General features: G+C 59.9%; 57 protein-coding genes and 1 riboswitch (2 of these 58 running past the window's edge). Of the genes, 32 read left to right on the forward strand and 25 right to left on the reverse strand.

Features of this window, described 5'->3' with window-relative positions; genetic code table 11:
• Nucleotides 1-23, reverse strand: the start of a protein-coding gene (locus tag ACR0M3_RS09610; protein ID WP_480481532.1) for an RNA polymerase sigma factor. 1,681 nt of this gene lie to the left of the window's left edge; 23 of the gene's 1,704 nt are visible here — the first part of the coding sequence; it begins with the start codon at nucleotides 21-23; the stop codon falls past the left edge of the window.
• A 219-nt stretch (nucleotides 24-242) separates the two neighbouring features.
• On the opposite strand from ACR0M3_RS09610, the gene ACR0M3_RS09615 reads away from it, so the two are divergent.
• Entirely contained in the window at nucleotides 243-854 is a 612-nt protein-coding gene (locus ACR0M3_RS09615) for a thiamine diphosphokinase (RefSeq protein ID WP_480910450.1), read from the forward strand.
• On the opposite strand, the gene ACR0M3_RS09620 is transcribed toward ACR0M3_RS09615, so the two are convergent.
• From ACR0M3_RS09620 to ACR0M3_RS09635, 4 genes are read right to left on the reverse strand one after another with little or no spacing between them, the layout of a single operon-like run.
• Nucleotides 799-1,713 (reverse strand): DMT family transporter, encoded by a 915-nt coding sequence (locus tag ACR0M3_RS09620; protein WP_480910452.1) that lies wholly within the window; start codon nucleotides 1,711-1,713, stop codon nucleotides 799-801. The two genes, ACR0M3_RS09615 and ACR0M3_RS09620, sit on opposite strands and share 56 nt — an antisense overlap.
• A gap of 45 nt (nucleotides 1,714-1,758) precedes the next feature.
• Nucleotides 1,759-2,175 carry a GFA family protein gene (locus tag ACR0M3_RS09625; RefSeq protein ID WP_480481526.1) on the reverse strand — a complete coding sequence of 139 codons (417 nt, stop codon included), beginning with the start codon at nucleotides 2,173-2,175 and terminating at the stop codon, nucleotides 1,759-1,761.
• A gap of 20 nt (nucleotides 2,176-2,195) precedes the next feature.
• Nucleotides 2,196-3,569, reverse strand: a complete 1,374-nt coding sequence (locus ACR0M3_RS09630; RefSeq protein ID WP_480481524.1) for an L-serine ammonia-lyase — start codon at nucleotides 3,567-3,569, stop codon at nucleotides 2,196-2,198.
• Nucleotide 3,570: 1 nt separating this feature from the next.
• Nucleotides 3,571-4,272, reverse strand: a complete 702-nt coding sequence (locus ACR0M3_RS09635; protein WP_480604141.1) for a glutathione S-transferase family protein — start codon at nucleotides 4,270-4,272, stop codon at nucleotides 3,571-3,573.
• A 167-nt stretch (nucleotides 4,273-4,439) separates the two neighbouring features.
• Here ACR0M3_RS09635 and rpiA point away from each other — a divergent pair, with 167 nt between their 5' ends.
• The 6 genes from rpiA (at nucleotide 4,440) to ACR0M3_RS09665 (ending at nucleotide 10,637) form a co-directional block, all read left to right on the forward strand.
• The gene (gene rpiA / locus ACR0M3_RS09640) at nucleotides 4,440-5,228 is read left to right on the forward strand and encodes a ribose-5-phosphate isomerase RpiA (RefSeq protein ID WP_209504279.1); all 789 of its coding nucleotides are present in this window, start codon (nucleotides 4,440-4,442) and stop codon (nucleotides 5,226-5,228) included.
• A 124-nt stretch (nucleotides 5,229-5,352) separates the two neighbouring features.
• On the forward strand, nucleotides 5,353-6,711 hold the full coding sequence (gor, locus tag ACR0M3_RS09645) for a glutathione-disulfide reductase (protein WP_480910455.1): 1,359 nt from the start codon (nucleotides 5,353-5,355) through the stop codon (nucleotides 6,709-6,711).
• 72 nt (nucleotides 6,712-6,783) lie between these two features.
• A complete protein-coding gene (hflK, locus tag ACR0M3_RS09650) occupies nucleotides 6,784-7,926 on the forward strand; it encodes an FtsH protease activity modulator HflK (protein ID WP_480481516.1) in 1,143 nt (380 codons plus the stop codon).
• Complete coding sequence (gene hflC / locus ACR0M3_RS09655; protein ID WP_480476482.1) at nucleotides 7,926-8,822, forward strand: protease modulator HflC; 897 nt, start codon at nucleotides 7,926-7,928, stop codon at nucleotides 8,820-8,822. Before hflK ends, hflC begins: the two co-directional genes overlap by 1 nt.
• On the forward strand, nucleotides 8,822-9,016 hold the full coding sequence (locus tag ACR0M3_RS09660; protein ID WP_267363999.1) for a DUF2065 domain-containing protein: 195 nt from the start codon (nucleotides 8,822-8,824) through the stop codon (nucleotides 9,014-9,016). The genes hflC and ACR0M3_RS09660 overlap by 1 nt, the downstream gene beginning before the upstream one ends.
• A 127-nt stretch (nucleotides 9,017-9,143) precedes the next feature.
• The gene (locus tag ACR0M3_RS09665) at nucleotides 9,144-10,637 is read left to right on the forward strand and encodes a DegQ family serine endoprotease (RefSeq protein ID WP_480486035.1); all 1,494 of its coding nucleotides are present in this window, start codon (nucleotides 9,144-9,146) and stop codon (nucleotides 10,635-10,637) included.
• 218 nt (nucleotides 10,638-10,855) lie between these two features.
• Here the strand turns inward: ACR0M3_RS09665 and ACR0M3_RS09670 are convergent, their stop codons facing one another.
• From ACR0M3_RS09670 to ACR0M3_RS09690, 5 genes are all read right to left on the reverse strand, one after another.
• Nucleotides 10,856-11,524 (reverse strand): Crp/Fnr family transcriptional regulator, encoded by a 669-nt coding sequence (locus tag ACR0M3_RS09670; RefSeq protein WP_480481510.1) that lies wholly within the window; start codon nucleotides 11,522-11,524, stop codon nucleotides 10,856-10,858.
• Between the two features lie 114 nt (nucleotides 11,525-11,638).
• Nucleotides 11,639-12,244, reverse strand: coding sequence for an inner membrane-spanning protein YciB (locus tag ACR0M3_RS09675; protein ID WP_267363984.1), 606 nt, complete (start codon nucleotides 12,242-12,244; stop codon nucleotides 11,639-11,641).
• Nucleotides 12,245-12,260: 16 nt separating this feature from the next.
• Nucleotides 12,261-13,163 (reverse strand): EamA family transporter, encoded by a 903-nt coding sequence (locus tag ACR0M3_RS09680; RefSeq protein WP_267363986.1) that lies wholly within the window; start codon nucleotides 13,161-13,163, stop codon nucleotides 12,261-12,263.
• Between the two features lie 88 nt (nucleotides 13,164-13,251).
• Nucleotides 13,252-14,394 (reverse strand): signal recognition particle-docking protein FtsY, encoded by a 1,143-nt coding sequence (gene ftsY / locus ACR0M3_RS09685; RefSeq protein ID WP_480537548.1) that lies wholly within the window; start codon nucleotides 14,392-14,394, stop codon nucleotides 13,252-13,254.
• Nucleotides 14,395-14,452: 58 nt separating this feature from the next.
• Nucleotides 14,453-15,091 (reverse strand): lysoplasmalogenase family protein, encoded by a 639-nt coding sequence (locus ACR0M3_RS09690; RefSeq protein ID WP_480481502.1) that lies wholly within the window; start codon nucleotides 15,089-15,091, stop codon nucleotides 14,453-14,455.
• Nucleotides 15,092-15,246: 155 nt separating this feature from the next.
• Here ACR0M3_RS09690 and ACR0M3_RS09695 point away from each other — a divergent pair, with 155 nt between their 5' ends.
• The gene (locus tag ACR0M3_RS09695) at nucleotides 15,247-15,627 is read left to right on the forward strand and encodes a hypothetical protein (RefSeq protein ID WP_267363991.1); all 381 of its coding nucleotides are present in this window, start codon (nucleotides 15,247-15,249) and stop codon (nucleotides 15,625-15,627) included.
• Here the strand turns inward: ACR0M3_RS09695 and ACR0M3_RS09700 are convergent, their stop codons facing one another.
• Both ACR0M3_RS09700 and xseA read right to left on the reverse strand, forming a co-directional pair.
• Entirely contained in the window at nucleotides 15,628-16,269 is a 642-nt protein-coding gene (locus ACR0M3_RS09700; RefSeq protein ID WP_480910458.1) for a glutathione S-transferase family protein, read from the reverse strand.
• Nucleotides 16,270-16,272: 3 nt separating this feature from the next.
• Nucleotides 16,273-17,757: an exodeoxyribonuclease VII large subunit gene (xseA, locus tag ACR0M3_RS09705; protein ID WP_480481498.1), complete on the reverse strand. Its 1,485-nt coding sequence runs from the start codon at nucleotides 17,755-17,757 to the stop codon at nucleotides 16,273-16,275.
• 76 nt (nucleotides 17,758-17,833) lie between these two features.
• Between xseA and purD the strand changes: the two genes are divergently transcribed.
• Nucleotides 17,834-19,102 carry a phosphoribosylamine--glycine ligase gene (gene purD / locus ACR0M3_RS09710; RefSeq protein WP_480910460.1) on the forward strand — a complete coding sequence of 423 codons (1,269 nt, stop codon included), beginning with the start codon at nucleotides 17,834-17,836 and terminating at the stop codon, nucleotides 19,100-19,102.
• 79 nt (nucleotides 19,103-19,181) lie between these two features.
• On the opposite strand, the gene ACR0M3_RS09715 is transcribed toward purD, so the two are convergent.
• Together ACR0M3_RS09715 and ACR0M3_RS09720 are read right to left on the reverse strand one after the other, a co-directional pair.
• Complete coding sequence (locus tag ACR0M3_RS09715; protein WP_480910463.1) at nucleotides 19,182-19,925, reverse strand: FG-GAP repeat domain-containing protein; 744 nt, start codon at nucleotides 19,923-19,925, stop codon at nucleotides 19,182-19,184.
• Nucleotides 19,925-20,248 carry a 2Fe-2S iron-sulfur cluster-binding protein gene (locus tag ACR0M3_RS09720; RefSeq protein ID WP_209504265.1) on the reverse strand — a complete coding sequence of 108 codons (324 nt, stop codon included), beginning with the start codon at nucleotides 20,246-20,248 and terminating at the stop codon, nucleotides 19,925-19,927. The genes ACR0M3_RS09715 and ACR0M3_RS09720 overlap by 1 nt, the downstream gene beginning before the upstream one ends.
• 127 nt (nucleotides 20,249-20,375) lie before the next feature.
• Here ACR0M3_RS09720 and ACR0M3_RS09725 point away from each other — a divergent pair, with 127 nt between their 5' ends.
• Entirely contained in the window at nucleotides 20,376-20,747 is a 372-nt protein-coding gene (locus ACR0M3_RS09725) for an OB-fold nucleic acid binding domain-containing protein (RefSeq protein WP_480910464.1), read from the forward strand.
• A gap of 240 nt (nucleotides 20,748-20,987) precedes the next feature.
• Nucleotides 20,988-21,485: a hypothetical protein gene (locus tag ACR0M3_RS09730; RefSeq protein ID WP_480910467.1), complete on the forward strand. Its 498-nt coding sequence runs from the start codon at nucleotides 20,988-20,990 to the stop codon at nucleotides 21,483-21,485.
• Nucleotides 21,486-21,634: 149 nt separating this feature from the next.
• On the opposite strand, the gene ACR0M3_RS09735 is transcribed toward ACR0M3_RS09730, so the two are convergent.
• Entirely contained in the window at nucleotides 21,635-22,591 is a 957-nt protein-coding gene (locus ACR0M3_RS09735; protein WP_480910517.1) for a calcium/sodium antiporter, read from the reverse strand.
• 133 nt (nucleotides 22,592-22,724) lie between these two features.
• On the reverse strand, nucleotides 22,725-23,423 hold the full coding sequence (locus tag ACR0M3_RS09740; protein ID WP_480910470.1) for a glutathione S-transferase N-terminal domain-containing protein: 699 nt from the start codon (nucleotides 23,421-23,423) through the stop codon (nucleotides 22,725-22,727).
• 123 nt (nucleotides 23,424-23,546) lie between these two features.
• Nucleotides 23,547-23,624, forward strand: a riboswitch (SAM riboswitch).
• A 60-nt stretch (nucleotides 23,625-23,684) separates the two neighbouring features.
• Here ACR0M3_RS09740 and metZ point away from each other — a divergent pair.
• The 5 genes from metZ (at nucleotide 23,685) to ACR0M3_RS09765 (ending at nucleotide 30,230) form a co-directional block, all read left to right on the forward strand.
• The gene (metZ, locus tag ACR0M3_RS09745; protein WP_480910473.1) at nucleotides 23,685-24,875 is read left to right on the forward strand and encodes an O-succinylhomoserine sulfhydrylase; all 1,191 of its coding nucleotides are present in this window, start codon (nucleotides 23,685-23,687) and stop codon (nucleotides 24,873-24,875) included.
• 247 nt (nucleotides 24,876-25,122) lie between these two features.
• Nucleotides 25,123-26,226, forward strand: coding sequence for a GTP cyclohydrolase FolE2 (folE2, locus tag ACR0M3_RS09750; RefSeq protein ID WP_480910475.1), 1,104 nt, complete (start codon nucleotides 25,123-25,125; stop codon nucleotides 26,224-26,226).
• A 283-nt stretch (nucleotides 26,227-26,509) separates the two neighbouring features.
• Nucleotides 26,510-27,148: a hypothetical protein gene (locus ACR0M3_RS09755; RefSeq protein ID WP_480557301.1), complete on the forward strand. Its 639-nt coding sequence runs from the start codon at nucleotides 26,510-26,512 to the stop codon at nucleotides 27,146-27,148.
• 59 nt (nucleotides 27,149-27,207) lie between these two features.
• Entirely contained in the window at nucleotides 27,208-28,656 is a 1,449-nt protein-coding gene (locus ACR0M3_RS09760) for a TrkH family potassium uptake protein (RefSeq protein WP_480486008.1), read from the forward strand.
• On the forward strand, nucleotides 28,656-30,230 hold the full coding sequence (locus ACR0M3_RS09765; protein ID WP_480910478.1) for a thiamine pyrophosphate-binding protein: 1,575 nt from the start codon (nucleotides 28,656-28,658) through the stop codon (nucleotides 30,228-30,230). The genes ACR0M3_RS09760 and ACR0M3_RS09765 overlap by 1 nt, the downstream gene beginning before the upstream one ends.
• A gap of 67 nt (nucleotides 30,231-30,297) precedes the next feature.
• Here the strand turns inward: ACR0M3_RS09765 and ACR0M3_RS09770 are convergent, their stop codons facing one another.
• Complete coding sequence (locus ACR0M3_RS09770) at nucleotides 30,298-32,037, reverse strand: serine protease (protein WP_480910480.1); 1,740 nt, start codon at nucleotides 32,035-32,037, stop codon at nucleotides 30,298-30,300.
• Nucleotides 32,038-32,244: 207 nt separating this feature from the next.
• On the opposite strand from ACR0M3_RS09770, the gene ACR0M3_RS09775 reads away from it, so the two are divergent.
• Nucleotides 32,245-33,177: a glycine--tRNA ligase subunit alpha gene (locus ACR0M3_RS09775; protein ID WP_267363360.1), complete on the forward strand. Its 933-nt coding sequence runs from the start codon at nucleotides 32,245-32,247 to the stop codon at nucleotides 33,175-33,177.
• 5 nt (nucleotides 33,178-33,182) lie between these two features.
• Here the strand turns inward: ACR0M3_RS09775 and ACR0M3_RS09780 are convergent, their stop codons facing one another.
• Nucleotides 33,183-33,815, reverse strand: coding sequence for a MarC family protein (locus ACR0M3_RS09780; RefSeq protein WP_480910482.1), 633 nt, complete (start codon nucleotides 33,813-33,815; stop codon nucleotides 33,183-33,185).
• A 78-nt stretch (nucleotides 33,816-33,893) separates the two neighbouring features.
• On the opposite strand from ACR0M3_RS09780, the gene ACR0M3_RS09785 reads away from it, so the two are divergent.
• From ACR0M3_RS09785 to glmM, 9 genes are all read left to right on the forward strand, one after another.
• Nucleotides 33,894-34,415, forward strand: coding sequence for a DUF6446 family protein (locus ACR0M3_RS09785; RefSeq protein WP_480910485.1), 522 nt, complete (start codon nucleotides 33,894-33,896; stop codon nucleotides 34,413-34,415).
• Nucleotides 34,391-35,638, forward strand: coding sequence for a sodium/glutamate symporter (gltS, locus tag ACR0M3_RS09790; RefSeq protein ID WP_480910488.1), 1,248 nt, complete (start codon nucleotides 34,391-34,393; stop codon nucleotides 35,636-35,638). The genes ACR0M3_RS09785 and gltS overlap by 25 nt, the downstream gene beginning before the upstream one ends.
• Nucleotides 35,639-35,647: 9 nt before the next feature.
• On the forward strand, nucleotides 35,648-37,867 hold the full coding sequence (gene glyS / locus ACR0M3_RS09795; RefSeq protein ID WP_480910491.1) for a glycine--tRNA ligase subunit beta: 2,220 nt from the start codon (nucleotides 35,648-35,650) through the stop codon (nucleotides 37,865-37,867).
• A gap of 89 nt (nucleotides 37,868-37,956) precedes the next feature.
• A complete protein-coding gene (locus ACR0M3_RS09800) occupies nucleotides 37,957-40,497 on the forward strand; it encodes a putative PEP-binding protein (protein ID WP_480910494.1) in 2,541 nt (846 codons plus the stop codon).
• Nucleotides 40,498-40,684: 187 nt separating this feature from the next.
• Nucleotides 40,685-41,326: a cell wall hydrolase gene (locus tag ACR0M3_RS09805; protein WP_480910496.1), complete on the forward strand. Its 642-nt coding sequence runs from the start codon at nucleotides 40,685-40,687 to the stop codon at nucleotides 41,324-41,326.
• 73 nt (nucleotides 41,327-41,399) lie between these two features.
• The gene (locus ACR0M3_RS09810; protein WP_480870278.1) at nucleotides 41,400-42,773 is read left to right on the forward strand and encodes a multicopper oxidase family protein; all 1,374 of its coding nucleotides are present in this window, start codon (nucleotides 41,400-41,402) and stop codon (nucleotides 42,771-42,773) included.
• Nucleotides 42,774-42,873: 100 nt separating this feature from the next.
• Nucleotides 42,874-43,794: a dihydroneopterin aldolase gene (locus tag ACR0M3_RS09815; protein WP_480870275.1), complete on the forward strand. Its 921-nt coding sequence runs from the start codon at nucleotides 42,874-42,876 to the stop codon at nucleotides 43,792-43,794.
• On the forward strand, nucleotides 43,791-44,789 hold the full coding sequence (gene folP / locus ACR0M3_RS09820) for a dihydropteroate synthase (RefSeq protein WP_480910499.1): 999 nt from the start codon (nucleotides 43,791-43,793) through the stop codon (nucleotides 44,787-44,789). The genes ACR0M3_RS09815 and folP overlap by 4 nt, the downstream gene beginning before the upstream one ends.
• A 33-nt stretch (nucleotides 44,790-44,822) precedes the next feature.
• A complete protein-coding gene (gene glmM, locus ACR0M3_RS09825; protein WP_480481419.1) occupies nucleotides 44,823-46,166 on the forward strand; it encodes a phosphoglucosamine mutase in 1,344 nt (447 codons plus the stop codon).
• Here the strand turns inward: glmM and ACR0M3_RS09830 are convergent.
• Nucleotides 46,163-47,065: a DMT family transporter gene (locus ACR0M3_RS09830; protein ID WP_480485987.1), complete on the reverse strand. Its 903-nt coding sequence runs from the start codon at nucleotides 47,063-47,065 to the stop codon at nucleotides 46,163-46,165. The genes glmM and ACR0M3_RS09830 overlap by 4 nt on opposite strands.
• 78 nt (nucleotides 47,066-47,143) lie before the next feature.
• On the opposite strand from ACR0M3_RS09830, the gene ACR0M3_RS09835 reads away from it, so the two are divergent.
• Complete coding sequence (locus ACR0M3_RS09835) at nucleotides 47,144-47,455, forward strand: ArsR/SmtB family transcription factor (protein ID WP_480910502.1); 312 nt, start codon at nucleotides 47,144-47,146, stop codon at nucleotides 47,453-47,455.
• The gene (locus ACR0M3_RS09840; RefSeq protein WP_480537592.1) at nucleotides 47,452-47,907 is read left to right on the forward strand and encodes an SRPBCC domain-containing protein; all 456 of its coding nucleotides are present in this window, start codon (nucleotides 47,452-47,454) and stop codon (nucleotides 47,905-47,907) included. Before ACR0M3_RS09835 ends, ACR0M3_RS09840 begins: the two co-directional genes overlap by 4 nt.
• Before the next feature lie 46 nt (nucleotides 47,908-47,953).
• Here ACR0M3_RS09840 and ilvC read toward each other — a convergent pair whose 3' ends face one another.
• Nucleotides 47,954-48,976 carry a ketol-acid reductoisomerase gene (ilvC, locus tag ACR0M3_RS09845; RefSeq protein WP_267363386.1) on the reverse strand — a complete coding sequence of 341 codons (1,023 nt, stop codon included), beginning with the start codon at nucleotides 48,974-48,976 and terminating at the stop codon, nucleotides 47,954-47,956.
• Between the two features lie 131 nt (nucleotides 48,977-49,107).
• On the opposite strand from ilvC, the gene ACR0M3_RS09850 reads away from it, so the two are divergent.
• Nucleotides 49,108-49,563, forward strand: coding sequence for an Lrp/AsnC family transcriptional regulator (locus ACR0M3_RS09850; protein WP_480476554.1), 456 nt, complete (start codon nucleotides 49,108-49,110; stop codon nucleotides 49,561-49,563).
• Nucleotides 49,560-50,018 carry an Lrp/AsnC family transcriptional regulator gene (locus ACR0M3_RS09855; RefSeq protein WP_209504239.1) on the forward strand — a complete coding sequence of 153 codons (459 nt, stop codon included), beginning with the start codon at nucleotides 49,560-49,562 and terminating at the stop codon, nucleotides 50,016-50,018. Before ACR0M3_RS09850 ends, ACR0M3_RS09855 begins: the two co-directional genes overlap by 4 nt.
• A gap of 6 nt (nucleotides 50,019-50,024) precedes the next feature.
• Here the strand turns inward: ACR0M3_RS09855 and ACR0M3_RS09860 are convergent, their stop codons facing one another.
• Nucleotides 50,025-50,726, reverse strand: coding sequence for a GntR family transcriptional regulator (locus ACR0M3_RS09860; RefSeq protein WP_480910505.1), 702 nt, complete (start codon nucleotides 50,724-50,726; stop codon nucleotides 50,025-50,027).
• Between the two features lie 230 nt (nucleotides 50,727-50,956).
• Between ACR0M3_RS09860 and ACR0M3_RS09865 the strand changes: the two genes are divergently transcribed.
• A complete protein-coding gene (locus tag ACR0M3_RS09865) occupies nucleotides 50,957-52,084 on the forward strand; it encodes an aminotransferase class V-fold PLP-dependent enzyme (RefSeq protein ID WP_480910520.1) in 1,128 nt (375 codons plus the stop codon).
• A gap of 12 nt (nucleotides 52,085-52,096) precedes the next feature.
• On the opposite strand, the gene ACR0M3_RS09870 is transcribed toward ACR0M3_RS09865, so the two are convergent.
• The 3 genes from ACR0M3_RS09870 to ACR0M3_RS09880 all read right to left on the reverse strand — a co-directional run bounded on the left by ACR0M3_RS09870 (nucleotide 52,097) and on the right by ACR0M3_RS09880 (nucleotide 54,347).
• Nucleotides 52,097-53,293, reverse strand: a complete 1,197-nt coding sequence (locus tag ACR0M3_RS09870) for a UbiH/UbiF family hydroxylase (RefSeq protein WP_480910507.1) — start codon at nucleotides 53,291-53,293, stop codon at nucleotides 52,097-52,099.
• Nucleotides 53,294-53,367: 74 nt separating this feature from the next.
• Nucleotides 53,368-53,616: a hypothetical protein gene (locus ACR0M3_RS09875; RefSeq protein WP_209504235.1), complete on the reverse strand. Its 249-nt coding sequence runs from the start codon at nucleotides 53,614-53,616 to the stop codon at nucleotides 53,368-53,370.
• 86 nt (nucleotides 53,617-53,702) lie between these two features.
• Entirely contained in the window at nucleotides 53,703-54,347 is a 645-nt protein-coding gene (locus tag ACR0M3_RS09880) for a pyrimidine 5'-nucleotidase (protein WP_480476564.1), read from the reverse strand.
• Nucleotides 54,348-54,447: 100 nt separating this feature from the next.
• Between ACR0M3_RS09880 and ACR0M3_RS09885 the strand changes: the two genes are divergently transcribed.
• Complete coding sequence (locus tag ACR0M3_RS09885; protein WP_267363400.1) at nucleotides 54,448-55,095, forward strand: GntR family transcriptional regulator; 648 nt, start codon at nucleotides 54,448-54,450, stop codon at nucleotides 55,093-55,095.
• A gap of 3 nt (nucleotides 55,096-55,098) precedes the next feature.
• Here the strand turns inward: ACR0M3_RS09885 and ACR0M3_RS09890 are convergent, their stop codons facing one another.
• A protein-coding gene (locus tag ACR0M3_RS09890; protein ID WP_480910509.1) for a glycosyltransferase crosses the window boundary here: on the reverse strand, nucleotides 55,099-55,540 show its 3' portion. 1,436 nt of this gene lie beyond the right edge of the window; only the last 442 of its 1,878 coding nucleotides appear in the window; its start codon lies off the right edge, out of view; it ends in the stop codon at nucleotides 55,099-55,101.

Consider the following 55,540-nt stretch of genomic DNA (forward strand, 5'->3'; position numbering starts at 1 on the left):
AATACCTTGTTATTCTGTACCATCAGACGCACGTCCTTTACAAACTACGAGAGCCCACTTACCCGGAATCGGGAGCACACGAAGGCTCTGAACTTTATGCATGAACCTATCATTTTGTGGTCTTAATGTGTCCAAATCCGGGAAAAATGGCCAATCTTAGGAAAATCAAGCCAATTGTACGCTCTGCCGATCCAATTGGGTTGTTCGGAGGGGGATTTATCGGATCTGGAGACCTGAATCTGGTGCTGAATCGCGTCAATTCGGTCGTTGCCGCCGATGGCGGAGCGGACGTTTTGACAGAATCAGGCCGGATTCCCGATGCGGTGATTGGTGACTTCGATTCGCTGAGCCAAGCGACGCAAGCAAAAATTCCCGCGGATCGCCTGTTTGCCATCCGTGAACAGGACAGCACCGATTTCGACAAAGCTCTTCGCAATCTGCACGCTCCGCTGGTTCTTGGGGCCGGGTTTCTTGGCGGGCGACTTGATCATCAACTGGCCGTTCTGAACGTTCTGGTCCGGCGGCAGGATCAGGCCTGCATATTGCTGGGCGAACGTGAACTGGTTTTTCACGCGCCGCCAGAGATCAAGCTGCCGGTTGCACCCGGCGATGTGGTCTCGCTGTTTCCGATGCAGCCCGTGACGGGGCGCAGTACCGGGCTGGAATGGCCGATTGATGATCTGGCCTTTCGGCCGGACGGGCAGGTGGGAACATCCAACCGCGCATTGGCGCCTGTCGAGCTGAAGATGGATGGGCCGGGCCTGTTGGTGATGATCCCGCGCGCAGCGCTTGATCCGCTTATGCAGGTGTTTCTGTCGGAGCAGACCGGGCGCTGGCCCGCTCGCGCAGAATGACGTACAGGCCTGCGGCAATGGTGATGACGATGCCAGCCGCAGCCAATCCATCGGGCAGGTCGTTGAAAATCACCCATCCGATCAGGGTTGCAACCGGGATTTCCAGATATTGCATCGGGGCCAGAGTGGCAGACGGCGCATAGCGCAGCGACCACGTCATCAGCAGATGCGCGACCGTACCCAACACCCCGATCGCAATCAGCAGCCAGTTCAGATCGCTGGATGGCAGGGTCATCGAGAGCTCCTGAATGTTCATTTGCGTGCCAATCAGAAGGAGCGGTGCCAGAAGGATCGTCGCAAATACGCCGGACACAGCCTGCAACGACACCGGATCGGTCTCTTTCGCGACTTGCCGGGTGGCCAGCATGAACAAGGCAAAAACCACGGCAACGATCAGTGGCAGCAACGCAGGTGCACCCACCTCGGCAAAGCTGGGTTGAATGACCAGCAATGTGCCGATGAACCCAACGACGCAGGCGGCAAGACGGCGGGAACCGACCTCTTCCTCCAGAACATATTTGCCCAGCAGCAGCATGATGAATGGCATGACAAAGGCAATTGCAACGGCATCCGCCAAGGGCAGGAATTGCAGCGCGCTGAACATGGCCGAAATGCCGATGATATGCAGCAGCGTCCGTAGCAGGGTCAGCCGCAGGATGCGGCCGCGCATCCGCCAGGGTCGCCCCGTCACCGCAACCAGGGGGATCAGGATCACCGCTTGCACCGCGAAACGCACCATGACCAGCAGACCCAGCGGTGTGGTTTCACCCAACAGCTTCGCCATCGCATCCCCCAAGGGTGCGAGCACGCAAAAACCAAGCATCAAAAAGATGCCAAAGACGGGTCTGTCCTGGGTCATGAGCGCGACGCTATCTGTTTCGCGACGCAGAGGGAAGCGCTGTTGTCAGCGGTCGGGCAGGGGATGAACCTTGGTGTAATCCGGCCCGATGCAGGTGGGCAAACCATCCTCCAATTTCAGCCATTTCAGCTTTTCTTCATGCGCGACATGCAACGTAGGTTCCAGTGTGTCAGGAGAGTCCAGTGTCGCGACATAAAGGTGCATCACATCCGACATGGCGGTTGAACGGAAGGACATTGGCGTGCCGCAGTGCGGGCAGAAGCTGCGCTCGACACCGGGAGAGGAGTTGAAATGCTTGGGCTCTTCACCGGTCCACCGCCAATGGCCATCCCGAACTCCGAAATACGTTGTCATCGGCGCTGCGCATTGGCGACGGCAACTGTCGCAATGGCAGGTGACGCATGACAGTACCGGAGGGTCGACCTCGAACCGGATCTTGCCGCACAGACAATGTCCACGCATGTCGCCCCTCGCTTTCTGTTTCAGCAATTCGGTACGTTCACAGCCAGACCTCCCAGCGACGTTTCCTTGTATTTCTCATGCATGTCATGGCCGGTCTGGCGCATCGTCTCGATCACTGCGTCCAGCGGCACGAAATGCTGACCATCCCCGCGCAAGGCCAGCGAGGCGGCTGAGACCGCTTTGATGGCCCCCAGCCCGTTACGTTCGATACAAGGAACCTGAACCAAACCGGCAACAGGGTCGCAGGTCATGCCCAGATGATGCTCCAGCGCGATCTCAGCGGCATTTTCCACTTGCTCGGGGGTTCCCCCCATCACGGCGCAAAGCCCGGCTGCCGCCATGGCAGCCGCGCTGCCAACTTCGGCCTGACATCCCGCTTCGGCACCCGAGATCGAGGCGTTGTATTTCACCAACCCGCCAATGGCCGCTGCGGTCAGCAGGAAATCTTCGATATGGCTTTCGGACGCGCCCGGTACGTGATCCAGGTAATAGCGCAGAACAGCGGGCAGAACACCTGCGGCCCCGTTGGTGGGCGCGGTGACAACCTGCCCGCCCGCCGCGTTTTCCTCGTTGACCGCCATGGCATAGACGCTCATCCAGTCGTTGATCGTGTGCGGCGCGGTCAGGTTCATGCCGCGTTCGGCCATCAGCGCATCATAGATGCCTTTCGCGCGGCGGCGCACTTTCAAACCACCCGGAAGGATGCCGTCAGTGGTCAAGCCACGTTCGATACAGGCATTCATGACGTCCCACAAACGGGCCGATCCTTTCGCGAAACTGTCGGCGCAGCCCCGCGCGATCTCGTTTGCGCGCTTCATCCCGGCTATGGTCTTGCCACTGGATTTGGCCATCTCAAGCATTTCTGCGGCGGATTTGAACGGGAACGGGACCGGGTCGCCTTCATCGGTGTCTTTCCCTTCGGCCAGTTCTTCCTCGGTCAGGACAAAGCCGCCGCCGATCGAATAAAACACCTGCCGCAGGATGACATCGCCCTGTGCGTCGGTAGCCATCAGGATCATCCCGTTGGCGTGCCCGGGCAAATTGTTGTCGTAGTCAAAAATCAGATCCGCCTTGGGATCGAAATGAAGCGTCGGCAGGCCTTCGGGCGTTACGGTGTGCGTGCGTGCGATATCGGCCAGCGCGGCCTCGGCCTTTTCGTTGTCATAGGTGTCGGGAACAAAGCCCGCCAGACCCAGAATGGTCGCCCGATCGGTCGCGTGGCCGACGCCGGTGAAGGCCAGCGAGCCGTGCAGCGAACCTTTCAGGCCCGTAAATTCAAAGGGGGACGCGCGCATCATGTCCAGAAAGCGCGCCGCGGCCACCATCGGGCCCATTGTGTGTGATGAAGACGGGCCAATGCCCACTTTGAACATATCGAAGACAGATAGGAACATATCAGATAGCCGAGCCTTCCGGGGGATTAGCGTAAGTAGGGGATGTGAAGGGTGTAACGCCCAAACCTTCCGCAGCGATTGCCGAACGGGTGGCGGGGCATGTCTCAAGGTGCAGAAGAACTTTCTGCAGATGCGGCGTGTCGGCCAGTTGATACCAGCTACGGTTAGCACTTACGGGGTACAGGGCCATCCAGCGCATCATGCAGGCGACATAATAGGTCAGAACCGATGGGACACCTGCGCGAAACCACTCAGGCCCGCGTTGCGCCAGCGCATCCAGCAGCCGCAGGTGCTGCAGCAACCGGGGTCGGATGCCCGCGCGCAGCGTGTCGGCCTGTGAGGCGTCTATGTATTTTTCAGCGTAGAACAGGATGCGCAGATCCGCATGCAACGTGTTGGACGCAAAAAACAGCCATTTCAGAAATCCGGCGCGTTCAGGATCATCCGCCGTCGGGGCAAGTTGACCATGGCGCTCCGTCAGCCAAAGCAGGATCGCCGCGGTTTCAAAGATCGGGCCCTGCGGCGTTTCCAGAACCGGGATCAGCCCGTTGGGATTAAGCGACCGATACGCGTCGCTGTCCTGCTCGTTCTGGCGGCGGTCCACCAGCACCGTTTCATAAGCCACGCCCATCTCGTCCAGCGCCAGCCGGATCACCAGCGAGGCGTTGTCAGGGGCATAGTGCAGGCGGTACGGGGTCAACATGCGCGCAACTTACAGCGCAAAGATGTGGGTGTAAGACATGATTGCGACTTTTCCGACAGGAAACGCGTAGTCCTGAGACATCTTAACGCCTGTCGGATCGCAAAATGGGGTCGCAGTCGCCTGACGCATTCCCTATAACTCCGTCAGAATAAACTGGGAAAGCTGCTATGACCAGAGATCTGTCGCCAATCGACACCGCGAAATATGTTGCCGCGTACCGTGCCGCCGACATGGTCGAAGACGGGATGCGCGTGGGCCTTGGCACAGGATCGACAGCCGCCTGGCTGGTGCGCCGTCTGGGTGAACGGGTGCGCGAAGACGGCCTGCGGATTAAGGGTGTTCCAACCTCGACCCGCACGGCGCAGCTTGCCCGCGAGGTTGGTATTGACGTCATTTCACTGGATCAGGCCGGTTGGCTGGACATGACCATCGACGGCGCGGATGAGTTCGATCAGGACCTGAACCTGATCAAGGGGGGCGGCGGTGCGCATTTGCAGGAAAAGATTGTGGCCACGGCCAGCGATCAGATGATCGTCATCGCCGATGCAGGCAAAGAAGTTGAAACTCTGGGGGCCTTTCCACTGCCTGTCGAGGTCATTCCCTTTGGCTGGCAGACAACGCGCACATTGATCGAGGAAGCCCTGGATACAATGGATGTACTTGGAACGTCCTCGGCGCTGCGCATGAATGGTGAGGCCCCGTTTGTAACCGATGAGGGCAACCACATCCTTGACCTGCACCTCAAGCGCATCGGCAACCCGCGCCAGATGGCGCTGATCCTGAACCAGGTGCCCGGTGTTGTGGAAAATGGCCTGTTCATCGACATCTGCGACAAGGTCGTGATCGGCCATGGCGATGGCCGGGTCGAGCTGCGGGATATCAACGCGGGCACGGTCGAACTGGATCAACTGCTCAGCGGGTCGCGCGACAATCTGTTCTCCGATTTTTCGGACTGAGTTTCGTGCAGTTCCGTTCGGCAAGTGGCTATGAAAGTTCGAATTTTCCGCGCCGGGGGTTGGCACAGGCTTTTTTACGCCCAGATATCCAGAGAATTTTGAAAGTTGAACGAAGGAACCCGGCATGAGCTTTGACTATGATCTTTTTGTCATCGGCGGAGGTTCGGGCGGGGTCCGCGCGGCGCGTGTTGCGGCGGGCGAAACCGGCGCCAAGGTCGCGCTGGCCGAAGAAGACCGGTATGGCGGCACCTGTGTGATCCGGGGCTGCGTGCCAAAGAAGCTGATGGTCTTTGCCAGCGAATACTCGGGCATGGTCGGGGATGCGCAGGCCTATGGCTGGGACATTCAGCCAGGCGCGTTCAACTGGAACACTTTCCACGGCAAGCTGTTGGCCGAGCTTGATCGGTTGGAAGGGATATATCGCAATATCCTGAAGAACAACGGCGTCGAAAGCTTTGACCAGCGTGCGCGCCTTGTGGATGCCCACACGGTCGAGCTGACCGATGGAACCCGCAAAACCGCCAAACACATTCTGATCGCCACTGGCGGTCGCCCGGTTGTTCCGGATTTTCCGGGCTCGGAACTGGCGATTACGTCGAACGAGATATTCCATCTGGGTAAGCTGCCAGAAAGCATCCTGATCGTAGGAGGCGGTTATATCGCCTGTGAATTTGCCGGGATCATGAACGGGCTGGGGGTCAGGACGACTCAATTTTATCGCGGCGCACAGATCCTTCGGGGTTTTGATGACGAGGCGCGTGGACTGATCAGCGAAGAAATGTGCCAGAACGGCATCGACCTGCATCTGGGCACCAATGTGCTTGAGATGAAAAAGCAAGGCGACAAGATCTGGGTCAAGGCCACCAACGGCTCCGAGCAGAGTTTTGATGTGGTGATGTATGCCACGGGCCGTGCGCCGAATGCCGATAACCTTGGGTTGGAGGCTTTGGGCGTTGAACGCGGTCGTAAGGGCGAGATCATCGTGGATGAATACAGCCAGACCGCCGTTCCCTCGATCTTTGCCATTGGCGATGTGACCGATCGGGTGAACCTGACCCCGGTCGCGATCCGCGAGGGGATGGCTTTTGTGGAAACCGTATTCAAAGGCAATCCGACACCGGTGGATCACGACTTGATCCCGACTGCGATCTTCACTCAGCCTGAGATGGGTACCGTAGGCCTCAGCGAAGAAGAGGCGGCAGCGCAGGAACCAATCGAGGTCTATGCCACATCTTTCAAGCCGATGCAGAAATCTTTTGCTGGCGGCACGCAGCGGGTGCTGATGAAACTCATCGTCTCTCAGGCGACGCGCAAGGTGTTGGGTTGCCATATTGTCGCCCCCGGTGCCGGCGAGATGATCCAGCTGGCGGGAATCGCCGTAAAGATGGGCGCGACCAAGGAAGATTTTGACCGTACGGTTGCAGTTCACCCGGTCATGGCCGAAGAACTGGTGACAATGCGGCAACCTGTGCGCACGGCTTGATTTGCAAGCGCGCGCACACACGTTACAAGGGAACCCGTGATCACACGGTCCAAAACGAAGGAAAAGATACTTATGGCGGGCAACAGCGGCGGCCCCTGGGGGGGCGGAGGCTCATCCGGTGGCGGAGGAAATCGGGGTAACAACGGGGACGGGCGCAAGCCCCCCGAAAGCGATGGCCCGCATATCCCCGAGATCGACGAACTGATGAAAAAAGGCCAGGAACAGCTGCGCGTCCTCATGGGCGGCCGTGGCGGCGGTGGCCGTGGCGGTAGCGGTGATCAGGGCGGTGGCGGTCCGGCCTTTACCAAGGGCACAGTTGCGATTGGCCTTGTTGCAGCTGCAGTAGTCTGGGGGCTTGCGAGCTTTTATACTGTCAAACCCGAAGAACAGTCTGTCGAACTGTTTCTGGGCGAATTCTCGGCCGTCGGCAATCCGGGCCTGAACTTTGCGCCATGGCCGTTTGTAACCGCCGAGGTCATACCGGTGACCCGCGAACAGAACGAAGACATGGGTGGCGCGCGTGGTAGCGACGATGGCCTGATGCTGACCGGCGACGAGAATGTGGTCGACATAGATTATCAGGTTGTCTGGAACATCAACGACCCGGCCAAGTACCTGTTTAATCTGCGTGATCCGCGCCAGACGATCCGAGCCGTGTCCGAATCCGCGATGCGTGAGATCATTGCGCAAAGCGAGCTTGCACCGATCCTTAACCGTGATCGCGGCGTAATCGCCGACCGTTTGCAGGTGCTGATTCAGGATACAATGGACAGCTACGATTCGGGTGTGAACATCATTCGCGTCAACTTTGACAAAGCCGACCCGCCACAGGACGTGATCGCCTCCTTCCGCGATGTCCAGGCTGCCGCGCAAGAACGTGACCGGTTGCAGAACGTGGCAGACGCTTATGCCAACCGTGTGCTGGCCGAGGCACGCGGTGAAGCCGCACAGATTCTGGAAGAGGCTGAAGGGTACCGCGCCCAACAAATCAATAGTGCTCAGGGTGAGGCCAGCCGCTTTAGCGCGGTTCTGGAAGAATACTCCAAGGCACCGGACGTGACTCGCAAGCGTCTGTACTTGGAGCGGATGGAACAGATTTTGGGTGACGTCGACAAGATCATTCTAGACCCGAGTTCGAGTGGACAAGGGCAGGGCGTCGTGCCCTACCTGCCGCTGAATGAGCTGCGCCGTAGTCCTTCTGGGGAGAGCAACTGATGCGTAAGACGACATTTATTTTGCCGATCGTTTTCATCGCGGTAGTCGGTGTTCTTTCCTCGATTTTCATCGTGGACGAGCGCGAACGTGCTCTGGTTCTACAATTTGGCCGCGTTGTCGCGGTGAAGGAGGAGCCAGGTCTGGCGTTCAAGATACCGGTGATTCAAGAAGTAGTGCGCTATGACAACCGCATCCTGTCCATCGATGTCCACCCGCTGGAAGTTACTCCGCTGGATGATCGTCGTCTGGTGGTTGATGCGTTTGCGCGTTATCGAATTTCTGATCTGGAACAGTTCCGTCAGGCCGTTGGCGTCGGTGGTATCCCGGTGGCCGAGGATCGTCTGGACCGCATTCTGCGTGCTGAAACCCGCGAAGTACTGGGTTCGGTTTCCTCGCGTGACATCCTCAGCTCGGACCGTGCAGCCTTGATGCTGCGCATTCGAAATAGCGCGATTGCCGAAGCGCAGGCGTTAGGCGTCACCGTAATCGACGTGCGCCTGAAAGCGACCGACTTGCCGCAGGCCAACCTTGAGGCCACATTTGACAGGATGAAGGCCGAGCGGGAACGTGAAGCGACAGATGAACGCGCACGTGGTAACGAGGCGGCGCAACGTGTGCGCGCGCAGGCTGACCGGACTGTGGTTGAACTGGTGTCGGATGCGCGCCGTGAGGCTGAGATCACCCGCGGTGAAGCCGACGCCGAACGCAACGCGATCTTTGCCGAAGCTTATAGCGCCGATCCGGAGTTCTTTGAATTTTACCGCTCGTTGACGGCCTATCAGAATGCGCTGCAAGGCGGTAACAGCTCGCTGGTGTTGAGCCCGGATTCCGAATTTTTCAATTACCTGGGTTCACCCACAGGGCGGAGTGTTCCGGCGGCTCCGGTCTCTGAATAATGGGCATGATCCTTCTGGCCTTCGGGCTGGTACTGATTGTCGAGGGGCTGGCCTATGCGCTGGCCCCTTCGCTTATCGAGCGGATGCTGGAGGCGTTGCGCGCCATGCCCGAACAGGCCCGGCGTCTGGCCGGGTTGCTTTGTGTTGTCAGTGGTTTGATCCTGCTCTGGGGGGCATATCAACTGGGCTTTTGACGGGGCGGTTTCACGTGCGGGTGATTTCCCTGCGATCCCGAGTTGCTCACCGGGTTAAACTGACTACATTGGAAACTAAGAAAGGCCGAAACAGGCCTTGGCAAGATTGTCGACAAGGAGAGCTCAAGTGCAGGCGAAAGCGCGCAGTTTATCCGTCCGGTGGGACGACGTGAGTGTTTGGATGCGGCTGTTGTGGCTGGCCTTTGCCGGTACGCTGCTTGTGCTGGCGCAGTCGGTTTCCGCTCAGGCCAGAGGCGAAAGCCTGGCGCCCTTGGCCGAAAAGATCAGCCCGGCCGTGGTGAACATCACCACAAGCACCCTGATCGAAGGTCAGACAGGTCCGCAGGGCATCGTGCCCGAGGGGTCTCCGTTCGAGGATTTCTTTCGCGAGTTTCAGGATCGCAACGGCGGCAATGACAACGGCCCGCCCCGACGCAGCAACGCCCTTGGGTCGGGTTTTGTGATCTCTGAAGATGGTTACATTGTCACCAACAATCACGTCATTGCGGAAGCTGATGAAATCCTTGTGGAATTCTTCCCCGGCGACGGGCAGCCCAAAAAAGAACTGGTGGCCAAGGTCATCGGAACCGATGAGAAAACCGATATCGCGCTGCTCAAGGTCGAAGCGTCCGGCCCCTTGAAATACGTGCAATTCGGCGACAGCGACGTGGCGCGTGTGGGTGATTGGGTTATTGCCATGGGCAACCCGCTTGGTCAGGGCTTTTCTGTATCCGCTGGTATCGTATCCGCCCGCAACCGGGCGCTCAGCGGATCTTATGACGACTACATCCAGACGGATGCGGCGATCAACCGGGGCAACTCGGGCGGTCCGTTGTTCAACATGGACGGCGAAGTGATCGGCGTGAACACCGCCATCCTGTCGCCCAACGGTGGCTCGATCGGCATCGGCTTTTCGATGGCGTCGAACGTGGTAGTGAAGGTTGTCGATCAGCTGCGCGAGTTTGGTGAAACCCGGCGCGGCTGGCTGGGTGTCCGCATTCAGGACGTGACCGAGGACATGGCCGAGGCGATGGGGCTGGAAAAACCCGGCGGCGCGCTGATCAGCGATGTCCCGGAAGGCCCCGCCCAAGAGGCCGGTCTGAAAGCGGGCGACGTGATCATCAGCTTTGACGGCGTCGAAGTCGAAGACACCCGAGGTCTGGTCCGTCAGGTCGGCGAAACAGAAGTCGGCAAAGCCGTTCGGGTCATTGTGCACCGCGATGGCGGCACACAGACAATTCTGGTCACGCTGGGACGCCGCGAAGACGCAGAAAGCAAAGAAGATGACGAAGAAGAAACGCAGGATGCTCCGGTCGAAGAAAACGCCGATATTCTCGGGCTGACCATCTCCCCGCTCACAGATACGCTGCGCGCGGATATGGGATTGGATGCAGATGCCCAAGGTCTGGTGATTTCGAATGTCGATGAAGCGTCTGAGGCTTACGCGAAAGGGTTGCGCGCGGGTGACCTGATCACGGAAGCGGGTCAGCAGAAAGTGGAAACCATCGCGGACCTGGAAGCCAGAATGGACCAATCGCGAGAGGCTGGGCGGAAATCCCTGCTGCTTTTGGTCCGCAGGGGGGGCGAGCCGCGATTTGTGGCGCTAAGCCTGGAAGAGTGATTTGAAAAGGCCGGGACAAGCGCCCGGCCTTTTTCATTGCCTGAACACCTGAAGAGGCATGCAGAAAGAAAATGAGCCATACGCAGTAATTGCGTATGGCTCAGATACAGGGAGAGATCAGTGGACAGATATCGGGGATGATTCTCTGACCTCCTACGGTAACAACTTCACCTTAGGTCAACACAAACCCTCTCGTATGTGAACCAGATCACACTGGTTCAGATAAGTTCGGAATCGGCCAGTTCCCGCAAAGCATCGAAATCCTGAATCAGCAACCCGCCGCGCGAGGATTCGACAATATTGTCGCGTTTCCAGATCGAGATTGTCTTGGAAACGGCCTCGCGCGTGGCCCCGACAAATTCGGCAAGTTCGCTCTGCGACAGGGTGATGCGCTGCGTCGGGTCGTCCTGCAATTCCGAAAGATGCAACAGCTTTCGGGCCAGTCGAATGGGCATGGGCAAAAAGACCTGCTCGTTCAGCTGCAACCCCATCCATCGCATCCGCAGCCCGGCCAACCGGATCAGATCCACGGCAAGGTCAGGCTGTTTTCTGATCTGGTTCATGACGTCATTGCGACGCACACGCAGGACGCGCGATGGCTCGGCCGCGGCAATAGTCGCCGTACGCGGGCCGTTGTCAAATAGAGCAATCTCGCCAAAAACTTCACCTGGGCGCATCAGCGTCAATGTCAGTTTCCGGCCGCTCATCGCCAGAAAGGACACTTCAAGCGTGCCTTCCAGAATGGCATAGAGCGAATCCCCTTCATCGCCTTGTTCGAAAAGGGTTTCTCCTTGAGCCAGCGAGATGTCGGTCGCCTGCGCCGAAAGCATCTCTCTAAGCCCGTCGGAGGCTTCGGAAAGGAAGCCGCTGGTGGGAAAGGCCGTCATGTATACACCGATCTTGGGCAAGGTGTGAGTGTGGGTGGTGATACAACTTCCCATAGCTCGGCGGCTAAGCCAAGAATTTTGTTTGTTTTTGCAGGTATGGCGACGTCAGGGCAGTTATTTCTGTTCCGGGTCGTCCATGTAGCGTTGCAAGATGCTGAATTGCAGCATCAGGAAGGCCATCAGCGCGATGGGAAATCCGAAGGTTTCGATCTTGACCCAAAGGTCAGTCGACATGGTGCGCCAGACAAACTCGTTTGCGGCGGCCAGAACAGCGAAACAGGCGCATAGGCGGCGCGTCAGAATCATCCAGCCCTCGTGCTTCATCGGCAGCATTTCATCCAATACATAGGCCAGATAAGATTTCTTTTGCAGCAACCCGATGCCAAGGATTAGGGCGAACAGGCCATAGACAAGCGTGGTTTTCATCTTGAAAAACCGCTCGTCATTGAACCATGCGGTCAGGCCGCCAAAGAAAATGACCATGAAGGCCGTGAAAATCTGCATCCGGCTGAGTTGGCCGGTGAGGTACCACAGGATACCCATTGCCCCCAGCATCAGGGGGACGAAGATAATCGTGGCGATGATAAAGCCGGAATATTCGGTACCACCGATCAGAAAGCTGTCATCACGCAAGCGCAGGTAGATGAAGAAGAAGGCCAGCGGCGGGCCAAGCTCCAGCACCTGTTTCAGAAATGGGTTGATGTCTTTTTTGCCTGTCATCGGTATGTCCTGCTGCTTACCCGCCCATTTCAACTATTACTGCGCCGAGTGCAATCAATGCCATCAATGCAATGCGTCTTGGGCCAACGGTCTCCTTCAGGACAAGCCAGCCGATCAGCGCCGCAAAGACGGTTGAGGTTTCGCGCAGCACGGCGGCTTCGCCGACTTTGTCCAGCCGCGTGGCCAGCATGATCGACCCAAAGGACAAAGGCGCGATGATGCCGCCGGCCAGACCCCGCAGCATCAGTGGGCCGGGCGCAGGGCGATGTGTCATCGCGCGCCATCTGAGGAAGGCGTAGACCGGCATCGCCGCGCCGTCGATCATGAAGAACCAGGCCAGAAATGTGAACGGGTCGGCGGTGGCGCGTATGCCATAGGCGTCATAGGTGGTGTAAAGGGCGACAAACAGCCCCGTGATGATCGCCAGGACCAGCGCAATCCCCAGCGTGTCCCGGTTGGTTTCAAGAAACCGGAAATTATAGGCGGCCAGGCCGAATATCCCGGCCAGCAGGGTTGCGACGCCCAGCCACTGCACGGTCGAGAATGTTTCACCGAACAGAAGATAGGCACCAATGACCGTAAACAGCGGGCCTGTCCCGCGCACGACGGGATAGACGACCGTGTAGGACCCTTTGGTGTACGCCGCGGCCTGCAGCGTCTTGTAGGCAATGTGGATCAGCCAGGCGAGGGCGAAGATCGGCCACATATGAGGTTCAGGCCAGGGCACCACGAAAAAGGCAAACGGGGCGGCCATCAGGCCATAGCTGGCGTCAATGGCACCGCGGGACAGCCATGGATCATGACGGCCTTTCTGCAGCGCCCCGAACGCGGCGTGCAGGAAAGCGGCCATCAACGCCAGTGCCAGCGCCAGTTGGTGACCGGCTTCGGTGCCTTCAAGTGAGATCAGCCAGTCGCTCAAATACGCAGACCTTTTGTAGGGCGGAGAGGGGTGGGGGCTGTCTGCCCCCACACCCCCGAGGATATTTGGGGCCAGATGAAGTGGCGGATCAGCCCTTGTCGAGCCCGGTCAGGGCGGCGGCGAATTCTTCGGGATCGAAGGGGGCAAGGTCATCGATCTGTTCTCCCACCCCGATAGCGTGGATCGGCAGGCCGAACTTGTCGGCCAGCGCGACAAGAACACCGCCCTTGGCGGTTCCGTCCAGCTTGGTCATGATCAGGCCCGAGACATCGGCCAGCTTGCGAAAGGTTTCCACCTGGCTCAGCGCGTTCTGACCTGTGGTGGCGTCAAGGACCAGCAAGGTGTTGTGCGGTGCGGTCTCGTCGACCTTGCGGATGACGCGGACGATCTTGGCCAGTTCCTCCATCAGGTCGGTGCGGTTTTGCAGGCGCCCGGCGGTATCGATCATCAGCAGATCCGCGCCTTCGGCCTGAGCCCGGGTCAGCGCGTCAAAGGCGAGGCTGGCGGGGTCCGAGCCCTCGGGCGCGGTCAGAACCGGAACCCCGGCGCGATCGCCCCAGACTTGCAATTGTTCGACGGCCGCAGCGCGAAAGGTGTCACCGGCGGCGATGACGACTTTTTTGCCAGCCTGCTTGAACTGGCTGGCCAGTTTGCCGATGGTCGTGGTCTTGCCCGAGCCGTTGACACCGACGACCAGCACCACTTGCGGGCGTTTGGGATAGATCGGCAGGGGCCTGGCCACGGGCTCCATCACGCGGGCCACTTCCTGCGCCAGCAACTGTTTGATTTCCCGGGTCGAGAGTTTGCGCCCAAAGCGCCCCTCGGCCATGTTCGAGGTGACACGCAGGGCGGTGTCGACGCCCATGTCAGAAGCGATCAGCAGCTCTTCGAGTTGCTCGAGCATGTCGTCATCCAGCGTGCGGCGCATTTCAGTGGCGGCGCCGCCGCGGCTGAACAGACGGTTCAGGATGCCTTTGGATTCGGGAATTTCCGGCGGTGGGGCAATGGGCTTGGGGTCCGCCGGGGCGGGGGCAGGTTGTTCAGCCGGTTCCTGCGCCGGTTCAGGGGCCGGAATTTCCGGGACCGGTTGCGGCTCGGGCTCAGGTTCGGGGAGGACAGGGTCGGGTGCGGCGGTTTCCTCGCCACCATCCTCGACGATGGCGTCCAGCCCCTGTTCGAGGCGGGATGAGGATTTGAACAGCTTGTCCTTTAGCTTTGAGAAAAACGCCATATTTGGTCTCCGCAGGTGTTCCTTTCACCTAATGCGGATTTGCGGCAGTTGCAAAGGGTCACGCAAAAGCGAAGACGAAACCAAATTGCGCGCCCCAGTAGAGCGGCCAGATCAGATAGGGCGTCAGCTTGTGGGCGGGGTGGTTCGCAGGCAGCAGGAACTTTTCCGTAGCAAGGATCAGATCAGACGCGATGAAGGCGATTGCAGCCGGGAACGCCCATCGCAAGGCACCTGTCTGGGGCAGCGCCAGCACGGTGATCCCCATGCCAAGGATGATCGGGATATAGGCCAGAACAGGGCCTTTCAGGTCTCCGGCGCGGGGGGCAAGCAGTGTGGCCATGACAATGCCCAGAATGACCAGAGACCACACGATCGCGGGGGCATCCCAGATCAGGCTGGCGGAGCTGGCAGGATGCGACAGGAACAGGGCGATATAGGCCAGATGCCCGGCGGCAAATGCGGCAATGCCGGCCATGAACGTGGCATCCGTTTCACGCGACAACAGCGCGTCCCCGGTTGCGCACAGGGCAAGTGCAACGGCGAGCATCCATGGGCTGCCCTGCAGAACCGCAATGACTGCCAGCGCGGCGACCGAGGTGGTTTTCAGCACAGTGCGCAAGGAACTGGCTGGTCGGGCCGTCAGGGGCAGGTATCCCAATGCGCAGCCAAGGGCGATCCAGAAGAGAAGGGTTGTCATGTCACCTCACCGCGGTTTTCGAATACCTTCATCCCGAGCGCGGCATATAATCAAGCGCTTACGTTGAGTTAAGCATGTTTCCCCAACCCCTGGCCAAAGGGTGAATGGCATAGCGGGATCGCATCTGACACAATGGGCATATGTTCCGAGCGCTGATGATTCTCGCCTGTTTTGCCGCACCGCCCGCTGCGGCCCAGACCCCTTTGTCCGGCCCCGAATTCGACACCTATACGCAGGGCAAGACCCTGTTTTACGGGTTCGAAGGGCAGGTTTACGGGGTCGAACGCTATTTACCCAACCGCCGCGTGATCTGGTCTTTTCTGGATGGCGATTGCAAGGAAGGTGTATGGTATCAGCAGGAAGAACAGATTTGTTTCATCTATGAAGACCGGTTTGATCCGCAATGCTGGGTCTTTACGCGATCCGGTGGTGGCCTTGTCGCGCAGTTTGAAGGCGACCCGCAGGCGACCGAGCTGTACGAGGCGGAAGATATCGGGGAAGAAATGGTGTGTTATGGCCCCGACGTCGGTGTCTGACTAGGTTACCCGAAGCTCATCATAGCTGAGCATGGCATGCTCCTGATGTGCAGGTCTTTCTGTCAGCCTATCGTAATAGCGCCGCAGGTTGGGCAGGACCGCGCGGGATGTCGCGATGTCGTAATAGCGATAAAGGATATGTCCCAGCTGAATATCGGCCAGCGTCAGATCGGGCCCGCACAGGTAGGTGTTTTCTGACAGTCGGGTATCGGCAAGTGCCAGTTTTCTATCCAGCGCGGCAACAGCCTGTTCAATCGCGTGTTGGTCCTGCTGCGCCGGGGCCGTCCGCACAACCTGCCAGAACACGGGCACCGTGAAACCCATCGCAACGTTGATCTTGGCCCATTCCGCCCATTTGTCGACTTCGGCCTGCTGGACCGGGTCGCGTGGCCAGAACGCATTCCCGCCATAGGCATTCGCCAGATAGCGCAGGATTGCGCCGGTCTCCCACAGCGGTGGGTGATTGCCATCCTGTAGTACTGGGATGGTGCCGTTCGGGTTCAGCTTGCGAAAGGCATCGGTGTCCAGCCCGCCGAACCTGTGCCCTGCATCGTGGCGATGAAAGCGCAGATCCAGCTCTCCGACGCACCACATCAGGGCCTGAACATTCGATGACGTTTTGCGGCCCCAGATTGTCAGCATGGTTTAGAACAACGATCCTTGATCTGGTGTATCCGGTTTGGATTTCCGGTTGGTCTGCTTTGCGGCTGTCCCGGTGCCAAGAATGCCATCGGCGAATTCGATGTCCAGCACCGTGTGTTTTGCGGCCTCGGCCTTGGTCGTGATGACATTCCCATCTGCGCGAACCACGGCATATCCGCGTTCCAGCGTCGCCTTGTAGCTGAGCGTTTCGCGCAGGCGGTCTGTGGCCTCAAGCTGATGTTTCAGACGATCCAGCCGCGTGGTCTGCGCCGCGTTCATCCGGTCACCAAGCCGGGCAAGGTTTTGCGCGTGCTGGCCGATCTCGCGTTGAATTGGGCGCAGGGACAGGCGCGACGACAGGTTGCGCAGTGATTCCTGCCGGGCCGAGACCAGACCGCGCAGAGTTGACGGGCGCAGATGGGCTGACAGTTCCACAACTTGCAGGCGGCGGTTTTGCACTCCTCGCGTCAAAGCCGGGGTCAGGCGATCCGCAATCAAATCAAGGCGTTGCCGGGGGGAGTTCAACAGGCTGTCCGGGCGCGGCAGGGCGCGGGACAAATCGCGCAGCCTTTGCGAACGGCGCTGCACCGCGTCCGTTGCCGCGCGCGACAGGCGGGCGCCTTGCTCGCCGGTCCAGGCCAGCAGTTCGATGCGGACCGGCACGGCCAGCTCTGCCGCAGCTGTGGGTGTAGGCGCGCGGCGGTCCGAGACGAAATCGATCAGGGTCGTGTCGGTTTCATGCCCAACGGCCGAAATCAGCGGTATGTCCGATGCGGCGGCGGCTCGCGCGACACTCTCTTCGTTGAAGCCCCAAAGATCTTCGATCGACCCACCGCCACGGGCCACGATGATCAGGTCAGGACGGGGCAGTGCGCCGCCGGGTGTCAACTGGTTGAACCCTTCGATGGCGCGGGCAACCTCGGGGGCGCAGTTTGCGCCCTGCACGGCCACGGGCCAGATCAGCACCTTTCGCGGGAACCTGTCCCGAAGCCGGTGCAGAATGTCACGGATCACCGCGCCCGAAGGCGATGTCACGACGCCGATGATCTGCGGCAGATACGGCAGGGGCTTCTTGCGCTCGGGCGCAAACAAACCTTCGGCCTCAAGCTGTTTCTTGCGCTTTTCCAGCAAGGCCATAAGTGCGCCCTGACCGGCAACGGCAACTTCATCGACATTCAGGTTGTATTTGGATTGCGCGCCAAAAGCGGTCAGGCGACCAGTGACGACAACCTCCAGCCCTTCCTCTGGCACGACCGAGAGGCTGGAAACTTGACCTTTCCATGTCGTGCAGGCCAAAACGTTACGGTCGTCCTTGATGTCGTAGTACAGGTGCCCGGACCGGGCCTTGAACACGCGGCCAACTTCGCCGCGCACGCGGATTCGCCCGAACGCGCCTTCCAGCGTGCGCTTCACCTCGCCTGAGACCTCGGAAACCGTGTATTCAGGGGTGTTTTGGCCCGGAATCGGGTCATCAAGCAGGTCGGACATTTCAGCGCCTTGTTTCAATTGCTCACCCAGCTTAGAACGCCGCGCAGGCGAGGCCAAGCAGATCGGAGACGACCCCATGAACATCCTTATTCTCGGCAGCGGCGGGCGCGAACACAGCCTGGCCTGGGCAGTGATGCAAAACCCAAAATGCGACCGTCTGATCGTGGCGCCGGGCAATGCCGGGATCGCTCAGATCGCGGAGTGTGCCGCTCTGGATATCGAAAACGGTGGGGCCGTTGTCAGCTTTGCCGAGGAAAACGCGATTGATTTCGTGATTGTCGGCCCCGAGGCCCCCTTGGCCGCCGGAGTGGCGGATCGCCTGCGCGAAGCCGGGGTGCTGGTTTTCGGACCGTCTGCCGAAGCGGCCCGGCTGGAAGCCTCAAAAAGCTTTACCAAGGAAATCTGTGACGCGGCACATGCGCCCACCGCTGCCTATGCGCGGTTCACCGCGCCCGAACCCGCCAAGGCCTATATCCGCGAACAGGGCGCGCCCATCGTGGTCAAGGCCGATGGTCTGGCCGCCGGCAAGGGCGTGATTGTGGCCATGGACGAAGACACGGCGCTTGACGCCATTGACGACATGTTCGGCGGTGCCTTTGGCGGGGCCGGGGCCGAGGTCGTGATCGAAGAGTTTATGGACGGCGAAGAAGCGTCTTTGTTTGTTCTGTGCGACGGCCAAAACATCCTGTCCATCGGCACGGCCCAAGACCACAAGCGAGTGGGCGAAGGGGATACCGGCCTGAACACCGGGGGGATGGGTGCCTATTCTCCGGCGCCGGTTCTGAGCGCGGAAGTTGAAGCGCGCGCGATGGAAGAGATCGTGCGCCCCACCATTGCCGAGATGAAGCGCCGGGGCACACCGTTTCAGGGAATTCTCTATGCGGGGCTGATGATCAAGGGCGGCCAGCCGCGCCTTGTGGAATACAACGTCCGTTTTGGGGACCCGGAATGTCAGGTCCTGATGATGCGTCTGGGCGCGCAGGCGATGGACCTGTTGCATGCCACCGCCGAAGGGCGGCTGGGCGAGATGCGGGTCAACTGGGCTGACGATCACGCGATGACGGTCGTGATGGCGGCCAAAGGTTATCCGGGAACCTACGAGAAGGGCACGGTCATCAAAGGATTGGACGGCATGCCCGAGGACAGCAGCAATATGGTGTTTCATGCTGGCACTAGCGAGGCTGCGGGGCAGGTGCAGGCCGTCGGCGGGCGCGTTCTGAACGTGACCGCGCGCGGAAAAACGCTGCAAGAGGCGCGCGACCGGGCGTACCAGATGGTTGATGCCGTGGATTGGCCCGAAGGGTTCTATCGCAGCGATATCGGCTGGCGTGCTTTGGAGGGATGATCGGGCAGGGGGCTTTGCCTCCCTCGGCCTTTCAACCGCTCATCCCCTCAGGATATTTATGGCCAGATGAAGAAGCGGATCAGCAATTCAAGGCTAATGTGAGATTGTCGCGCTGTTTGAGCGGACCGAGGTCCGTCAGATGCCAGCCATCCTGATAGGAAACACGGATGATCCGCGACCAGTCTGCGCTGGCGAGGATCATTTCGGGATGGTCGCCACAGCTCCTCAGGCCGCCGGAAATGAAATCCTCACCGATCTTGTGGTTGGTCAGGCCGGGCAGAGCAGCGATTTCGGTCAGTCCACCATCTTTGAAGCGCCAGATGCGCAGGGTTTTGGCCAGGTGGGGGCGATCGATATAGGCGATCTCGATATTGCCGTCACCATCCAGATCAGCAGCACCGACCGGGGCGAGCCAGCGGAATCGTGCGCCGATATGAGGTGTGGCTGCGATTTTTTCTCCAGCGGCGTTGTAGATCGCAAGCTGAGCGCCGGTTGTGTCCTGCGTTTCAACGACAATTGTTTCAACCGCGCCGTCCCTGTCGATGTCTGCCAGACGCGGCGCGAGGTCTTCGAATACACGGTCCTGTGGCAGGCGAACCGTTACGACTGTGTCATTGACCACAAGTTCCAGCGCGCCGTATTCGATATTGTCACCCAAAACGCCATGCGCGTATCGCGTGGTTGGTTCCGCGAAGCGGGCGTCGGTGATGGTGTCTGCCGCGACAGCGATTGGCAGCGCGCACCACAGGCCAAAAGGGAGCAAAGCGCTGCGCACCCGACATTGCCACAGGCGGGCGGGCTGACGCGGCGCTTTGGACAGCATCAGATCTGCTTTTCAGGCATCTGGACAATCAGGCCGTCCAGCGCGTCGGTCACCTTGATCTGGCAGGTCAGGCGCGAGCGGGCCGGGTCGGGCTCATAGGCGAAATCCAGCATGTCCTCTTCCATGTCGTCCTTGGCCGGGATTTTCTCGACCCAGTCGGGGTGGACATAGACATGGCAAGTCGAGCAGGCGCAGGCACCGCCGCAATCGGCCTCGATGCCGGGAATATTGTTGTCACGGGCCCCTTCCATGACGGTCAGTCCGTTGGCGACCTCGACAGTGTGCTCGGTACCGCCATGCTCGACATAGGTGATCTTTGCCATTGCGTGCGTCTTCCTTTTGCGATGTTCGAAACCTTCCTTAGTGAAGGGAGTTAGGTGTTTCCAGCCTCATTTGCGACTCCTTGCGCCGTGTCTGGACTTTCCTGTATTTTGTTCTATTTTTGTTCTTATGTTTACTGCCCCTTTTCACCACGCGGTTTCAAACCGGGACTGGCCGCGACCGCCGTCCTGTCTGCCCTCCGCCCAGCTGGAGGCCCCGCCCGAAGGGGCGCGTGTGGCCGTGGCCGGGCTGGTGATCTTGCGACAGCGGCCGGGGACGGCCAAAGGCGTGATCTTTCTGACGCTTGAGGATGAGACCGGGATCGTCAACGTGGTGGTCTGGCGCAAAATCTACGAACGCTTCCGCCGTGCGGTGATCTCGGGGCGGTTGCTGAAGGTGACGGGCCGGATGCAGCGGGCGCATTCGGTGACCCACGTGATCGCGGAAGAGATCGAGGATATCTCGGGCATGCTGGACCTACTGGTGCAGGGGCAGGGTTAGGTCTGTCGTGCGGATCAATCCTAAACTGCCCGTCGCAGTGCCGCAAACCCGCGCCTGAAGAACGGGCGATATGTTTTCTTTGCCTCAAATGCGCGTTTAAGGCGCTTTTCCGCCACTTGAACGCGGGGTGGTCGACTCTCCGGCGCCGGGCGCGTAGTGACACGCATCTTTGCGCATCGGCTTGCGTCAAAGCTCGGGCCGGATTGCGCATCACTCAACGTCTTTTCAGAGTCAGTTCGGATGCCCAACGCAACACACCAAGGATCGCTCGAAAATACCGTCTCTCGGGACGAAAGCCGGATTTCCGACCGTCTGGCAGAGCTCTCGGAACTCACGCGTTCAGCGGGATATGTTCATACCGCCCGAATGATCGATGAGGCGCTAAGCGCTTATTCCTTCGAACGCAGACAGGCTGAGACTGCAAAAAGGCTTCGGTCAGAGTTGCAGCAACTCAAGCGCATTGAAGCGTCGCGCTCGTCTGACGAAACGGATCGAAAGCCGCATTTGGTTCCGAACTTTCGGTCCCGGCGGTCGGCAAAACCCGATGGGATGCTGTTCGACGGGGCCGAGCGTTCTGACGGCGCAGCCCAGAAAGCCGGGGCGCGCAACGGGCAGGCCGCATTTGTCCTGACGACCCGGATGCGTGTTGACGGGCGGAACGTTGCAAGGCTGCGCAATGGGCACTGGACAGGCATATCCATGTCTTTCCCCGCGGAACCTGAATTCCAGTTTCGCTGACAAGTCGCGCCGCCGCCACGGATCCGCCACAGGGGGTGCTGGTCGTGTTAGTGCGGGGCGGAGTAACCCGGTACGGAGACAAAGCGGGCCATAACTGCACCGCTGTAACGGTCGGTTCCACTAAACAGCCAGGCTATCCGAGTGAACGTTTACCGAACCAGAAGCACACCAAGATAGACAATGTAAGCAAGCACAAAGAGCCCGCCCTCGCGCCGACTGATTGACCAGCCGCTTCGGGCAAACCCGATAAGGACAAGCGTTGAGGCACACAGAACCCAGATATCGAGACGAATAATCTCGCCAGGGATGACCATCGGTTGCACCAGCACAGTCACGCCAAGGATACCCAAGATGTTGAAGATGTTACTGCCCAAGACGTTCCCGAGTGCGACATCTCCCTCACCTTTCCGAACTGCGATGATTGAAGTGACGAGCTCCGGCATTGAGGTTCCGATTGCAACAATCGTCAGCCCAATTACCGTCTCCGAAAGCCCCGCTGCCTCAGCAAGAGACACGGCACCTGTCACCAAGAGCTTTGCCCCAAATATCGTGATCACCAGCCCTGCAACGGTGATCAGCAACGACACGGCAAGCGATGTTTCTGGGCCGACTATGGCTTCTGCTTCGTTCTCGTAGACAGCTGCGGCTGGTGTTCCTTCGGACCTATACTCAGACCACAGCGTGAAGCCCAAATAGGCCGCCAAGGTGACGACAAGCCCTGCGCCGATCAGCCGGCTGATTTCGCCGTATAGAACTACGCTTAAACAAACGAGAGTTACTATCACGACCGCCGTACCATCCCGGCGGAGTGCTCTCGGATTCACAGCGATAGGCGCGATGAGTGCTGCGATGCCGAGTATCAGAAGAACGTTTCCAATGTTGCTGCCGACAACATTCCCAATCGAAATGCCTGAAGAACCGGAAAGCGCGGCTTGCAAGCTTGTAACCAGTTCCGGTGTTGACGTTCCGAAGCCGACCAGTGTCAGTCCGATGACCATCGGTGATATACCGAACGACTTGGCAGCAGAAACCGATCCGCGCACCACCAATTCGCCACCAATCACTAAGCCAATAAGGCCAAATACGACAAATAACGCCGCGTACATTTTGGAGTGGGTCTTTCTGAAGGATTTCCGTCGCTCATGTAATGATTTGCCAAACCTATACAATAGCAAAGGCGGATATTCGCGCATCACGCAGCACACGTAAGATTGGCCGCAAACCGGCCATGGAACAAACCTACTGCTTGAACAAAACGCTCTGTGCCTGTTTGTCCCGATGATCCCCTCGCAACTCGGCATACAGCGCGCGTCCGGCCTGAACGGCTGGGCGGGCGCTGACGGTCTCCAGCCAGCGGGCAAAGTGCGGTTTGTCCTCCAGCACCTGCTGCTGGCCTTCCCACAGGCTGGCCCAGCCCCAGATCGACATGTCGGCGATGGAATAGAAATCGCCCGCGACATACTCGTTTTCGGCCAGCCGCCTGTCCAGTACGCCGTACAGGCGCGCGACCTCGGCGCGGTAGCGGTCCTTGGCATAGGGCAGGTCCTGCGGCGGGTCCAGTTGCGGGGCGTATTTCAGGAAGTGATGCGCCTGACCGGCCATCGGGCCAACGCCGCCCATCTGCCACATCAGCCATTCCTCGACCGCGATCCGGTCGCGTTCGGTCGTGCCATAGAACCGCCCGGTCTTGCGGGCCAGATACATCAGGATCGCGCCGCTTTCGAAAACCGAAACAGGTGCGCCGTCCGGCCCGTCGGGATCGACGATGGCGGGCATCCGGTTGTTGGGCGCGATTTTCAGGAACGCGGGGTCGAACTGGTCACCCTTGCCGATATTGATCAGATGGGTGGTGTAGGGCAGCTCCATCTCCTCCAGGGCGATGGAAACTTTCCAGCCGTTCGGTGTGGGCCAGAAATACAGATCAATCGGGTCAGCCATGTGTTCTCCTGGTGTTGACGGGGATCATGCGGGTTTCTGCCGGTTCGGCAAGTACCGCTTACGAAAGCGTGACCGAACCGCAGGCCGGGCTTGACCGCGAACCGCCCGAGGCGTATTGCGATCCTGAAGCTACGTGGCGATTTGTTACCGGATTGCGGGCCACGCTAAACAACACCGCTAAAAGGTCAGGATGAAAGACCCCTTTCGCTTGGCCGCGTCTGGGGTTTTTTGTTTGCCTCCCCCGAGGCTGAAAGGAATGAGATGAGCGAGAACTGGAACAAACGCACCCAAGCCGTCCATGGCGGCATCCGTCGCAGCCAGTATAACGAGGTGAGCGAGGCGATTTTCCTGACGCAGGGTTTCGTCTACGAAAGCGCGGAACAGGCCGAGGCCCGGTTTCTGGAATGTGGCCCCGACGAGTTCATCTATGCCCGTTACGGCAACCCAACCGTGTCCATGTTCGAACAACGCATCGCGGCGCTGGAAGGTGGCGAAGATGCCTTTGCGACGGCCTCGGGCATGGCCGCCGTCAACGGCGCTCTGACCTCGATGCTGAAAGCCGGGGACCATGTCGTTTCGGCCAAGGCGCTGTTCGGCTCGTGCCTCTATATCCTTGAAAACATCCTGAGCCGCTATGGCGTGGAAGTGACCTTTGTGGACGGCACCGATCTGGAGCAGTGGAAGGCTGCAATCCGCCCGGACACCAAGGCCGTTTTCTTTGAATCCATGTCGAACCCCACGCTTGAGGTGATCGATATTGCTGCTGTGGCCGATCTGGCCCATGCGGTCGGTGCTGTTGTGGTGGTGGACAACGTGTTTTCGACCCCGGTGTTCTCACGCGCGATCCAGCAGGGCGCGGATGTGGTCGTCTATTCAGCGACCAAGCATATCGACGGGCAGGGCCGTGCGCTGGGCGGTGTGATCATCGGAACCAAGGACTTCATCCGCGGAACCGTTGAACCCTATCTCAAGCATACCGGTGGCGCGCTGAGCCCGTTCAATGCGTGGATCATGCTCAAGGGCCTTGAGACGATGGCGCTGCGGGTCAATGCGCAGGCCGAAAGCGCGCAAAAGATTGCCGAGGCGCTGGAAGGGCACCCGGCATTGGAACGGACGCTTTACCCCGGTTTGAAAACCCATGCCCAGAACGCATTGGTTCAGACCCAACTGGGCGGCAAGGGCGGAACCGTGTTGTCGCTGGACATCAAGGGCGGCAAGGATGCGGCTTTCGCCTTCCTGAATGCGATGACCATCCCGGTGATTTCGAACAATCTGGGCGATGCCAAATCCATCGCGACACACCCGGCGACAACAACGCACCAGCGTCTCAGCGATGTTCAGAAGGACCAGCTGGGCATTACACCGGGCCTGATCCGCTTTTCCGTCGGGCTTGAGGATGCCGGTGACTTGCTGGCCGACATTCAGCAAGCGTTGGAAGCCTCGCAGAAATAAACCAAAGCCCCACGCGCCCTTTTCGTGCGTGGGGGGGCAGGCTGCCTGCCCACGCGGCCACTTTGTTTTGGGCGGCTGACAGGCGTGCCACCCGCTGTTCCCACCTTCAAAAGGCGCTAACTGTTGCGAGATGACGGTTTTGCGCCGGATTTTTCAATCCGGGCTGCTATTGCCGACGTATCGGGTTAGACTGGTAATAGACCATCAGTCATATATAGTCCGACGACCAACCAAGGAACTGCCGCTGATGAACGTTCACCCGCGCGACATTGATGAAAAACCGGATCGGGACAAGGCCGCCGAGGCTTTGAACGTTTTGCGGCAATGGGCCAAATCTGCTTCGGAAGCCGAGATAAACCAGCTTGACCCGGCTGTGGCCCGGCTGCTGCCCGGTTTGGCAGCGGGCAACTATCCGCCTTTTTCGCGCTCCTACCCCGATGACTTTACCGTCGATGCGGCGTACCGCGCATCCTTGCCGGATTTGCAGAACGGCCCGTCCAGCCTGATCCGTGGGGCCAAACAGCAGATTCAACATGTGGGTATTTCGAACTTCCGCCTACCGATCCGGTTCCACCGGAAAGAGGGCGAAGACCTGACGCTGGAAACCTCGATCACCGGTACCGTCAGCCTTGAAGCCGAGAAAAAGGGCATCAACATGTCCCGGATCATGCGGTCTTTCTACAAACATGCGGAACGGACGTTCAGCTTTGAGGTTATGGAATCCGCTCTGGACGATTACATGTCCGATCTGGACAGCTTCGACGCCCGTATCCAGATGCGCTTTTCCTACCCGGACAGGATCAAAAGCCTGCGCTCGGGCCTTGAAGGCTACCAGTATTACGACATCGCGCTGGAACTGGTCGAACAGAACGGTGTGCGTCAGAAGATCATGCACCTTGACTATGTCTATTCCTCGACCTGCCCCTGTTCGCTGGAACTCAGCGAACATGCCCGGTCGATGCGTGGTCAGCTGGCGACGCCGCATTCGCAGCGCTCCGTCGCGCGGATTTCGGTTGTCGTGGATTGCGATGCGGATTGCCTGTGGTTTGAAGACCTGATTGCGCTGTGCCGCCGTGCGGTTCCGACGGAAACGCAGGTGATGGTGAAGCGCGAAGATGAACAGGCTTTCGCCGAATTGAACGCAGCCAATCCGATCTTCGTCGAAGATGCCGCGCGCCTGTTTTGTGCCGAGTTGCTGGCAGATCATCACGTCGGTGATTTTCGCGTTGTCGCAAGCCATCAGGAAAGCCTGCACAGCCATGACGCCGTGTCGATTCTGACCGAAGGCCCAACCTTCGCCGCGTCCAGCCTTGACCCGAAACTGTTCACGACCCTGTTTCACGTTGGCTGAACGTCTCGGGTAAGTGGCTAGAATTTAATCAGAGATTTACCTGATCGGCGCTCATTCGCCGCAGCGCAGCAAAAATGCTGCAATTGCGTGAAAAACTCCTGTATCCTGACGGGGAATGCAGCTTCGGCACACCGGCGCGCTCAATGGTGTGTCACCCGAAAGGAAGCCGAGACGTGAGACGCCTTGGACTGCAAGACCCCAACCTCCGCCCGGACCCCCCGAGCGGGCAGGGCGCTTTACCCTTACTTTTCTGGCTGCATCGTTTTCACAGGAGATCTATGGAATGAATCCGATTACCCAACCGCTGGAGCTTCAGGCCGCGGCTATACGCATGGCTGGCTATGCGATCGTCAACCAGATCAAGATTGCACAGATCATGACCCGTTCGGCGCTTGAACTGCCGATGGTGCCGGTCCACGCCCTGCATCTGGCAGCATCAGCACCGGGTCCAGTGGTGGAAGCCCCGGCGGAAAAACCGGCGGCCAAACCCAAACCTGCCGTGGCGCGCACGAAACGCGTACCGGTGAAATCGTCAACGGCCAAGAAAAAGCTGGCCCGCAAACCTGCACCGGCCAAGCCGGCGGTCAAACCGGTTGAGTTTTCAGCCAGCCCGCGGCCCACGGCGGCACCCCCGGCGGCAGCCAAACCGACACCAGCGGTTAGTGATGAAAAAGCAGTGAAGCCTGTTGAATCCGCGGCGACACCTGCGACCGAAACCGTGTCGCCCGTAACGCCCAAGCCCACCCCTGCGACACCGGCGCCCGTTCAGGCAGCGCAGGTCAGGCCGACACAGGCCGATCCTGCCCCGGCCAAGGTGCAGGCGAAACCAGCCCCGGCGACGGAACCGCGCAAACCGCAGGCGCGAAAATCACGCGCCCCGTCCAAACCGCCTGTGATGCCCGGAACAGATGTCAAAAACTGACAGGTAAACCGGGATCATCTGCTTGACACGGTCGGGTTGGCACGCCAACCCTGCGCGTCATGATGGATCTTCGCCCGGTCGGATATGTGATTGGCTTGCTGGTCGCCATTCTTGGGGCGACCATGCTGCTGCCTATGCTCGCGGACCTGATCGAGGGGCGCGGCGAATGGCCGGTATTTCTGGAAAGCGCCATTATTACAACGCTGACCGGGACCGTTCTGGCGATGAGCTGCTCGAACGGTGTGGGCGAAGGGCTGACCATCCGCCAGACCTTCCTGTTGACAACCGGTGTTTGGGCGGCGCTGCCCCTGTTTGGGGCAATTCCGTTTCTGTTCGGTGAAACCGAGCTGCGCTTTGTCGATGCGTATTTCGAGGCGATGTCCGGCCTGACAACAACAGGTTCAACGGTGATTTCCGGGTTGGATACCCTGCCGCAGGGGCTATTGCTGTGGCGTGGTATCCTGCAATGGCTGGGGGGTATCGGGATCATCGTTGTCGCCATGGTGTTCCTGCCCGAACTGCGTGTCGGCGGCATGCAGATCTTCCGCTCGGAAGGTTTTGAAACAATGGGTAAAATCCTGCCTCGCGCGCAAGAGATCGCGGGTCAGATTTCGCTCATCTATGTTTTCCTGACACTGGTTTGCGCGCTGGTTTACGCCGGTCTGGGAATGAACTTTTTCGATGCGCTGGTACATGCGTTGACAACGCTTTCGACCGGTGGGTTCTCGAACTATGACGCCTCGTTCGGAACCTTCTCGGGTCCCGCCGAATATGCGGCGTCGGTGTTCATGATTTTGGCGGCGCTTCCTTTTGTGCGCTATGTCCAGCTGGCAAACGGCCATACAGCGTCCCTGTGGAAAGACAGTCAAATTCGCGCGTTTCTGGCGACCATTCTGGTTCTGGTCATCATCATGTCGATTTTCCTGACATCGGTCTTTCCGCATCACTGGGAACAGGCGTTTCGGGAATCTCTGTTCAACATCACCTCGATCATCTCGGGCACCGGCTATGCCAGTGTCGATTACATGGGCTGGGGCAGCTTTCCGATCATGATGTTCTTCCTGATCGGCCTGATTGGCGGCTGCGCGGGATCGACTGCATGTTCGATCAAGATATTCCGCTATCAACTGCTGTTTGCCTCGATCAAAAGTCAGATCAAACGGATCAGGTCTCCGCATGGCGTGTTTGTGCCGCTCTATGATGGGCGGCCCGTGGGGCAGGGCGTTCTGACCTCGGTGATGAGCTTTTTCATGTTCTTCGTCCTGTCGATGGGCGTGCTGTCCTGGGCGCTGGCGCTGACCGGCCTGGACTTCATCACAGCCGTTTCCGGGGCGGCGACCGCGCTGGCCAATGTCGGTCCCGGTCTGGGCGATCAGATCGGACCAGCGGGCAATTTCGCAAATCTCAACGACACGGCCAAATGGTTGCTGACAATCGGGATGCTGGTCGGGCGGCTCGAGCTGTTGGCCGTTTACGCGATCTTCACCGTTCAATTCTGGAGAGGCTGATGAAAAGACCCCTTGGCGCGCAGATTTCGCATATGCTCAAGGATCGTGGCGTGGACGTGATTTTTGGCATACCCGGCGTTCACAATCAGGAAATGTACCGCGGCATCGAAGAGGCTGGCATCCAACATGTTCTGGCCCGTCACGAACAGGGGGCGGGGTTCATGGCCGATGGGTATGCCCGCGCAACCGGCAAGCCGGGGGTTGCCTATGTGATCACCGGGCCCGGCCTGTGCAACATCATGTCGCCGATCGGGCAAGCCTACAGCGACTCGGTGCCGATGCTGGTGGTGTCGTCCTGCCTTGATGAAACACAGGCCCTGCGCGGCCAGTTGCACCAGATGAAGGACCAGCGCCTTGCGGCCGGAACCGTTGCCGACTGGTCGGCACAGGCCAACACGGCCGAGGCCGCCTATGCGCTGGTCGAACGCGCCTTTGAAGAATTCGAGCTGTCGCGCCCGCGCCCCAAGCACATTCAGGTGCCAATCGCGCAGTTGCAGGCCGAGGCTGATCCGGCACCTTTCCCCAACCAGCCCGCGTTGCGCACCAAAGCGTTGCCGCCTGACGTATCGCCTGTTGTCTCGATGCTGAACCTTGCGCGCAGGCCGCTGTTCATTCTGGGGGGCGGTTGCAAATCCAGCGACTGGCGGCAGATTCTGACACAGCTTGGGGCTGCATGCTTTACCACTTATGCAGGGCGCGGGCTGCCAAGCGCAAACTATCCGCTGGACTTCGGCGCATCCCTGCCGCGCCCCGGCAGCGCCGAGGTTATCGCCTCGGCGGATCTGGTCATCGCGGTCGGCGCCGAACTGGGCGAGGTCGATCTGTGGCGCAGCGACCTTGGGCATTCGGCAACATTGATCCGGGTTGACCTTGATCCCGAAGTCCTGTCCGACCACCATCGCGCCGCGATCAAACTGCAGACCGACAGCGAAAGCTTTGCCCGCGCCTTGTGGCAGGCGACCGAAAACCTGAAACCGGCAACCGGCTGGTCGCCCGACGAAATTTCCGAAACCCGTGCCCGGTGGCGGGCCGAGGTGGATGCCGAACGGCCCGGAATTGTAGCAGTGGCCGATGCGCTGCGCGCGGCGATGCCCGCAGGTACCATGATCTATTCCGACATGACTCAATTCGCCTATGTCGCGAAAGAGGTGTTGGACATGGCCTATCCGCATCACTGGCATCATCCGACCGGGTTCGGAACGCTGGGCTATGGTCTGCCGGCCGGAATTGGCGGCGCGGTGGCGCGGCGCGGCAAACCAACGGCGGTTATCGCCGGGGATTACGGGTTCCACTATACGATGCAGGAACTGGGTGTTGCGGTCGAACTGGGTTTGTCGCTGCCGATCATCCTGTGGGACAATGGCAAGCTGAAAGAAATCGAAGACAGTATGGTCCGCAGCCAGATCGCGCCCAATGCGGTGGTGGCGCATAACCCGGATTTCTGCAAACTGGCCGAGGCTTTTGGCGCACGTTCTTCAGCCCCTTCATCTCTGGCTGAGATGCAGAGCGCGGTTCGCGCGGCGTTTGATGCGCCTGTCCCGACCTTGATCCACGTGACCCCGGAAATTCTGTAACAAAAAGCGCCGCATCTTCATGCGGCGCTTTGGTGTTTCAACGTCTGGTTTCAATGTCTGCGCGGGCTTAGTCCCAGCAGTGCACCAGAACCGTCATTCCGGTCGCGCGCCGGTTCAGCTCGTTAGGGGAAATCCGGGTGGTTTCCTCGCTTGACTGACCGGAAACGCCGGCTTTCGTAAGGATTTCTGTCAACCGCTCGACCGTTGCCGCAAGGCTGACCGATGCGGGCAGGGTGCGCCCCTCGGACGGTGTGGGCAGCAGCATACCAACCACGTTGCCGCTGTCGTTGAAGACCGGCCCGCCCGCATCTCCGGGCTGAGCGTTCAGCGCCAGCCGTTTGACACCTGTCTCGCCGTTCAGGCCGCGGATATCCGCGATTTGGCCGTAGGTCAGCGTCGGTGCGCCCAAAGCCCCCTGATAGGAAAAGCCGGATACGGCCACTTCGGACTGGATGCGCGGCTGGGTGGTACTGAAAGCAGCAACACTCATCGGTGCAAGGGCTTTTGCAGGGCGCAGGACCGAAACACCAAGCTCCTGGTCCGTCAGCGCCAGTTGAACCTCCTGATCCCCCTCCAGGGTGATCCGGGTGCAGCTTTCGGCGGCTTCCGACACCGTCAGAACCGTGCCGTCCGCGCCAGCGAAAAAGCCCGACCGCGACAGCCGCGGCTTGCGGATCTGAAGACCCGAGACCAGATCGATGCGCTGTTCCGCATCCGCACCGGCGGCGGCATCCAGAACCGCGTCCGTCGTGCTCAGGCTGGTCGCCATCGCAGCCAGAACACGCAGGCGGCGCGCCTCGTCCCCTTCGGGCCAGACCAGCGTAAAGCCCTTGATTTTCCCATCGGCCAGCCGCGCCTGCGTGAATGAAACGATCCCATTGCCGCGCCCTTCAAGGGTAAACTGGTCGCGGCCCAGCTCACGCGGGCCGTTCAGCGGAACAATTTCAAGCGACTGCATCACCTGGTAAAGGGCGCGCAGCGTGTTCTTGTCACCCTCCTGACTGATCAAAAGGGCCTGGGTGTTCAGATCCGAGGCGCTTTTGAAATGCACGAACGGTGCCTCATAGCGGTCAAAGCTGACTGTACCCAACGGCATGTCCAGCGCAATTCCGGCCGCGTCATCGGAATACCGGTCCATCCCGGCCGAGATCAGCGGCGCGTTGTATTCATCCATCAGGGCCTTGCGCTGCACCGTGGTTAGAACGCCCGTCACCTCATAGCCGTTGAACCGCTGCCAATCGCCCATCGACCGGCGGGTTCCCTGTCCGAAAGCACCATCAATGGTCGAATTATAGAAACCCGCCGCCTGAAGGGCCGTTTGCAGGTCTTTCCGTTCCTGCGCGGTCAAAAGGCGCTCGGATTGCAGCGCCTGTGCGCGGGTTTCATCCGAAACCTGTGGGGTCGTAACCGCCACGGGTTCTTCCGCCTGTGCTGCCGGTTCCGTCGGCGCGCTTGCGACGTCGCGGTTTATCGCGTTTTCGCCGACGGGCCAGAATTGCTGCCCTAACGCGCTTGAAAACGCGACAAAGCTATCACGCGGGATCTGCCCCTCGGCCCGGTATACGCGCAAAACCTGCTCGGCATCGCCGCGCGAATAGGGGCCAATGACGATGGCATACCAGCCACTGTTCAGCCGAAATCCGTTCACATCGGGCAGGGTGCTGGCATAGGCTTGCGCCCGGTCCTGCGCTTCGCGCAGCGAGGGCTGCGCCTCGACCTGAACCCAGACGCCGGGGTCTTGTTGTGCGGTCGCGGCGCGCAGGCCGACCAGAAGAAACAAAAGAATTGCTGAAAATACGCGTGTCATTGTCTGCCCGTGTTATGCGGTGTTTGTACTGAGGTGCAGAATACGCGATTTCATTTGCCAAATACCATGCTGAGAATGCGGGGAATTTGTGGTGTGGCCGCGCAGATACAGCCACAGCCCAAAGCCCCGTTGACGCCCCTCGGCCCCTTGCATAGGAAGGGCCAAACCGACCGGAACCGGGCGCACGGGGCGCCCAGAGGGAATGTCATGACCGAACCGACCAGCGCACCGCGTTCATTTCAGGAAATCATCCTCAGGCTTCAGTCCTATTGGGCCTCGAAAGGCTGTGCGATTCTGCAACCCTATGACATGGAGGTCGGGGCAGGGACGTTCCATCCCGCAACCACCTTGCGGGCGCTGGGGTCCAAGGCATGGGCCGCAGCCTATGTTCAGCCGTCGCGCCGTCCCACGGATGGGCGTTATGGCGAAAACCCGAACCGGCTTCAGCATTACTACCAGTATCAGGTGCTGATCAAACCCAGCCCTCCGGATTTGCAGGAGCTGTATCTGGGCAGCCTTCAGGCCATTGGCATCGACATGGATCTGCATGATATCCGCTTTGTCGAAGACGACTGGGAAAGCCCCACACTGGGCGCATGGGGGCTTGGCTGGGAAGTCTGGTGTGACGGAATGGAAGTCAGCCAGTTCACCTATTTCCAGCAGGTCGGCGGCCATGACTGCACGCCTGTCTCGGGTGAGCTGACCTATGGTCTCGAGCGTCTGGCCATGTATGTGCTGGGCATCGACCACGTGATGGACATGCCGTTCAACGATCCGCAATCACCCAGCCCGCTGAAATACGGCGATATCTTCAAGCAGACGGAAGAGGAATACGCCCGCTGGAACTTTGACGTGGCCAATACCGAGGTTCTGCTGCGCCATTTCGAAGAGGCCGAGGCTGAATGCGCCACGATCCTGGCGCAGGCGCATGACGACCCGAAAACCGGCAAGCGCATCATCATGGCGCATCCGGCCTATGACCAATGCATCAAGGCGTCACACATCTTCAACCTGCTGGATGCGCGGGGCGTGATCTCGGTCACCGAACGGCAGGCCTATATCGGGCGCGTGCGGGCGCTGGCCAAGCAATGCGCGGATGCCTTTGTGCAGACCGAGGCGGCCGGGTTCAGCGCCGGATGAGGCGATCAGGCCAGTCCCGGCAACAGGGCTTTCAGGCCGTCCGCAATCATGCTGACGGCGATAGCCGCCAGAATCATCCCCATAAAGCGGCTCATGATCACGCGCGCGGTGTCGGACAGGCGTTGGGCCAGCCAGGCCGCGTTCCAGAACGTGATCAGAAGCAGGCCAACAACGGCAAGGAATACACTTGCATAAACAAGGGCTTCTATGGGCTTCTTGATCTGGTGTGCATACAGGATCAGCGTGGTGATGGTACCGGGGCCTACCAGAATTGGAAAGGCCAGCGGATAAAAGGCGACGGTGTCGGGTTCGGGGTAAGCGTCCTTTTCCCCCTTCGTCCCGTGATGAGAGGTGCTTTCGTGTCCGTTCAGCATGTTCAGACCGATCATCATGACAACCAGACCACCGGCGACGCGCAGATGATTGACGCTGATGCCAAAAAGGCCAAGCGCCTGACTGCCGACCAGGGCAAAGGCACCGCCAAGGATCAGGCAGTAGATCACGGTTTTGACCGCTATCTTGCGCTGTTCGGCGGCGGACAGGTCCTGAGTGACGCTCAGAAACACCGGCAGGTTGGTGACCGGGTTCATGATCGCAAACAATGCGCCGAAAAATCCGACGGCAAAGGTGGATTCCATCGTGTAGACCTCGTTTCTGCCTGTTCCCCGATGAAACCTGTCCTATTTTACAAGAACTTGAAAGAGGCGGCCTGAAAGATGACGGGAAAACTGCTGGCAATTCTTCTGCTGCTGTCGGCCATCGTGGCAGGCCTCGGCATGTATTATCTACAGGTCTACGGCTATTATTATGAGGTCGAACCGCAACCGGGGCAGGACGTTGCCCTGATGACGGATGCGAACGGTGTGCCGGAACCCATCGCCTATTCCGGGTTTCAGGCTATCGACGCCGACAGTTCGCCTATTCGGTATCGCGCCTGTTTCGAGACCGAATTGTCGCCGGACCAGATGGCTGGATACGTGCCTGTCGAAAACTCCGAACCCCTGACCGCACCGGGATGGTTTGAATGCTACGATGCGGTGTCTTTGGCGGATGCGCTTGAATCCGGGCAGGCGCGGGCGTTCATGGGGGTGAAGAACATCCATTTCGGCGTCGACCGGATCGTGGCGATCACCGAAGATGGCAAGGGTTATGTCTGGCACGCGTTGAACAATTGCGGTGAAAAAGCCTATGACGGTACCGTCGTGGGCGAGGAATGTCCGCCGCGCCCGGAAAACTGAAGGAGCAGACCGTGGGCCATGTCATAGAAATCCCCGATTTCCTGACGGCCACTCTGGGGTTTGCGGTCTATCTGATCGGGGCCGAGATCAATGCCCGTGTCGCTACCCTGCGCAATTTCAACATCCCCGAACCCGTGACAGGGGGCCTGCTGGCCTCGCTGGTGGTTCTGACGCTCTATCTGGTCTTCGGGATCGAACTGTCCTTTGGCCTGACAGCCCGCGATTTCCTGCTGGTCCTGTTTTTTGCCGGGATCGGCCTGAACGCCCGTCTGTCTGACCTCATTGCGGGCGGTAAGCCGTTAATCTTGCTTTTGATTCTCACTCTGACGACGATAGTCTTTCAGAATGTGATTGGCGCGGCTGGGGCGGTGATCTTCGGCTATCCCGCACAGGCCGGTGTGTTGTTCGGATCGGCGGCCCTGATCGGTGGGCACGGTACGGCAATCGCATGGGCGCCGGATGTGGCGCAGGCAACGGGGCTTGACGGCGCGACCGAACTGGGTGTGGCCGTCGCCACCCTTGGATTGGTGCTTGCCGCGCTGGTTGGCGGCCCGATCGCGCGCCTGCTGGTCGAACGGCGCGGCCTGACGCCTGACCGCCCTGACGAAGAACCCAGCGTCGGATTGCCGGATGAGCATGACGGGCACACCACAAGCATCGATCATCTGACCGTCATGCGCGTCCTGCTGCACCTGAACCTGGCGATCATCGCAGGATACGCGCTGAATGAATCAATTGCCGCCGCCGGGCTGAAACTGCCGCTGTTCGTGCCCTGCCTGATCATGGGCATCGTGATCGCCAATCTGCGGGACGCGCTGTTTCCCGATGCTCCGAAAGTGTCGCGCACACCGTCGCTGGCGCTGATTTCGGAATTTGCGCTGGGCGCGTTTCTTGCAATGTCGCTGATGAGCTTGCAACTCTGGACCATCGCGCAGCTGGGCATGGCCATTGCAGTGATCATGACAGCGCAGACGGTGTTCGCGGTGCTCTTCGTCCTCTGGGTGCTGTTCCCGGTCATGGGGTCCAACTATCGCGCTGCTGTACTGGCCGCCGGGTTTGGCGGCTTTGCGTTGGGGGCCACACCCACCGCTATCGCAAATATGACAGCCGTGACCAAGCGATATGGCCCATCGCCTATTGCCTTTATCGTGCTGCCCCTTGTATCCGCCTTTTTTGTGGATATCGCCAATGCCATCGTCATTCAGACGATCGTCAATTTCTAAGGACCGACAATGCCCGACCTGCTGATCGAACTGTTCTCCGAAGAGATCCCCGCACGGATGCAAGCCCGTGCCGGCGAGGATCTGAAAAAGCGGATTACCGATGGTCTGGTCGAGGCCGGTCTGACCTATGCAAACGCAGCCGCCCTGACCACGCCTCGCCGCCTGACGCTGGCGGTCGAAGGGCTGCTGGCGAAAAGCCCCACCATCCGGGAAGAACGCAAGGGTCCAAAGGTCGGCGCGCCTGATAAAGCAATCGAAGGGTTTCTGCGCGGCGCGGGCCTGACCCGTGATCAGCTGGAAGAACGCGAAACCCCCAAGGGGGCCATCTATTTCGCCACCATCGAAAAGGCTGGTCGCCCCGCGGCCGAGATCATTGCCGAAGTGCTCGAAACCACCATCCGCAATTTCCCTTGGCCAAAATCCATGCGCTGGGGCAGTGGCAGCTTGCGCTGGGTGCGTCCGCTGCATTCGATCCTGTGCATTCTGACGGATGAGGCCGGGGCGCAGGTGGTTCCAATGGATGTCGACGGCATTTCGTCCGGCGACACCACAGCAGGCCACCGTTTTATGGCGCCCAACCGCTTTTCGGTCACGTCTTTCGACGATTACGCGGCCAAGCTGAAGCGGGCTTTTGTCGTCCTGTCCCCCGAGGAACGCGCCCGGCACATCTGGAACGACGCCCAGAACATGGCCTTTGCCGCCGGTCTTGAACTGGTCGAAGATCAGGGCCTGCTGGCCGAGGTCGCCGGTCTGGTCGAATGGCCGGTTGTCCTGATGGGGCGGATCGACGACGAATTCCTCGACCTGCCACCCGAGGTGCTGCAAACCTCGATGAAAGAACACCAAAAGTTCTTCTCGGTCCGCAATCCCAAAACGGGCCGGATTGAACGGTTCGTCACTGTTGCGAACCGCGAAACCGCTGACAATGGCGCGACCATTCTGGCGGGCAATCAGAAAGTGCTGTCGGCCCGTCTGGCCGATGCCAAGTTCTTTTGGGAAAATGACCTGCGCATTGCCAAATCGGACATTGCACAATGGACCCGCGCGCTGGAAAACGTCACCTTCCACAACAAACTGGGAACGCAGGCCGACCGGATCGGGCGCATCGCCGCCCTGGCCCGCGAACTGGCCCCAGTGACCGGAGCTGATGCCGATCAGGCTGAAAAATCCGCGCGCCTGGCCAAGGCCGACCTCAGCTCGGAAATGGTCTACGAATTCCCCGAACTTCAGGGCCTTATGGGGCGGTATTACATCAAAGCGGCAGGTGAAGATGCCGCCGTGGCTGCTGTCGCGCAAGAGCACTACTCGCCTTTGGGGCCGTCGGATGATGTGCCCACGGCTCCGCTGTCGGTGACCGTTGCATTGGCCGACAAGCTGGACACGCTGGCGGGGTTCTGGGCGATTGATGAAAAGCCTACCGGCTCGAAAGACCCGTTTGCCCTGCGCCGTGCGGCACTTGGGGTTATCCGGTTGGTGCTCGACAATGACCTGCGCCTGCATCTGGATCGGTTTTTCGACGGACAGCTGCTGCGTGCTGAAAGCGCTGCAAACGAGGCGTTGGCGGCGGAAAACGTTGACGAACTTTTGGATGAAATCGCAGATCACGGCGTGTTTGGCGCAGCCTTCCAGACTGTCAAGGAAAGGCTGGGTGAAGTGTCGGGCGCCGATTTCCTGAGCCTAGAAAAGAAGATCCCCGACGCATCCGACGATCTCCTCTCCTTCTTTCACGACCGTCTCAAGGTCTTCCTCCGCGACGAAGGCATCCGTCACGACGTCATCGATGCCTGTATCGCGATGGACGGCAATGACGACCTCAATCTGCTGGTCAAACGCGCCCGCGCGCTGAACGCGGTGATCGCGACTGAAGATGGCGAAAACCTTGTGCAGGGTTTCAAGCGCGCAAACAACATCCTGACCCAGGCCGAGGAAAAGGATGGGGTGGAATATTCCTATGGTGCGGATGTGAAATTCGCCGAAACCGACAGCGAAAAGGCATTGTTTGCGGCCTTGAACGCAGCTCAGGCAAAAATCGAACCCGCGCTGACATCCGAAGATTTCCCCACGGCCATGGCCGCCATGGCGGGGCTGCGCGGACCGGTGGATGCGTTCTTTGAGGATGTGCAGGTCAACACCGACAATGATATTGTTCGCCGCAACCGGCTGAACCTGCTCAGCCAGATCCGGCAGATCTGCTCCAGCGTGGCCGATCTGACCCGGATCGAAGGGTAAACGACCGGGCGCGCTGGCAGGCGCGCCCACAACGCACTTGCGTGAAGGGCGCAAGCGCTTATGCTGCACGCAAACCAAAAGGTGCTGCAGTGCAGAATAATCCGAATACAACGCTCATTACATCCGACGCGCCTGTCACCGCCCATAGGCATGGCGGGCGGGCCAAATGTCTGCAACGTCTGGTCCGGCTGGACCTGCCGGTGCCCCGAACCGTTGCGTTGTCATTTGATGCCGTTCACCAGATCGCAGAAGGGACAACCCCGGATATTGCAGCGATCCTCGAACAGTTCGATCCCACTTCGTTGCTATGCGTCCGGCCCAGTTCCGAAGACCCCGATTGGGGTGGTCCCGGCGCGGTTCTCAATATCGGAATGAACGATGCGCGTTATGTTGACCTGTCCGACACCATGGGGGCCGAGGCCGCCGCAGCCCTGTATCTAAGGTTCGTTCAAAGCTATGCGATTCACGTGGCGCGGCTGGATGCGGATGTGTTTGATGACATTGATGCCGACGGCCGCGAAGGGCTGCGCCATTCGCTGCGCGCTTATGAGGATGAAACCGACGAGGTCTTTCCGCAGGACAGGGGCGAACAGCTGATCGGCGTTCTGCGCTCGATGGCGCGTGCATGGGACGGGACGTCCGCGCGCTTGCTGCGGCAGGCCAAGGGGGCACCCGCTGATGCCGGGCTTGGGTTGGTCATCCAAGAGATGATCCCCGGCGTCGGCAAAGGGGAATGCGGATCGGGTGTTCTGCAACTGGTTGATTCCACAACCGGAATGCCACAGATCACCGGTCGCTACCTAAGTCAGAGCCAGGGGCGCGATGCGCTGGGCAAAGATGTGGCAGCCCTGTTTCTGGAAAAAGACCCGCGCGGCCCCTCGCTGGAAGAGGTCGCGCCCAAAGCTTTTGCCGATGTCAAAGCGCATGCCGCCCTGATGCGCGAGAAACTGCGCGAAGAGATGCAGGTCGAATTCGTCATTCAGGACGGCACTGTGCATATTCTGGATGGCGTCCGGGTGCAGCGATCGGCTCGCGCGGCCATGCGCATTGCCGTACGTCTTGCCGAAGACGGTATCATACCGCCGCAAGAAGCGGTGATGCGTGTCGACCCGCACGCGCTGAACGAACTTCTGCACCGTCAGGTCCACCCCGATGCACGCCGCGACGTGCTGACCACGGCCATTGGTGCCAGCCCCGGTGCCTCGACCGGCAAGATCGTGTTCACCTCGGCCGAAGCACAGGCCAGCGCCGCCCGTGGCGAGGCATGTGTTCTGGTGCGCCGGGAAACCTCGCCCGAGGATGTGCGCGGGATGCACGCCGCTGTAGCGGTTCTGACCGAAAAGGGCGGCATGACCAGCCACGCGGCCGTGATCGGGCGCGGATTGGGTCTGCCCTGTATCGTCGGGGCCTCGGAAATGCGGTTTCAGACGAAAGACAAGATGCTGACCGCACCGGATGGGCGGGTGTTTAAAACCGGCGATATTGTCACCATTGATGGCAGCTCGGGGCAGGTGCTGGCCGGTCAGCCCGCCATGCTCGAGGCCGCGTTGGATGACTGTTTCCAGACGCTGATGGGCTGGGCCGATGCCGAGCGTGACATCGACATCCGCGCCAATGCCGACACACCGGCTGACGCGCAGACGGCCCGGAACTTTCAGGCTCAGGGGATCGGTCTGTGCCGGACCGAACATATGTTCTTTGACCCCGGTCGTCTGATCGTGATGCGCGAAATGATCTTTGCGCAAACCTCGGCGGGCAGGGCGGCAGTGCTGGCACGCCTGCTTCCGATGCAGCGCGAGGATTTTGTTCAGCTGTTCAGGATCATGGAAGGCCAGCCTGTCTGCATCCGCCTGTTCGATCCCCCCTTGCATGAATTCCTGCCGACAACGCGCACCGGGCAACGGGAACTGGCCGAGGCTCTGGACCTGCCCGTGTCCGACGTCGAACGCCGGGTCGAGGCGATGACAGAATACAACCCCATGCTTGGCCTGCGCGGCGTTCGTCTGGGTGTCACCGTGCCCGAGATCTACGACATGCAGGCGCGTGCGATTTTCGAAGCCACGCTTGAGGCCCGAAAAAACGGTGCCCCGGTGGTACCCGAAGTGATGATCCCGCTGGTTTCCGCCAAGCGCGAGGTTGAACTTGTCAAATCCCGCATCGACTCGGTTGCCGCCGCCGTTGAATCGGAACGGGGGCAGAAGTTCGAATACCGGCTAGGCGTCATGGTCGAAACGCCACGCGCCTGTCTGCGCGCGGAAGAGATCGCGCCGCAGACCGCCTTCATGAGTTTTGGTACAAACGACCTGACACAGATGACTTATGGTCTGTCCCGCGACGACGCCGGTCGTTTCATGTCCGCTTACGTGCGACAGGGGGTCTTTACCGAAGATCCGTTCCACGTTCTTGATCCGGACGGGGTGGGCGAGTTGCTGAAACTCGGGGCAGAGCGCGGGCGTGCCGCGAAACCGGATGTGACCCTTTCGGTCTGTGGCGAACACGGCGGGAACCCCGAATCAATCGCGATCTGTCGCGATCTTGGGTTCGACTATGTGTCATGCTCACCGTTCCGGGTTCCGGTCGCTCGGCTGGCTGCCGCTCAACTGGCGATTTCCTCCAGACTTGGGGGTTGACACTGCGCCGAACCCCAAGAAATAGTGGGTTATACGGTCACTCGTAGGCGAAAAATATTTTCGCTACGGGCGATTTTCCACTTGCTTTTTTCAAGATACTGGACCTTTGCCTCAGTCTGGGGTATCAGCCACGTCGCGCCCGCCGGGGGAGGGTATGGCGCGTGATGTGCCTGTGCGAGGTTATCTGATGCTACGTTACATATTGGCTGTTGCCGCAGTGGCGGCAACCGTGCTGCCGAGTGCGTCCTTCGCCGAGAAGGAAGCGACTGATACTGCAAAACAAGAACTTGTCGCCCGCAGTGAACTGCCGGCGCAAAGTTTTCGGGACTATTTCAAGCTGTTCCAGCCCCGCAAGGCGGCTGAACCTGTCGAAGTGTCCTTCTCAAAAGACTGGCTTGACCAGCAACCAAAGGCCACGGGCGGTGAAAACTGGAAATGCCTGTCCGAAGCCCTGTACTTCGAGGCGCGCGGCGAAAGCGTGCGCGGCCAGTTCGCGGTTGCCGAAGTGATCCTGAACCGGGTCAAAAGCAGCCGTTTCCCGGATTCCCTGTGCGGGGTGATCCATCAGGGGACCGGCAAGAAATACCAGTGCCAGTTCACATACACCTGCGATGGCCGCAAAGAGGTCATCCACGAGAAAACGGCGTATGAGCGTGTGGCAAAAGTCGCGCGGGCAGCCATTGATGGAGTGGCGGATGAGTTGACCGAAGGGGCGACGCACTATCACACGACGTCGGTTCGCCCATCCTGGTCGCGGGTCTATAAACAGACGGCGAAAATCGGCGTGCATGTTTTTTACCGCCACAACTACCGGACAGCGAGCAACTGATTGACGCACCCGCGCTGGAAGCTTGCTGGCGCGGGGCAGGTTGCATCCTATATTGCGGGCCAGGAGGCCCGTAATGATTTTGAACCGCAGACACCTTTTGCAAACGGCTGCAGCAGCATTGCTGATGCCGCGTGTGGCCAGCGCGGGTTTTGCACCGCTTAATGCGCGTGTAACCAAACACCCGATCGCGCCTGCAAGTTATCCTGAAACGGAAGTCTGGACATATGACGGGTCTGTCCCCGGCGTTGAACTGCGCGTCAGGCAGGGCGACCGCATCCAGCGCACCCTGATGAACCAGCTTCCGCAAGCAACTTCGGTCCATTGGCACGGCATTCGCATTGAAAACGCCATGGACGGCGTGCCCGGCCTGACGCAGGACGCGGTCGAGACGGGCGCAAGCTTTGATTACTCCTTCGTCGTTCCCGACGCAGGGACCTATTGGTATCATGCGCATAACCAGTCGATGGAACAGGTTGCGCGCGGGCTTTACGGGCCGCTGATCGTCGAAGAAACCGCGGCCTCCGATGTGGATCAGGATCTGGTGCTGATGCTGGACGACTGGAGGCTTGATCCTGAAACCGCCCAGATCACGGATGATTTCGACAATGGCCATGATCTCAGCCACGCTGGCCGACTGGGGAATATCATCACTGTTAACGGATCCCTTGACCCGCGCGTTCAGGCGCGACGGAACGACCGTCTCCGGCTACGCCTGATCAACGCCTCCAACGCGCGGATTTTCGACCTGGATCTCGACGGGTTGTTTGGTTGGATCGTCGCCCTTGACGGTATGCCACTGGGAACGCCGATCCCATTGTCGGGGGCTTTCCCAATCGCCCCCGCACAACGTATCGATCTGGTTGTGGATGTCGTGGCTGCGGGCGATACGGCAAGTCTGGTGAGTGTTGAACGCGACGGTGCCTTTGGCATCGTTCGGTTCGATGTCGACGAACCTCTCTCACCCGCGCCACGACAAGGCGTGGCAGCGTTGCCGCCCAACCCTTTGCCGGTCATCGAGGATGTCTCATCCGCTCCATTGCACCGGATGTCCCTGCAAGGCGGGGCGATGCGCTGGCTGGACAACGCCCGGATCGGGGACACTGAATTGTCAGGCCAGGAATTGGCGCAGTTGGGCCGGTTCTGGGCCCTGAACGGTTATGCGGAACGCCCGTCCGACCCGTTTCTGGACGCCCGGACCGGCGGCCTTCACAGGATCGAGTTTGTCAATGAAACAGTCTTTCCACATGCCATGCATTTGCATGGCCACCACTTCCGACTGATCCAGCCGGACGGATCGCTTGGCCCGTGGCGCGACACTGTTTTGGTTGATCGCGGACAAACCCGCCAGGTCGCGCTGGTCGCGGATAATCCGGGGGACTGGCTGTTGCATTGCCATATGCTGGGACATGCCGCTTCGGGTATGATGAGCTGGTTTCGCGTCACCTGACGCCGCATTCGGCGGTTGGAATGGCGTTTGTTTGAATGTTATAGGCCCTTGCAACGCCTATAGTGGGCAAGCCCTGCAACAAGCCGAAAAGGCCGGACCCATGAGTTCTGAAATCCGACTGGCATTTGCGCACCCGTCCGAACGGTCCGAGGCGACCTCGCCCCGAGAGCCGCTGGACCGCATTTCCCTGCGCGACCATATTGTCGAGGTTGAAATCGGTGCGTTTCAGGCCGAGCGGGGAACAACCCAGCGGATCTGTTTCAATATCGTCGTCGAAGTCCGGCCTCTTACTGACCCCATTGACGACGATGTGGATCGCATCCTGTCTTATGACCGGGTGACGGAATCCATTGCCTATGAGCTCGCGGCCGAGCGTCTGAACCTGCTTGAAACCCTGGCCGAACGTGTGGCCGAACGTATCTTGCATGAACCTCAGGCTGTAAGGGTCTTTGTTCGCATCGAAAAACTGGATCGTGGTCCGGGCGCTCTTGGGGTCGAGATCGTGCGCGGGAAAGACTCGGTTCATCACGACGTGACCGAGGAAGACCGCCCGCATCCCCGTCTGGTCTATCTATCGAATGACGCCATCGCCTCGGACAATCTGACCGGGTGGATCGACCAGTTGCAGAACCGCCAGCGCCCGCTGATCCTGTGTGTGGGGGCGTCAGACCTGGCTGCGCCGCAAACCGGCCACGCAATGACACAGCGCCGGATTGACCTGCTTGCGATCGAGCAAAACGCGTGGGTTCTGGCCGCACGCGATCACCGCTGCAAGGTGGTTTCAACTCGGACGGAACTGGACTGGGCCATGAAGAACGGCCAGATCTGCGTCTGGGCCCCGTCCAAGATCGTTCTGGACGCGGTGGATGGCCCTTCTGCCGCGCCCTCCGACGCCGTGGCTCTGGCCGCATGGTTTGCCGCGACCTTTGAAGCCAGTGAAATGATGGTTATCGGCGGCGAATTGCCGAAAGCGCCCAAAACCCCGCTGCGGGCTGTGGCCGTGGATCAGGCCCAATTGTGAGCATCTATTTCAGACCGCTGGTTCAGCACGGCCAGACCCGGCCCGCTGGCGCGTACTCTCTGGCCGGTCAACCCCTGTGGTTTACCCATGTCGAAGCGCTTGGGCGCGATACCGCTCCGCAGATCATGGCGGCATCGGATATTCCCGGTGGGGCGCTGGCGCGTTTGACCGGCCCGCGCGCACCCATTGCCGGGCTGGATATGCAGGTGCCGCATATCATGGGCATTCTCAACACCACGCCTGACAGTTTCTCGGACGGGGGCGTTCACAGCTCGGTCGAGGCCGCCCACGATGCCGCTGCCCGGATGGTGGCGCATGGGGCCACCATTCTGGATATCGGCGGGGAATCAACGCGCCCGGGTGCGGATTTCATTCCGTCAGATCAGGAAATTGCCCGCACCCGCCCGGTGATCGAGGCGATTCGCGCGCAAACGGATGCCTTGATTTCAATCGACACCCGCAAAGCCAGCGTCGCCAAAGCGGCGTGTGCGGCGGGCGCGGGGCTGGTCAACGACGTCTCGGGGTTCACGTTCGATCCCGAACTGGCACCGTTTTGCGCCGACAAGGGCACACCGGTCTGCGTTATGCATATGCAGGGTGATCCGGCCACGATGCAGGAAAACCCCAGCTACGACAACGTGTTGCTGGATGTTTACGATTTCCTCGAAACCCAGATCGCTCTGCTGGAAAGCCTGGGGCTTCGGCGCGACCTGATAATCGTCGATCCGGGCATCGGTTTCGGCAAGACCGAAGACCATAACCTGACCTTGCTGCGCAATCTCAGCCTGTTTCACGGGCTTGGCTGCCCGATCCTGCTGGGCGTGTCCCGCAAGGGCTTTATCGGAACGATTGGACAGGAGCCTGACAAGACTGCCCGCGCGCCGGGTTCAATTGCCGTGGCTTTGGCCGGATTGTCTCAGGGCGTGCAGATCATTCGCGTTCACGACGTCGCCGAGACTGCTCAGGCCTTGCGCCTATGGGCTGCTGTCCGGTAATCCGGTCTCACGGAAAATCACGGAGTGACACCAATGCGCAAGCTGTTCGGAACCGACGGGGTGCGGGGCACGGCCAACACGCATCCGATGACGGCGGAAATGGCGTTGCGCATCGGGGCTGCGGTGGGGCGCTATTTCCGGCGCGACGCGACCGGTGTGCACCGGGTCGTCATCGGCAAGGACACGCGCCTGTCCGGCTATATGCTGGAAAACGCGCTGACCGCCGGTTTGACCTCAACAGGAATGAATGTGCTGTTGCTGGGGCCGGTCCCCACGCCTGCGGTGGGTCTGATGACGCGCTCGATGCGGGCCGATCTGGGTGTCATGATCTCGGCCAGCCACAACCCGGCAGAGGACAACGGTATCAAGTTCTTTGGCCCCGACGGCTATAAACTGTCCGATCAGGCCGAGATAGACATCGAAAAGCTGATCGACGAAGGTGTCCGGCCTGCTCAGGCCCAGAACATCGGACGGGCGCGTCGTGTTGATGACGCCCGGTTCAGATATGGCGAGCGTGTGAAATCCTCGCTGCCGCGCGATGTGCGTCTGGATGGCCTCAAGGTGGTGATCGACTGTGCCAACGGCGCCGCCCACCGCACCGCGCCCGAGGTTCTTTGGGAACTTGGCGCAGACGTGATCCCGGTTGGCATTGCGCCCAACGGAAAGAACATCAACCTCAACTGCGGATCGACCAAGCCGCAACTGGCTGCCGAAACCGTCGTGGCGCATGGCGCTGACGTTGGTGTCTGTCTGGACGGCGACGCGGATCGGGTCGTTATCGTCGACGAAACCGGTCAGGTCGCCGATGGCGATCAGCTTATGGCACTGCTGGCGACGGCCTGGAAAAAATCCGGGCAGTTGAAAGGCGATGCGCTTGTGGCCACCGTGATGTCCAATCTGGGGCTTGAACGGCACCTCTCGTCACATGGTATGCGACTGGAACGCACGGCGGTCGGCGACCGCTATGTGGTCGAGCGTATGCGCGAAGGTGGCTTCAACCTGGGCGGTGAACAATCCGGTCATATCGTGATGAGCGATTATGCCACCACCGGCGATGGCCTGATGGCCGGTCTGCATTTCCTGGCCGAGATGGTTCTGTCCGGTCGCAAAGCCTCGGACCTGTCCAAGCAGTTCGAAACCGTGCCGCAGCTGTTGAAGAACGTCCGCTATGCCAACGGTCAAACTCCGCTTGAAGTTCAAAGCGTTAAAGCTGCCATTGCCGATGCCGAGGCGCGGCTGAACGGGCAGGGACGGTTGCTGATCCGTAAATCCGGCACCGAGCCGCTGATCCGCGTTATGGCCGAATGCGAGGATGACGCGCTGCTGGTCCAGGTCGTCGACAGTATCGTGGCCGAGGTCGAAGCCGCCGCAGGCTAGCGCCCGAACAGAACTCTGCGCAGGCTGAACCACTGGCTGATGGCCATGCCCGTCAGGATCAGGGCCAGGGCGACGTAGAATCGCAGGGGCAGGGCCTCGGACAGGATCCAGGCCCCGAACACCATCGACCAGATCGGCACCTGATAATTCACCAGTGTCAGGAACACCGACCCGGCGCTGCGGGTGATCGAAACCCGCAGCAAATTGGCGAATGCTGTGGGGATCAGCCCAAGCACGATCAGGGCCAGCGACGGGCGGTTGCCCTGCCATGTGGGAACACCTTCGACCAGCAGCATGATGGGCACCAGCAGAACAGCGCCGACCAGCAGGGTCAGCGCGGCCAGCGCCAGTGGCTCAACCGGCGGGCAGCGCCGCGTCAGGATCGATGTCGAGGCATAGCAGAGGGCAGCCGAGATACAGGCCAGCTGCGCCAGTGGCTCGGTCCCTTGACCCAGCTTTGCCAGACCGGGTCCGATCAGGACCAATGCGCCGGAAAACCCAAGGCACACGCCCAGAAACCGACGCGGGTTCAGCGGCTCATCGGAAAAGAAATGCGCCAGCGGCAACACCATCAGCGGAATTGCGGCCATGGACAGCCCTGCAAAGGCCGAGGGTACATATTGCTGACCCCAGCTGAGCAGCATGAAAGGCACCGCAGTCGACAACACGCCAATCAGCAGGATTGACGTTGTCAGCGCGGGTGTCAAAACCGGCATGCGGCGACCGGTGAACCGCATCAGGACAAGCAACGTCACCGCCCCTAATGTGGTGCGCGATGTCGCCACGGTAATCGGGCCATAGCCTTCCAAAGCCATCGCGACGACCATGAATGTGCCGCCCCAAATAAGCCCCAGCGTGAAAACGCCGCTCCAGTCCTGTTTCGTGGGTTGTTCAACCATTCCATCCCCTTATCCTGCGTGCGCGCCGGTGTCACGGGCTGATCTTGACTTAACGTTAGTTTGCACTTACCGTAAGCAATGGCTTACGATTCGAAATTTTCAGCTTTGGGCGATGCAACCCGCAGGCAGGTGTTCGAAGCCGTCGCCAGCCAGCCTCAGGCAGTGGGCGAACTTGCGTCAAAGCTGCCGGTAAGCCGACCGGCCGTCTCACAACATCTCAAGGTGCTGTCGGATGCCGGGCTGGTGACATGCCACGCGAAAGGGACGCGCCGGATCTATGCGGTGCGCCCCGAGGGGCTGGCAGAGCTGCGCAGATGGCTCGACCGGTACTGGACCGACGTGATGAACAGCTTTGCAGATGAGGTGACCAGAGCCGGAGAGAGGCCATGACAGACCCGATTGTCAAAACAATTGCCGTAGGTGCCTCAGCTGCGCGTGCTTTCGACATCTTCGTCAACCGCATCGGTACATGGTGGCCGCTGGACAGCCACGCGGTGTCCGCATCGCAGGGACAACCGGCAAGGGACGTGGTTATTGAACCCCGGATCGGTGGCGCGGTCTATGAGGTCATGTTCGACGGAACCCGTGCCGACTGGGGTCAGGTGCTGGCGATCGATCCCGGCCGATCCGTGGCATTCACCTGGCATCCGGGCACCAACAAGGGGTCTCCTACGCGCGTCGATGTGCGTTTTGAGGATTGCGGTTCGGGGCAGGCAAAAGTCACCCTGACGCATTCCGGCTGGGATGTCTGGGCAGATGAAGCGCCCCAAAAGCGCGGCGGCTACGATACGGGATGGGATATCGTTCTGGGTGAATGCTTTGCCAAAGCGGTCTTAAAATGAAAAAGGGCGACCGCCTGGGCCGCCCTTTGCCTGACATCGGTCAGGTTTAGTTCTTTTCTTTGTCGACCATCTTGCCGGCCGAGATCCACGGCATCATGCCGCGCAGCTTGGCGCCGGTCTCTTCGATCATATGCTCGTCATTGGCGCGGCGCGACGCTTTGATGGTCGGCTGGCCAACGGCGTTTTCCAGCATGAAGTCACGGACGAATTTGCCCTGCTGGATGTCGTCCAGAACCGCTTTCATGCGGGCTTTGGTCTCGTCGTATTTCAGGATGCGCGGACCGGTGACATACTGGCCATACTCAGCCGTGTTCGAGATCGAGTAATCCATGTTGGCAATACCGCCTTCATAGATCAGGTCAACGATCAGCTTCACTTCGTGCAGACACTCGAAATAGGCCATCTCGGGTGCGTAACCGGCCTCGACCAGAGTTTCAAAGCCGCAGCGGATCAGTTCGACCAGTCCACCGCACAGAACGGCCTGTTCGCCGAACAGGTCGGTTTCGCATTCTTCGCGGAAGTTGGTCTCGATGATGCCCGAACGGCCGCCACCGATGGCCGAGCAGTAGGACAGGCCGATTTCCAGCGCCTTGCCGGTTGCATCGTTGTGAACCGCGACCAGGCAGGGCACACCGCCGCCTTTGGTGTATTCGCCGCGCACGGTGTGGCCAGGGCCTTTGGGGGCCATCATGATGACGTCAACGCCGTCCTTCGGCTCGATCAGGCCGAAGTGGACGTTCAGGCCGTGGGCAAACGCGATGGCGGCACCGGGCTTGATGTTGTCATGAACGTATTTCTTGTAGGTTTCGGCCTGCAACTCGTCGGGCATGGTGAACATGATGACGTCGCACCAGGCAGCCGCTTCGGCGATGCCCATCACAGCCAGACCTTCCGCTTCGGCTTTCTTGGCCGAGGGCGAGCCTTCGCGCAGGGCGATGACCAGGTTCTTGGCACCCGAGTCGCGCAGGTTCAGCGCGTGGGCGTGACCCTGGCTGCCATAGCCCAGGATAGCCACTTTCTTGTCTTTGATCAGGTTGATGTCGCAATCGCGATCGTAATAGACGCGCATTTTGCCGGTCCTTTCTGGTTTGGTTGGGGCGGTTCTACCTGCCGTGCGTCGGATTGGCGATAGGGTTGGGCTTGAGTATTTGTAAAAAAGATGAAGAATAATTCTTGAAAACGGAAAATACTGAAAAAATCATGCTTGACGATATCGACCGGCGCATTTTGCGTCACTTTCAGGCGAACCCCAGCCTGACCACCGCGGAACTTGCCGATCTGTGCCGGATCAGCGCAGGTGTTTGTTGGCGCAGGCTGGAAAAGATGCAGGCAGCCGGGATCATCGAAGGGCAGGAGGCGGTGATCGACTGGGCCGCGATGGGCTATGCTGTCGAAGTCTCGCTTCGGATCACCCTGGACAAGACACAGGCCCGCGCCTTTGACGAGTTTATGGAAGAGGCCCGCAACGTGGCCGAGGTGATCGAAATCCAGACATTTCTGGGCCGGGTGGATGTCCGCCTGTCCGTGATAGCGCGGGATATGAAGCACTATCAGCAGCTTTATCGGGACCGGATCCTGACCCTGCCGCATATCGCCGATATCGAAGCGCTGATGCATATCGCGCGGGTCAAGCGGGACGAGGTGTTACCGGTATGATCGAGTTGGACGAGATTGACCGCCGTCTGCTGCGTGCGTTGCAACAGGACGCCACCCAAAGCGCAGGTGCCCTGGGTCGGAGGTTCAACCTGTCTCAGCCCGCCACATGGAGGCGTATCCGCAGGTTGGAGGACGCCGGGATCATCAAGGGCCGAAGGCTGCGTCTGAATGCCGAGGCGCTGGGATTCGGTGTGACCGTGTTTCTGGGGGTCAAGCTGGCGCGCAAGGGACAGATCAGCCTTGAGGATTTCGAACGCGCCGTAAGTGCCATCCCCGAAGTGCAGACCGTCGAGCATGTTCTGGGATTGTACGATTACCGCTTGCGCGTTGTGGCGCGGGACCTGTCCGATTTCGAACGCGTGTTGCGGCGCCGGATCATGACGCTGCCCGGCGCTGGCGATGTCGAAGCGAACGTCCTGCTGAGCGAGGAACGGCTGCCCGGACCGATTGGATAACCTGCCTTAGTATCTGGTGCGGATGTAATATCCGGGATGATGGGTCAGGCGGGCAAACGTGATCGGTTTGTCTTCTTTCCAGGTGGTACGCTCCATCTGGATCATCGACGCGCCCGCCGTGGTGCCCATGAATTCCGCCAGCCTTGCGTCAGCGGAAATCGCGCAGAACGCGACCTCGGCATCGTTGAACGGAGCGGCATTCAGCAGCCACTCATGCGGTCCTTGCTGGGTCAGGTCGGCGGTTTCCACATCGGGGACGGTTCCGATATTGATCCAGCGCTCTTCAAGCTGGAACGGGCGGTTGTCCGCGTAATGCATACAGATGACATGCAGAACCCGCGTCTCGGCGGGGACATCAAGCTGAGAGGACAGCCAGCGGGGGCAGGCCTCGACAGTCCGTTCCACCAGCGCATAGCGATAGACGGCATTCTGGCTTTCGACCATCTGTCGCGCCAGCGAGAATTCCAGCTTGGCGTGTTTGCTGGGCTCTTTCTTGACCCGTGTGCCGCTTTTGCGCTTGCGTTCTATGAAACCCTGATCGGCCAGTTCCCTGAGGGCGCGGTTCACCGTCGCGCGGGCGCAATTGAATTCTTCGGCCAGTTGCGTTTCGGTCGGCAGTAATGATCCCTGAGGCCACACGCGGCTTTCAATACGTCGTTTTACTTCATCTCGAACGGACTGGAAGTTAATACGCTTTTGTATCGTCACAGGAAAAATATCCCTTCAAGTAAAAAGTGTGCGCATCTGTTCAGAAGCAAGCAGAAGTGTAAAGGGGAAGTGACACTGGTTGGCGTCATTTTCTTGTGTTCCCAGTGTTATACAGCACCGAATGGGTCGATTTTACCCGCATTCCGTCGCGTCACTTTTTGTCGCGAAATGGCTTTACTGGCCAAGGTAAAGAGACCAAGACTGCACTGACGATATTGAAAGGACGCCATATGCCTGCCTTGCTGAAGAACGTTGACCCGAACGGGCTCGAAGAATTCTCGGTCGTATTCACCGATCGCTCGCTGAACCACATGTCCCAAAAGTTTCAGGGGGTAATGCGCGACATCTCGGCCATGCTGAAAGAGGTGTACAAGGCAGACGGGGTGGCCATCATTCCGGGCGGCGGTACCTATGCGATGGAGGCGGTTGCCCGGCAATTCGCGCGCGGGGCGGATGTTCTTGTGGTCCGGAACGGGTGGTTTTCGTACCGCTGGAGCCAGATCATCGAAAGCGGCGCCCTGACCAGCTCGACCACCGTGATGAAGGCGCGCGAGACCGGAAATGCCAGCCCGTCCCCCTTTGCGCCCGCACCGATTGACGAAGTCGTCGCAACGATTCGCGAACAGAAACCCGGCGTTGTGTTCGCACCGCATGTTGAAACGGCGGCGGGTGTCATCCTGCCGGATGACTATGTGACCGCCCTGGCCAGCGCGGCGCATGAGGTGGGTGCATTGATGGTGCTGGATTGCATCGCATCCGGGTGTGCCTGGGTGGATATGAAAGCCACCGGCGTCGACGTCCTGATCTCGGCCCCGCAAAAGGGCTGGAGCGCATCGCCTTGCGCCGGTCTGGTCATGCTGTCCGAACGGGGCGAGGCGCGTCTGGAACAGACAAGCTCGGACAGTTTCGCCATCGACCTGAAGAAGTGGCGCCAGATCATGCAGGCCTATGAAAATGGTGGCCACGCCTATCACGCCACAATGCCCACCGATGCGCTGCTGGCCTTCCGCGATACCATGGCAGAAACCAGAGGATACGGGTTCGAAAAGCTGCGCAAGGCGCAATGGGCACTGGGCGACGGCGTGCGGGCGATGTTGAAGGACTATGGCATTGTCTCGGTGGCGGCTGACGGTTTCGGCGCACCCGGCGTTGTGGTCAGCTACACCTCGGACCCCGAAATCCAGAACGGCAAGAAATTTGCCGCTCTGGGGATGCAGATCGCGGCCGGGGTGCCGCTGCAATGTGATGAACCCGAAGGCTTCAGTACCTTCCGTCTGGGCTTGTTCGGATTGGACAAGCTTTATGATGTGGACGCCACCATCGCGCGTCTGAAACGCGTGCTGGATCAGGTTCTGTAAATGGGTCGGGCCTTAGCGAACGCCAAGGCCCATCTGCATCAGCGTCTTGCGCACAGGCGGCAGGGAATACAGCGCGCTCAGCCCCATTGCGCGCGCATCCCGCAGCGGGCGCGCCTTGATCATCGAGGCGCGGTTCAGCAAATCGATCCCTTTGACCCGCATCTCGATCTCGGTGTGGCGCGCCTTGTGATAGGCGTCCAGCATCTGCGCGTCGCCCAGACCTTCGGGCCGGGACTGCGCCAGATCCAGCAGGCAGCGCAGATCGCCCAATGACATGTTCAGCCCCTGCGCGCCAATGGGGGGTACCACATGCGCGGCTTCGGCCATCAGGGCAATACGCTCACCCGCCAGCCGTTCCGCGGACTGGCTGATGATCGGCCAGATGGTCCGACGCGATGCCAGCTTCAAGGGGCCAAACAGGCCACAGGACCGTTCCGTCATCGCAGCCTCAAACGCTTCGGCATCAAGGGTTAAAAGGTCAACGGCCTTCGGGCCGCGCTCCATCCAGACGATGGCGGACGAGGGCTGCCCCTGCCAATCTGGCAGCGGAACCAATGTGAACGGCCCGCCAGACCTGTGTATCTCGGTCGAGACATTCTCGTGCGGAATAGGATGCGTCACCGCAAACGCCAGCGCTTTCTGCCCATACCGTGTTGTATGCACTTTGATACCGGCGGCCTCGCGCATGGGAGAGTTGCGCCCATCTGCGGCCAGCACCAGCTTGCAGCGGATGCGGCTGCCGTCGCTCAGGCCAACGCGGGCTTCGGCAGTGCGGGTGAACAGGCTGACGGTCCCGGTGCCGGGGCGGAAATCGACATTCGGCAGCTCTGCCAGCCGCGCGACCATCTCCCGGCGCAACAGCCAGTTGGGCAGGTTCCAGCCAAACGGTTGCTCGGAAATGTCAGCGGCGTTGAAATCGCGTATGACGCGGGGTTCGGGCACGTCCCCGCCGGCATCGACAATACGCATGATCTGCAAGGGGGCCGCATGTGCATCCAGCCGTGCCCACAGGCCGCATTGCTCCAGCAGGCCGCGCGCAGGTTGCAGAAAGGCGGTGGTGCGCAGGTCGGACCCGTCTACATCCCGTTCGGTGATCGGTGGCGCGGGATCTACGCACACCACGTCAAACCCGGCGGTTCCAAACGCCGCCGCTGCGGTCAGACCGGCGATTCCACCGCCGGAAATCAGGATGTCACAACGGTCAGTCATGGCGCCTCTCATCAGTTCGGGCAGACCCTAGTTCGGTTCCACTCCCTGCGCCAAGTGACATCCTGTCCCGTATCTCAGCCGCGTGAGATCAGGATCAGGACCAGGAACATCACCGGCACCATCATCAGGGCAGGGATGTAAAGGCCGGGAAGACCAAACACCATGGCCGAACAGCCCCACATGCTGAGGACCGCGCCGACGGTATAATACAGGTCCTCCGCCTTGGCGTTGGCCGCGTCGCGGGCCAGCCACCCGAAAACCGGAATTGCAAAGAATAGGCGCTGCCAAACCGGCAGGCGTCCGGGCATCTCGATCGCACTCATGGGGCTCTCCGTTCTGTTCGTCGCTCCAGCGCATATAGGGCTGCGCATGCGGGTGCAGAACGTACGGATCGTCGCAGTGTGACAGGCTACCGCAGGCGGGCCAGAAATGCGGTCAGATCATCCGTGTGATGGTGGATGTGATCGGCCTCATGCGGGTCCGGGGCGACATGAACCGTGCGCATTCCCATCTCATGCGGGGCGGCCAGATTACGCGGGTCATCCTCGAACATGGCGGCCTTGTCAGCCTGAATGCCATCCTGTGCAAAGATGGCTTCAAAGGCGGCTTTCTCGGGCTTTGGCCGATACCCGGCATGTTCGACGCCATAGATTGCATCAAACAGCCCCGAAAGCCCGCGCGCCTGCAAAACCCGCTCGGCGTAGGGTGCGCTGCCATTGGTGTAGACGATGCGCCGTCCGGGCAGGGCGCGAATGTGATCGGCCAGCTCTGCATCCGGGTCCATATGGCTCATGTCCACCTGATGCACCGCGTGCAGATAGGGCTCGGGGTCCAGATCATGTTCGGCCATCAACCCGGCCAGCGTAGTGCCGTATTGGCGCCAGTACTGCCCGCGCAGCCTGTCGGCCTCGGCCCGGTCCACGCCGATGGCCTGTACCACGTAATCCGTCATCAGAACTTCGATCTGATCGAACAGCTGCATATGCGGCGGATAGAGGGTGTTATCCAGATCGAACACCCATTGCGTGACATGACTGAAGGACGGTTTGACCATGGCTTGGGTTTAGGGCGCGGGCGGGGTGTTTTCAATGCCGTACTTGATTGACGCCCCCAGAGACGGATAGACATGTCCGAACGAGGAGACAGAATACCCCATGAGCCAGACCCGATCCCCCACCAAGGATGCCTATAGCCTGATACTCGAAGCCATTGATGTCGGCGTCTACAAGCCCGGCGATCGTCTGGTGGAAAGCGAGCTGGCAGAACGGTTCGGGGTGTCGCGCACCCCGATCCGCGAAGCGTTGCAACGCCTGGAAACCCAGTCTCTGCTGGAACGGGACGGTCGGTCACTGATCGTGGCGTCGCTGGACCACAACCAGATGGCCGAGCTTTATATCGTGCGGCGCGAACTGGAAGGGCTCGCCGCGCGGCTGGCTGCCAAACACGCCACCGAAGAAGAGATCAGGGTTCTTCAGGACATGGTTCTCGAAGATGACAAGCTGGTGGGCGATCCGATGGCGCTGTCACGTGCCAACCGGCGCTTTCACGAACAGATCCATCTGGCCTCGCACAACCGCTACCTTGTCCAGCAGCTTGATCTGGTGCACCGGACAATGGCCTTGATGGCGACTACGTCCTTGGCCGTGCAGGGGCGCGGAGAGATTGCCCAGAGCGAACATAAAGGCATTGTCGAAGCCATTGCCGCGCGCGATGAAGAGGCGGCGGGGCGGGCTCTCAAGGACCATATCTCGATCGCGTTCATGACGCGCCTGAAACAGGACGCAAGCCGCCGCGACAAGTGATTGTCAGGCCAGCGGCTCGTCTTCGCTGGCCTGTCCGTGCTGGGTCTTGTCCCAGAAAAACGGGTTGGTCGCCAATTCCCACAGCGCCTTGTAACCGGCAATCACGCCCAGCGGGAAATATAGAAACATCGTCGGAACCCAAGGCAAAAGAAACCGCCGCTCGCGTGCGGATACAGCGATCAGACCAACACCGATACTCAGCCCCTCTGCCATCAAAAACAGCCCGATCAGCGCGGTAGAGGTTGAATGCGGCACGATATTATCCATCGGATTGGCCAGCCCCAGGCTTGACAGCCAGAATACCCAGAGAACGGGCGCCAGCAGAAATTGCCCCAACGTGCCCAGAAAGAACGCCTGAAGGCCCAGAAATCTGGCACCTCCAAGGTCACGCCACAGCTTTTGCGGGCTGCGCATATGCACCAGATACGTGACCATGAACCCCTTG

It is taken from the genome of Ruegeria sp. O5, from assembly GCF_056535105.1.

Coding starts and splice junctions, on each gene's coding strand:
- ACR0M3_RS09620 (WP_480910452.1), bottom strand. CDS start 1,713: ATGACCCAGGACAGACCCGTCTTTGGCATCTTTTTGATGCTTGGTTTT.
- ACR0M3_RS09625 (WP_480481526.1), bottom strand. CDS start 2,175: ATGCGTGGACATTGTCTGTGCGGCAAGATCCGGTTCGAGGTCGACCCT.
- ACR0M3_RS09630 (WP_480481524.1), bottom strand. CDS start 3,569: ATGTTCCTATCTGTCTTCGATATGTTCAAAGTGGGCATTGGCCCGTCT.
- ACR0M3_RS09635 (WP_480604141.1), bottom strand. CDS start 4,272: ATGTTGACCCCGTACCGCCTGCACTATGCCCCTGACAACGCCTCGCTG.
- rpiA (WP_209504279.1), top strand. CDS start 4,440: ATGACCAGAGATCTGTCGCCAATCGACACCGCGAAATATGTTGCCGCG.
- gor (WP_480910455.1), top strand. CDS start 5,353: ATGAGCTTTGACTATGATCTTTTTGTCATCGGCGGAGGTTCGGGCGGG.
- hflK (WP_480481516.1), top strand. CDS start 6,784: ATGGCGGGCAACAGCGGCGGCCCCTGGGGGGGCGGAGGCTCATCCGGT.
- hflC (WP_480476482.1), top strand. CDS start 7,926: ATGCGTAAGACGACATTTATTTTGCCGATCGTTTTCATCGCGGTAGTC.
- ACR0M3_RS09660 (WP_267363999.1), top strand. CDS start 8,822: ATGGGCATGATCCTTCTGGCCTTCGGGCTGGTACTGATTGTCGAGGGG.
- ACR0M3_RS09670 (WP_480481510.1), bottom strand. CDS start 11,524: ATGACGGCCTTTCCCACCAGCGGCTTCCTTTCCGAAGCCTCCGACGGG.
- ACR0M3_RS09675 (WP_267363984.1), bottom strand. CDS start 12,244: ATGACAGGCAAAAAAGACATCAACCCATTTCTGAAACAGGTGCTGGAG.
- ftsY (WP_480537548.1), bottom strand. CDS start 14,394: ATGGCGTTTTTCTCAAAGCTAAAGGACAAGCTGTTCAAATCCTCATCC.
- ACR0M3_RS09690 (WP_480481502.1), bottom strand. CDS start 15,091: ATGACAACCCTTCTCTTCTGGATCGCCCTTGGCTGCGCATTGGGATAC.
- ACR0M3_RS09695 (WP_267363991.1), top strand. CDS start 15,247: ATGATTCTCGCCTGTTTTGCCGCACCGCCCGCTGCGGCCCAGACCCCT.
- ACR0M3_RS09700 (WP_480910458.1), bottom strand. CDS start 16,269: ATGCTGACAATCTGGGGCCGCAAAACGTCATCGAATGTTCAGGCCCTG.
- xseA (WP_480481498.1), bottom strand. CDS start 17,757: ATGTCCGACCTGCTTGATGACCCGATTCCGGGCCAAAACACCCCTGAA.
- purD (WP_480910460.1), top strand. CDS start 17,834: ATGAACATCCTTATTCTCGGCAGCGGCGGGCGCGAACACAGCCTGGCC.
- ACR0M3_RS09715 (WP_480910463.1), bottom strand. CDS start 19,925: ATGCTGTCCAAAGCGCCGCGTCAGCCCGCCCGCCTGTGGCAATGTCGG.
- ACR0M3_RS09720 (WP_209504265.1), bottom strand. CDS start 20,248: ATGGCAAAGATCACCTATGTCGAGCATGGCGGTACCGAGCACACTGTC.
- ACR0M3_RS09725 (WP_480910464.1), top strand. CDS start 20,376: ATGTTTACTGCCCCTTTTCACCACGCGGTTTCAAACCGGGACTGGCCG.
- ACR0M3_RS09730 (WP_480910467.1), top strand. CDS start 20,988: ATGCCCAACGCAACACACCAAGGATCGCTCGAAAATACCGTCTCTCGG.
- ACR0M3_RS09735 (WP_480910517.1), bottom strand. CDS start 22,591: ATGTACGCGGCGTTATTTGTCGTATTTGGCCTTATTGGCTTAGTGATT.
- ACR0M3_RS09740 (WP_480910470.1), bottom strand. CDS start 23,423: ATGGCTGACCCGATTGATCTGTATTTCTGGCCCACACCGAACGGCTGG.
- metZ (WP_480910473.1), top strand. CDS start 23,685: ATGAGCGAGAACTGGAACAAACGCACCCAAGCCGTCCATGGCGGCATC.
- folE2 (WP_480910475.1), top strand. CDS start 25,123: ATGAACGTTCACCCGCGCGACATTGATGAAAAACCGGATCGGGACAAG.
- ACR0M3_RS09755 (WP_480557301.1), top strand. CDS start 26,510: ATGAATCCGATTACCCAACCGCTGGAGCTTCAGGCCGCGGCTATACGC.
- ACR0M3_RS09760 (WP_480486008.1), top strand. CDS start 27,208: ATGATGGATCTTCGCCCGGTCGGATATGTGATTGGCTTGCTGGTCGCC.
- ACR0M3_RS09765 (WP_480910478.1), top strand. CDS start 28,656: ATGAAAAGACCCCTTGGCGCGCAGATTTCGCATATGCTCAAGGATCGT.
- ACR0M3_RS09770 (WP_480910480.1), bottom strand. CDS start 32,037: ATGACACGCGTATTTTCAGCAATTCTTTTGTTTCTTCTGGTCGGCCTG.
- ACR0M3_RS09775 (WP_267363360.1), top strand. CDS start 32,245: ATGACCGAACCGACCAGCGCACCGCGTTCATTTCAGGAAATCATCCTC.
- ACR0M3_RS09780 (WP_480910482.1), bottom strand. CDS start 33,815: ATGGAATCCACCTTTGCCGTCGGATTTTTCGGCGCATTGTTTGCGATC.
- ACR0M3_RS09785 (WP_480910485.1), top strand. CDS start 33,894: ATGACGGGAAAACTGCTGGCAATTCTTCTGCTGCTGTCGGCCATCGTG.
- gltS (WP_480910488.1), top strand. CDS start 34,391: ATGTCCGCCGCGCCCGGAAAACTGAAGGAGCAGACCGTGGGCCATGTC.
- glyS (WP_480910491.1), top strand. CDS start 35,648: ATGCCCGACCTGCTGATCGAACTGTTCTCCGAAGAGATCCCCGCACGG.
- ACR0M3_RS09805 (WP_480910496.1), top strand. CDS start 40,685: ATGCTACGTTACATATTGGCTGTTGCCGCAGTGGCGGCAACCGTGCTG.
- ACR0M3_RS09810 (WP_480870278.1), top strand. CDS start 41,400: ATGATTTTGAACCGCAGACACCTTTTGCAAACGGCTGCAGCAGCATTG.
- ACR0M3_RS09815 (WP_480870275.1), top strand. CDS start 42,874: ATGAGTTCTGAAATCCGACTGGCATTTGCGCACCCGTCCGAACGGTCC.
- glmM (WP_480481419.1), top strand. CDS start 44,823: ATGCGCAAGCTGTTCGGAACCGACGGGGTGCGGGGCACGGCCAACACG.
- ACR0M3_RS09830 (WP_480485987.1), bottom strand. CDS start 47,065: ATGGTTGAACAACCCACGAAACAGGACTGGAGCGGCGTTTTCACGCTG.
- ACR0M3_RS09835 (WP_480910502.1), top strand. CDS start 47,144: ATGGCTTACGATTCGAAATTTTCAGCTTTGGGCGATGCAACCCGCAGG.
- ACR0M3_RS09840 (WP_480537592.1), top strand. CDS start 47,452: ATGACAGACCCGATTGTCAAAACAATTGCCGTAGGTGCCTCAGCTGCG.
- ilvC (WP_267363386.1), bottom strand. CDS start 48,976: ATGCGCGTCTATTACGATCGCGATTGCGACATCAACCTGATCAAAGAC.
- ACR0M3_RS09850 (WP_480476554.1), top strand. CDS start 49,108: ATGCTTGACGATATCGACCGGCGCATTTTGCGTCACTTTCAGGCGAAC.
- ACR0M3_RS09855 (WP_209504239.1), top strand. CDS start 49,560: ATGATCGAGTTGGACGAGATTGACCGCCGTCTGCTGCGTGCGTTGCAA.
- ACR0M3_RS09865 (WP_480910520.1), top strand. CDS start 50,957: ATGCCTGCCTTGCTGAAGAACGTTGACCCGAACGGGCTCGAAGAATTC.
- ACR0M3_RS09870 (WP_480910507.1), bottom strand. CDS start 53,293: ATGACTGACCGTTGTGACATCCTGATTTCCGGCGGTGGAATCGCCGGT.
- ACR0M3_RS09875 (WP_209504235.1), bottom strand. CDS start 53,616: ATGAGTGCGATCGAGATGCCCGGACGCCTGCCGGTTTGGCAGCGCCTA.
- ACR0M3_RS09880 (WP_480476564.1), bottom strand. CDS start 54,347: ATGGTCAAACCGTCCTTCAGTCATGTCACGCAATGGGTGTTCGATCTG.
- ACR0M3_RS09885 (WP_267363400.1), top strand. CDS start 54,448: ATGAGCCAGACCCGATCCCCCACCAAGGATGCCTATAGCCTGATACTC.